Below are 57,671 nucleotides of genomic sequence, written 5' to 3' on the forward strand. Positions count from 1 at the left end.
GGATCTCTATGACGGTTTATGAGATTGCTTCGGAAAAGACCCTCGCAATGACAAAACGGATACCCTCGCAATGACAAGCTGATGCCCTTGTAATGACAAGCATGTGGTTTTGGTATGATGGATAGAGCATCGGATTTCTAATCCGCTTCCACTTGTAATGACAAAATAAGTCACCAGTCATCATGTTTCATTTGCAACACCCAGAAACGATGAAAATGGTTTTATAGCCATATCATGTTGCGGTACCTGTGCTTGAGCTATTTTTTGTAGTCTTATTTTCGAGCCAGTCATTTTGGGCTAATGTGTGTTTTTGGATCGCATGCGTGTCTTAATACTGCCTCTTTTTTGGTACAAATGGTCCTATATTTACCGGAGCATAATCAAGCCTGACCCCCTCTTCTGTAAAATAGGACAACGTATGTTTTAGCCAGTTTGTATCGTCTCTTCCGGGAAAATCCGTGCGAAAATGAGCTCCGCGGCTTTCTTCCCGTGCCAATGCGCCCATTAGGCATGCTTCCGCTACATCTAAATTCCCCTTTAGTTCCAATGCCCAAACCAACCCTAAATTTACCCGCGATCCCGTATAATCTAATTTAATTTGTCGATACCTTTCCTGTAATGCTTTTATTTCACATACTGCTGCCCGCAAGTCAGGGGCATTGCGAAAAATTCCCACCTTAGCATCCATTATTTTATTTAGTTCATTTTTAATTGTTACCGGTTTTTCGGCGCCTGTCGATTTACCAATCTTGTCGATGTTTCGTTTTGTTAGCTTTAAGACATCATTGAGGCGATTTTCACTTTTTTGCCTCTCTGAATTTTGCACGTATTTAGCGGCATTCCCTCCTGCGATTGCGCCAAACACAATAGTATCCAACAGAGAATTTCCACCCAATCTGTTAGCTCCATGGACACTTATGCAGGCGCTTTCTCCCGCAGCGTACAATCCCTTTATTTTCGTTTCACATTCGATATTGCAGTCAATCCCTCCCATAGTATAATGCTGACCCGGTTTAATTGGTATAAGGGAATCAACAGGATCTATACCGATAAATTCCATGCATATATCTCTTATGCCGGGTAACCTCTGTAAAATTTTCTCTCTTCCCAAATGTCTTAAATCCAAAAACACATAACTATCATCATAGCCATACCCCGCCATAATTTCTCTTACGATATTTCTTGCAATAATGTCCCTGGGCGCGATTTCCATATCTTTTCGGGAATCATCATATTTTTCGAGAAATCGCTCGCCTTTATTATTCAGCAAAAATCCGCCTTCTCCGCGACACCCTTCTGTGATTAAAATATTTTTCCCTAAAGTAGTTGTGGGATGAAATTGAATGAACTCCATGTCTTTCAATGGCACGCCAGCCCAATACGGGATTGCCATGCCCAGCCCTGTATTAATCAAAGCATTTGTTGTATTGCCGTATATCCTACCGGACCCTCCCGTAGCAAAAATTACCGCTCCGGCCTGTAACGCCTCAATCTTCCCGCTAATGATATCCATCGCAATCACACCGACACAAACGCCTTCTTCGATTACCAGGTCTGTAACCAGCCATTCATCATACATCACCATTTCTTCCCGTTCTGATGCATGTTTCAATTGAATGATTTGTTGATACAGGGTATGTAACAATGCATGTCCTGTCTTGTCTGAGGCATAGCAAGCCCTCGGGAATCCTGCTCCGCCAAAAGGCCTTTGTGCGATCCGCCCCTCCGCTGTCCTGCTGAAAGGACATCCCCAATGCTCCAACTCATAAATACGATCTGCCGCATCTTTTGTCATCCGTATTACTGCATCCTGGTCCGCCAGATAATCACTCCCCTTTACGGTGTCAAATGCATGTTTTTCCCATGTGTCATAAATCCCGCGGAAATGGTTTCCCAAAGGGGCGTTTATTCCACCTTGTGCTGCGATAGAATGAGATCGCAGTGGATGTACCTTGGAAATTATTGCGACCTTAACGTTGTGGCGATTTACTTCAATGGCCGCCCTTAAGCCTGCTAATCCCCCGCCGACAACAATAACTTCATATCGTTTCATGGCAACCCCCCGCCCCAAAAAGGTGCGGCAATACTGTATTTAATTTCCCGCAACAATGTAGTTTTTTGAAAAGAAACATCTAATGCATTCATTATGTATTTACAGGACTACTGAATAAAAACCAATAACTGCTATTATAAAGAGAATGAAGATGGCAAGTCTCAGCATTTGTTTCTGGCTGCGGGTAAACCCGCAAAAATCCATAATGGTAATCCTTATTCCATTAAGCAGGTGAAATGCTATTGTTAAAAGTAAAATATATTGAAAAATATAGCCAAAATCTGTGTCGAACTTACTAATTGTGTAATCATACGCATCTTTACCGCGAAAGACTGCGCTTAGTGTCCATATGTGGAGAAATAAAAACAGTGTCAGCAATATGCCTGAAATACGATGTGCCCAAAAGGCAGCCATGCCAATGTTTTTATTTCTCCAAAGATCATAAAGGGTTTCTTTTAATTTTTGTGTAATCATCAACAAAACTCAAAAAACAGTGCAAATGCTACATGTCACGGTAATTCCAAGTATTTGCATTATTGGTTAATTACCCTGAGCTGGCATAGCCAGAGACAAACAAGACAAGCACGAAAACAGTCCTCAATCTGCAATCTGCCGACTGCAGAAGTGACCCTTAATATTTTGTCAAAAAATGCAAAGAAATTACTGCTAAGGTACTAATCCCTCAGCTTTTATTTTAGCAAACCAAATAAGTATATACACTCCTGTGCCAAATAAAACCATTCCCATAAACCATAAGGCTTGTTTGAATAGACCACCAGACCTCCTTTTAAAGTTGTAATCTGCAAAAATCCCCCAGATTCCATTCAAACCATGGAAGATTACCAATGCAAGCAAACAAATGTTAAAGGCAATCCACCCAGGAGAACAAAAGCGATTGACAATCTCATCATAGTAGCGGGAAGTATAACGACTCGGACTAAAATGAAATAAAAAGAAATGCACCGATATGCCCAATACCAGCAACAAGGCAGTGACCCTTTGTAAAAACCATGATAAAAAGCCCTTATTTTCCGTATTCATTTAAACTAATATTCCTGATAAAGCAAAAGGTATGTAATTTTTCTTAAACGAAGAATAAGTCGTATTTATATACACAGTTTAAAAAGTAACGTTTTATAAACACGGATAAACGAGATGAGCTTATGACATAACCATTGTATTATTGGATGGTTAACTACATTCTCTTGCCAAAGAATCATATGTGTGCCTTATTTGGCATGTACGTTGCGCATTTAACAAATTAAACAATACTACAAAAACCATGCTTTAATTTTATAGAATATACCGGAGTCATCCATTATGAAAAACAGAATATTACGTTTTGCAAGTGAGGGGAGTTTTAGAGAAGTTTCAGTTAAGTTAAATCCATCAATTCAAAAAGATTTGGAATATGTAGTTAATTCTTTACATATTTTTGCCTTGCTAAAAAAAACGTCCACTCATCATAATCGAAACACACTTAATCTTTGAGGTACAAATTAATTTTGTATAGTAGATATTGGGCAGATAAACGTTAGCCTTGCACTAAAATATTTTCCTTCAAAAAGATACTTTTCAGCAATACGGCATACTTTTCTGAAGTGTATGCAAGATCTCGTGACAGAAGTTGGTCAAGGTGTTATCCCTTGCGCCCATTACCAATATACAGTCCCCCTTTTCTACTGTTCTTACTATCTCCGGTATAATATCCTCTCTTTTTTCTACAAAGAATGCATTTCTGCCGCTTTTCCCTATTTCACGGATAAGGTCTGCAGAGGAAATCTCTTTGCTGACAGAACCGCCAATATAATAGATTTCAGGCATAAAAAGTATATCTTCAGGGGAAAGTGATTGTATAAATGCATTTATCAGTTCCTCTCTCATAAAACGAGCGGGAAAGAATCCATGTGGCTGAAAAACTGCAATTACCCTGTTCCCTCCAATTTTTACTGCGCGTATTGCCGCTGCGATTTTTTCAGGATTATGGGCGAAATCGTCTATCACTTTTATGCCATTGTATTCCCCGATATTATCCATCCGCCGCTGTACGCCTTTATACTCATACAATGCGTCGGCAATTTCATTATCCTTTATGTTCATATGCCTTGCTACGGAAATTGCAGCCAATGCATTTGATACGTTATGAATTCCAGGCAGTTTTAATTCAAATGATTGTCCATTAATGTCAAATGTCGAGAGGCATGGTCTGTTTATTATGTTGGAAGCATAAATGTCTGCGGATTTTCTTAAGCCAAACGTTATGGTATTCTTGTGTCTGAAAGGTATTTTTTTTAGTTCCGGACAATCATCATTAATAATAAGCAAATCCCGGGTATTTTGAGAAAATGTTTCAAACAATTTTGAGATGCTTTCAATCGGTTTATGGTCTTTTGACATATTTGTAATGATGGAGATTTTTGGTGTGTAATTGACGATACTCCCGTCGCTTTCATCCGCCTCAATAGCAACAATATCAGAATCGCCTACCTTTGCATTGCCAGGAAAGTCAGGAGTAAGATAATTTTTAATACACCCGCCCACGATTATTGTGGGAGACATTCCCGCATGGTCGAGCACATAGCCCACCATACTGCTGACGGTGGTTTTACCGTTTGTTCCTCCAACGGCAATTCCAAATTTAGTATTAAACATTTCAGCAAGAATGTTCGAGCGTGTTGTAATTTTTTTATTGAGGGAAAGCGCCTTCTTAATATCCGGATTTTGCTCCTCTATTGCGGAAGAAACAATTACAACATCCGTTGTCTCTTTAATGCCTGAACCATCCTGGGGGGTCAGGTTGATGCCAAGGGAAGAGAGTTTTGAAAATATATTACCTGCAATTTGATTATCAAAATTCCTGTCAGAGCCGCTGACATGGTGTCCCATTTCTTTCAATACCTGTGCTATAGCACTCATTCCAATGCCGCCAATACCAACTAAGTGGTAGTAGCAAGGATTTTCGATAGGATTTTTCTTTAATGGATGTTTCATGGGCGCATTAGAATATATCTTGCAATGTTTTGATAGTCAAAATATTTATTTTGTAAAGAGGTCTTTTTGCTTTATATTCGTTTCTTGACAACGGAAATGTATCCATTTAAAATAGAACTTTTTACAGATTTTCCTGCATTTCACTTAACGCTTAAACATTGTCTAATCGGGGTGTATCCTGACATAGTTGATGATAAAATGGGGAAAACAGGATAGCAAAAGTACAAATAATTTATACCAAAACCAAAGAGCCTTTTCCTGAAAATACCGTTTTTGTAAACTATTTTTAAAAGCCGTTTATGCAAACAATAAACCACCATGCCTGCAAAAATCATACAGGGAAAGGAGATGTGACCGTTGGCTCTATTGGGGAAACATATTATTCTGGAAATGAAGGGTTGCTGCAGAGACATTATTAACAATGTCTCCTCAGTGAAAAACATCCTTGAAAAGGCAACCGAGATTTCGAATGCAACATTGGTCGACGTGATATGCCATCATTTTAGCCCTTATGGTATTACCGGAGTTGCTATTCTGGCTGAATCACACATATCAATTCACACATGGCCGGAGCACGAATATGCAGCGGTGGATATTTTTTTGTGCGGGAGCACTATGAATCCTCATAACGCGGCCTCGTACATTTCACAAGCATTTCATGCAAAAGAAACCTTTACTATGGAATTAAGAAGAGGCGATTTTCTTCTCCATGAAGCCGAAAACAGTTTGCCGTCAATATACCCTTGATCAATATCAATCTTTATTACAAAAATAACCATGGAAAAATTACCCTTAAACTGGATAGATGATTATTTCAGCGACTATGAACTTCACAAACTGGCATTCAAAAACATTGTGTACGAGGCAGAATCAAAACATCAAAAAATAATTGTTGTTGATACTTATAGCTTTGGCAAATGCCTTATACTTGACAATGAATTCCAGTCGGCTGAGTCAGATGAGTATGTGTATCATGAATCCCTGGTGCAACCTTCCCTTATAATGCATCCGGAGGCGCAAAGCGTCCTTATTATTGGCGGAGGCGAGGGCGCAACCCTGAGAGAAACGCTTCGCCATAAATCGGTAAAAAAGGCGGTAATGGTTGACATCAATGACGAGGTAATCTCGTGTGCGAAAAAAAGCCTCCCCTCATTTCATGAAGGGGCTTTTGATGATGAACGAACCTCGCTTGTTATTGAAGACGGGAGGAAATATCTGGAGAATACAGATCAACAGTTTGATGTTATTATTATTGATGTAAATGACCCTGTTGGCGGCAGCCCTTCTGCCATGCTTTTTACGAGGGAATTTTATCAGATCGCCGCAGGCAGGCTAAAGAAGGACGGCATTGTTGTTGTTCAGTCCGGCGCGGTTTCTGTTACGGATAATGACCTGTTTTCCGGTATATTCCATACGCTAAACGATGTATTCCCGCACGTATTTCCATACACCACCTACATACCGTCGTATGCATGTCTGTGGGGTTTTACCATAGCAACGCACAATCTGGGGGATTTAGACATCACCGGAGAAGAAATCGATTTCAGAATCGGGAATCGGGTTAATTCAGCATTGCGCTATTATGACAGCATTACCCATCATTCGCTTTTCAACTTGCCAAAATATTTGCGTGAAGAGTTAAAGAAAAGCAAACACATCATACGTGACAATGCACCTCTCATTAAACAATACCCCGGCGTTTCATCGGAAAAGATTTAGCGCCTTGTTCCATTTCCAGCAACCATTGCTTGACGTGAATCCCCGTTGCATATCCCGTTAATTTGCCATTTACCCCTATAACCCTGTGGCAGGGAATGACGGGCGGCAAAGGGTTTTTATTGTTTGCCATCCCTACTGCCCGCGCTGCCTTAGGATTACCAATCTGTTCTGCCACCCATTTATAGGAACGGCATTCACCGTAAGGGATTTCCCGCAGTTTGTCCCATACCTTCCTCTGGAAAAGAGTTCCGATGCTTAAATCAAGCGAAAAATCAAATACAACCTTTTTCCCTTCAAAATATTTTTTTAAAACAGCGATTTCGTGTTTCAGGAAAGCATCATTTTCGTGAAGTCTTGTATAGATTGCACATTGGTCATGGAGGGGCAAATCATCCCCTGAGGTGAGCGGAAATGCTATTCTGCAGATACCTTTTTTTGTTTTTGCTATGTACACATATCCAAGGGGGGTGGGGAATGTGCTAAAATGAATCTCTTTATAATTATTTGTTCGACCCTTTTTGTCCAAACGTCAACCGGTACCCTTTTATAAATCCCATAATGATTAAAGTAAAAAAAAGTAGTGTCGCAAGTACGGAAATGGAGAGCGTGGTTATTGTCCACAGCTCTTTTATAAAATAACTCCACCATGAATTTTTTAGCAAAGATACACCAAATTTTTCAAGAAAGAAGAGTATAGCAAAAAGGATGGCGAATCCGGGTATCAGATATTTAAAATCCTGTTTATGCGGGGACATTGATACGGTAAATACAATAATAGCAAAAAGGAACAGTACATGCCGCACTTCTTCTATATGAAACTGGCTGCGAAAAGAATGAAAAGTAATCCATACCGAATCAAGCAAATACCGGATTAAATTGAAAAGTCCATTAAATGAAAGAGGAATTTTTTCGGGAAATGCATTGTTTACGCGAATGGGATTGGACAGAATACCTGATATTAATAAGATGGAAAACGCACAGCCAAAAAGAGGCGCAGAGGTGATAATAAAGTCGAAAACAAAGGGGACCTTTGGTTTATCATACTTTATCCCAGTGTTATCCGTTCGAAACAAATTAAGTTCGCTGATGGTGGTTCCCGTAATAAGACATAAAAGAGCATGGCTAAGTTCGTGAACAATAGCTCCGGGCAGGAGAAATCCTTTAAGAAGCTTGTTGTTGATATATTTCACCCATAGTTCATTCGTGGCAAAACTGAGGAATAGTACCAAAATAATGCCTATTGCAAGTGAGAAATATATCATAGTACACTTTTAAGAAGCCGTTTTACACGATAAGGATAACAATGCCAGTCAAAAATCATGATCTTCAACAGCATTCTTCACACCTTGCTCTATATTGTCATCTCACGGCTTTTCACAAACTTACCGACGTTGATAGTGGGCACAGGTGAATTTCGATATTATTTGCGGCATAGAGTATCAGAGCTTTTGTTCTATGTCAATCCAAAAAAGAAATCAATATAAGTAACTGAGGTGAAAAAATGTATAATGTTTAAAATTATCAAAAAAATAGTGAAATTGAATCAAGAGATTGTTATATTGTGAAAAAATATACCTTCTTTTAAGCTGTATTGAAATAGGGGCGGGGGCATAGCTCAGTTGGGAGAGCGTCTCGTTCGCAATGAGAAGGTCAGGGGTTCGAATCCCCTTGTCTCCACCATTTTATATAATCATCACTACAAGGAGCGATTGCATGAAAATTTCTATTGAAAGCCCGTCAAGAATAAAGATGACTCCGGAAACGGAACATGAAAAAGAGAGCCTTGAGGCGTTGTGGAAGATTCTTATACGATGTGAAAAAGAGAGCAAGACTCTTTGCCCTATCGGTGAATACATCCCCTCAAAGAATGATGGCGCCAATTTTGTCATACAGGAACACTAATTGGTTCTAAAGCAGGTGAGGTTTTTAAAACATCGCTTGTTTTATAGCCGGTTTAAATTATTTCATCTCTCGTTTCCATTTTAGCCATCAAGGGCAGAGGTCACAACGAGGCATGAAAGTGTCCTGATTGTGATTAATACCGTATTCCCAGTGGTTTCAAGTTTTTTTTGTAACATAATAAATCCACGCGCTATGGTTATCGCTATCGCCAGGATGTAATGTATTGCCAAAGATATCGTACATTTCCACCGTTTCTAGTCCAATATCTTTGTTTTGTAATAGTTGATTATTTTTATTTATATAGTAAGTTAATAAAGCATAACTATGTGCCTTATCATTAATAATTGCGTATGTTTCGTTAAACTGTTCCCGCCTTTTATTTTTTAAAAAATTAATCACTGAGCTAAAATATTTTGCAAAGAGTTTTGCCTGAACGTATGGGCAGGGTGCAAAGGACATCCTGGGAAAGGAATTTTCAAGGCGGTAATTTCTATTATGGGAAGAAAACACAAATACCCCATCTTTTTTTAGTATTCTATGAATTTCCTTTAAGGTTTTTAGCCGGTTATTATTGCCCATAGAATCTAATCCATTATATGAAAATAATACAAAATCAAACGTGTCATCCTCAAAAGTTTCCATATTTCTGACGTCATGATGGAGAAAAGTTGTATTGGCGAATTTTTCCTTGCAGAGTGCTATCATATCAAGAGAAAAATCCATCCCAATGTAATGCTTGCTTAATTTCGCCAGCGGTAAAGTTGTCCTTCCGGCGCCACATCCGATATCAAGTACCTGTTTGTCAGCAATATATTCCTTGTATTTTATAAAAATCATTACTTCGGCTATTTGCAATGCTGTAAGGGCATACTCTAGCACCGTGCGTTTCTTTTCATAACATCTCTTGTTTATAGCTTCGTAAGGCATTTTTCCCCTTTCAAAGAATCCTTTTCGTATCCTCTCAAAATTTCATCGTATTAAGATAGATATAGATATAGATATAGATTATAGATAAAGAATCCCTGATTTTTATAAAAAGTGACAAAAAATTAAGTTGAGAAACGAAAGACAGCAAGTTGTTTTCTTATCATAAATCAGGATCACGATAAAGCAAAAATCTATTTCTGTTATCATTACTGCTTGCTGCTTTCGCAGCACTTATCATCAGGCTTTTTCGCGCATTTCTCCAACTCTTGGAAACATGTCAATGTGGATTTTACCCTCCATGTGGCGAAGTGCATCGGCTTAATTTCCTGATAAAGCAGATTTTGTTATTTACCCCTATGCGGCAGCATGGAGCTTGCACATGGAAGGATTTTTCAAAAAATTAAAATGGTACATGGTTTTTAAATTTTAACGAATGAAGAATATATCGATATGACCGACTTCCGCCGGACAATGACCATATATAGACATGGTTTAACATGTTGCTGTTGCATTGTTTATTATACTTGCATTGCTATAAGATAGATATCCGGTGACCGTTTTGCGTCTATCTCCATAAGTGATATTAATTTAAGAAAATCCGTATGCCGTTGTTCACCAATAGGTTATAAACTAATAAACATAAAAATAAAGACGGCATAGATGTTGCTTGCCTTTTGTTCAATCTTTTGCAATAGGTTGTTGCAAAAATTATGGGCAATTTTCAAATGGCCCTGGAATTCAGTCATCATTGAACTCAAAAAAAGAAAAATTTTGAGGCCTTGCCTCAGAAATAGTTGTTGTCAGCGCGTAATTGTGCAAATTGACAATCATAATTTTCACAAGGTAAAGCAGGGTGTTTAGGCTATATTCTGATGTGCAGGCACTATCAATTATTTTTGCAATCAAACATCCGTCGGCAAAATTCAAAGAGTAAAAATTATTCGCTTTTTGTATTGACTTGAAAAGCAGATTAAGTATAATAATCTGTCCGAAAAAAACGATGGTAAGGAAGTTCAGTCTACAGTTAATTTTAGAGATAGCGTTTAACAGTTTAGGTTTAGTGTTTCGGAAAGGGGGTGGTTTGAGGGGTTCTAAGGTGGTGAAGTATGTTTATTGTTCCGCAATCAAACGTGATTGTGGTATGAGAGAAATGCGAGAAAGGAGGAAGATAAAAAGTATCATGCGTAAATTTTTGAAAGTTACATTGGCATCAGCGTTGATTGGTTGTGGCGTTATAGGTACTGTTTCAAGCCTTATGGTGAAAGAAGCTAAGGCTGTAGAAATTATCACTCATTGGGTACCACACGAAGTTTATGGTATGCCTGGGGAGCCTGATAATAGTGGTAAGGTATTTTTCTCTGGTTTGAAAGCAAAATATATGGGTTACCCAAAAGATGCACAGAGGTCACCATACCCGGGAAAATACAGCAAGTTTTGGAAGACATTGCCTGCGTACCGTTATTACATCCCGGATTATATGTACAACAGGGATGAGGTAAGGCCTTCAAACCCGATTAAGGGCACATTTAAGCTGGAGCAGTGTGTTGCTTGTCACTCAGTTATGACTCCCGGCATTGTAAGGGATTATAACAAGAGTGCTCATTCAAAGGCAGAGCCGGCACCAACTGGTTGTGATACCTGCCACGGCAACAACCATCAGAAGTTAACTATGCCTTCATCAAAGGCTTGCGGAACAGCGGAATGTCACGAAACGCAGTACAATGAGCAAGGGCAGGGAGGAATTGGTTCCCATGCATCTTGTTCCAGTTTCGCTCAGGTTGAGTGTGCATGGTCAATTGAAAGGCCACCCGGAGATACGGCGGGTTGTACTTTCTGCCATACCAGCCCTGAAGAAAGGTGCAGCACTTGCCACCAGAGGCATCAGTTTGATCCGGCAGTTGCAAGACGCTCCGAGCAATGCAAGACCTGTCACTGGGGTAAAGATCACAGGGATTGGGAAGCTTATGATATAGGTCTTCATGGTACGGTATATCAGGTTAACAAGTGGGATACGGAACAGTTTGACTTCTCAAAGAAGCTTTCTGATGCTGATTACGTTGGTCCTACCTGCCAGTACTGTCACATGAGGGGCGGGCATCATAACGTGCAGAGAGCAAGTATCGTATATACCAGTATGGGTATGTCGATGGCTGATCGTGGTGCACCACTCTGGAAGGAAAAGAGAGACCGTTGGGTATCTATCTGTGACGACTGTCATTCACCAAGATTCGCCCGCGAGAATTTGCAGGCGATGGACGAGTCTGTTAAAGACGCTAGTTTGAAGTATCGTGAAACATTCAAGGTAGCGGAAGATCTTCTCATTGACGGTGTACTAGACCCCATGCCAAAGGATCTTTGTCCTGATTGGTCAGGTCAGCACATCTGGAGTTTGAAGATTGGGGCTTACCACGATGGAGAAGCTTACGGTGGAACTACCGGCGAATCCGGAGAGTTTAGAATGTCAAACTGTACTGATGTGGAGAGGCTTTGTTTTGAAAGTGTTGGTTACTTCCAGACATACATTTACAAGGGCATGGCGCACGGCTCCTGGAATGATGCTACCTACTCAGACGGTTCATTCGGTATGGATCGTTGGTTGGTCAACGTAAAGCAGAATGCTTCACGTGCAAGAAGGCTTGCTGCTTTGGAAAAGAAGGTTGGTATTTCATGGCAGCCTGAGCAGTTCTGGAAAACAGGCGAATGGCTGGATCAGTTGACCGGGCCATATATCGTAAAGAATCACCCTGGCAAGACGATCTTCGATCTTTGTCCAGATCCAGGCTGGTTAGACACACATCATGCACCTGCTGAAGAGGTTGAGTACATTGAGAGAAAACTCAAGGAACTCGGCATTACCGCTGGTTCACACAGTGCGCATCATCATGAATCTGGCCATGATCCAGCTGCAAGATCCATGAAAGAGCATTAATAACGTAACTTTTTTCATTAGTATAAAAGATGTTTATGAAAGGAAGCTGTGCAGTAATGCACAGCTTCCTTTTTTATTATAAATGAGTTGAAATACAAGAAATTTTACCTATACTTTCGTATACTTAAACATAAGCGACAAATATTCTACTTTTTATTTTCGTTGGAGATTCCGGCAATGAAGTTAAAGTTTTTTTACCTGTTACTATTACTCTCTATGGTTTGTATCTCATTTGCATGTGGCAAACGGGAGAAACATATTGAGCGAGCAAACACTTTGGCAAAGGAAAATAAATTAGAAGAAGCACTTAGTGAATATACGAAAGCTATTGAGTCGGATAAGTCTTCCGAAATAGCATACTATGGCAGAGGTGATGTTTACTTTAAGCTGGGGAAATTAGAAGATGCTGCTAAGGATTTTCGAAGTGCTATTGATATAAAACCGGGCTTTATTGAGGCGCACAAAAAACTAGCAGAAACTTTTGATAAAATAGGCGCACCGCCAGATGAATTCCAAAAAAGAATTATTGCAATTGAAAATGAACCTGATAATCCGTTAACGCATGTGGAACTGGGCCTTTTTTTACATAAATTAGAACAAGATATCGATGCCATAGAAAATTATAAACATGCGCTGTCACTTGATCCAAATAACCCGTATATAATGTTTAACCTCGGCGTTGGTTATTTGGATATGGGCTTATATGAAGATGCAGAAAAAATATTTAGCGATGCCACTAAAATCGACGAGAATTATGATAACGCCCATTATAATCTTGCGATTGCATTGCATAGGCAGGGTAAAATTGATGAGGCGATAAAAGAGCTAAATACCACTCTTGAAATCAATCCAAAATATTCCAACGTTTATGTTGTATTTGGTTTAATGAGTTTAAGAGAGAAAAAATTTGAAGAAGCCCTCGTCCATTATAATAAAGCGATGGAAATAAACCCGGAAAACATAGAAGCCCGGTATCAGAGGGCAATTGTCTATGCATTACAACAGCGGTACGACGAGGCCTTGGAAGAAAACAGGGAAGTATTGAGAAGAAATCCGAAACATGCTAATGCCGCATACAATATCGGTACGATTTATCATAGAATGGATCGGATGGACAAGGCAATGGAATGGTATGATAAGATTACAAAGAAAATCGACCCTCTTTATGAAGACGCCTATTACAACAGGGCGCAAATTTATAGTATGCAAGGGGATCACAGTAAGGCATATAGCGACTATATGTCTTATTCTATGATTACAAAATGGAGAACGGGGAAAGACCCTGCTGTCGTTTATAATCAGGATGAAATAAAAGAATTATTCACGACTGCCGTACCTGCTTTGCAAGAAGAAGTGCGTGATCAAAAATTAGAATTGAAAACGAATTAAATAGACATCATCTGTTATCGTTCAAATGCATAATTGAACGATTCTTCAGTTAAGTGTGGTTGGTGTTTCAGCATAAAACAGTCGAGTTCTTTTAATAATGTCATCTTCTCTTTTGCAGTCTGGAATGTTGCCTGAAAGGAATTCCTGGCGAGCCGGTAAATATCGTTATGATCTAAACGCAAAGCTTCCTGGACAGCAAGGAGGTTTTCATTTATGTATCCGCCAAAATAAGCGGGGTCGTCAGAATTGATGGTGACATGCAGCCCCATATCAAGCATCTTTTTTAAAGGATGCATCTTCAAAGAATCAAATATATGTAATTTTATATTAGATAAGGGGCACACCGTCAAAGGGATGCTCTCTGCCTTTAACAGAGCCACTAATTGCATATCTTGTATGCAGGCAGTTCCATGGTCAATACGCAATGCTTTCAAATAATGTAAAGCCTGCCAGATGTATTCAGAAGGGCCTTCTTCTCCTGCATGCGCAACCGTGAGAAATCCTTCCTGCCTGGCTCTTGCAAAAACAGAAGCAAATTTTTTGGGAGGATACCCAACCTCGTATGAATCCAGGCCAACGCCAATAATCCATTCTCTATAGGGCAAAGATAACAACAGTGCTTCCATTGCAGACGCTACACTCATACAGCGTTGAAAACACATTATTAACCTCGCAGAAATACCAAGTTTCTTTTCTCCATCCATCATGGCTCCTAAAATACCCATAAATACGGACTCAAACGATATACCTCTTGTTATGTGCGCTTGCGGGTCAAAAAACATTTCTGTATGCCGTATATGTTGTGAGGATGCTTTTTTCAGATAGTTCCATGTTATTTCATAGAAATCCTGTTCGGTTAATAGCACCTGGATACCGCTGTAATATATCTCCAAAAAAGACGAGAGGTCTTTAAATGTATATGCCCTTCGCACATCTTCTACCGATTTATACGGGAGTTTTATTTTGTTCCTCTCTGCAATGGCAACCATAAGTTGGGGTTCTAATGTGCCCTCTATATGAACATGAAGCTCCGCCTTTGGCATACCGCAAATAAATTCATTCATACGTTTTCGAATTAATTCTCCACTATGAGGGAAAGAATCTTTTTTCCCCAATATTTAGTAAATAAAAATGTATGCCTTTTTCGAGTCCTTACCGAAAAAGGTGATGCTTTAAATGCAGACGTAATTATTGCAAGAAACAGCGTATTACAAGACATTGACAAAAATTTACTACTGTTTTGGTGTCGTGTGTAGTCAACAAAAACAGGAGCTATTCCAATACCTATTCCTTTTTATATTTTTCTATCAAATAAGGTTTTTGTTTTTCAAACTCCATTGCCTGTAATTCTATGATGTCTTCTGCTTCTGTGGAATCCATTTCCTTCACTTCACGGCAATATGATGCTGTTCGTCCGAAATAGAGGGGCGTTAACATGTCAACAAGCCGCCTTCTGTTCCTTTGCCAGTGGTTATACGTAAAGGCAAAGTCGCACAATATCCTTGCCCAAAGGTCTGAAGGGAAATGTATCTCTCCGGTTTTGTTGAAATCTATTGAAATATCATATAAACGGTTAAAATTCTCAGCATCAAGTATCTGTTCATAAAAGGGTTCAAATTGTTCAAACCCATCGCTGAATTCTGCCAGTAATTTTGTAAAATTAACCGATACAGGCTCAACCTTTGCCGCCTCGCCGGTAATTCCAACGGTTTCTATATCCACAGTCTTTTCCGCTTGTTTCCACTTTGATTCATATTTACTCATCAGATAATATAAAGTACTGATAACCTGCTGAAACATGGGGCCAAGATCCGCCGCCGGGTCTTTTGCATTATGAACCTTTGTTCCCAAATGCGCCTGCACGATTTTAAACCCTTCATTAAGGGCAGTAGTAGTCATCCAGACGTCTATTCCGAAACGGGCAACATCTGACTCCCACACATCCTCGTTTACATAATATGCCGCCAGGTCGCCGCAAAATCCAAAATCTCCGCCAATGGGCTGCCGGATTTTTGCGCCATATAAAGCACGGGTAAGCGGATAAACAATGTTGTTTGTAATGGTGCCATCATATTTATGGCGAAGATATAAAGGGGCAACAAAACCTGCCTGTTTGTTTATAATGGGGTCAGCAAGCATCTTAATCCATTCCGGTGTAATGCTCCTCAAATCAGCATCAACAACAACGATGGCGTCTGCCTTCAATAATTGGGCAACCTCGAAAATTGCCCGGAATGCCGTTCCCTTTCCAGGAGTACCCCGGTAAATCGTTACGCGGCGCTCAATGCCGTCAGGAATGGTTGCGGAGTAAGCCTTTTCTCGTGTATCGTCAAGGGAACCACCATCGGAAACAAATACAGCGCATTTTTTATCGGGGTAATATTTTTTTAAACCTTCAGCGGATACTGCCACAACATGCGAAATGGTGTCTTCACAATTATAGCAAGGAATGCCGACAATTATATCCACCTCCTGCATTTTACTTATCCACATGTGTACATTTTGACGAACGGCTGATGAGTACTTCTTTTTTAAATTGATCATAAAAATCCCCCCCTTCTTTTTGTTTATCCCCGGTTAATTATAAAATTACTCTGTATCGATGCACAATCTTTACCCTACTCCATATGTCCGAAAATGTAAGGTATATTTTTCAGATTAACGCGTTTTTGTATTATCAGCTTCTACTGCAGCAATTAATTTATTAAAGAAATCGGGGATTGCAGAAATAATCCTGTTCCAATTTGGAATAAAAGGTATCCCCGATGGGTCATTTAGAAATTGTTCTCCTGCTATGCCAATACTTTTGACGAATGCGTCAACGGCATTCATTTCCTGATGACGGTCAAAAACAAGCCCGTTAATTGCAGAGTCGTGGTTGTATTTTTCAATGAATTCATGACCTGCCCTTTGGTATGTAGCCCTCAGCGTTCTGAAGCATTCACCTGAAAAAACAACACCCATACTCGCCAGATTTTTGTAAATGGACTTAGCGATGTCAATGCTCATTTTGGTAAGCCCGGTGGTTGGGTCTTCGTCAGATAACGGTTGATGTTTGTGTTCATACGTTTCACACAAATCAACCTGGCAAATCCTTCTCATCGAACAATTTCTGTAAACTTCAGCCAAAACACCCACCTCCAGTCCCCAATCTCCCGGTATTCTGTTAATACGTGCAAGGTCGGTTGCCATTGAAAATTCTCCTGCAAGCGGATAACGAAAGCTGTCGAGGTATTCGAGGAAATCGTTATTGCCTATTATTTTTTTCAATGACCTGATGAAAGGAGTCACAAATAACCTTGTGACACGGCCGTGCATCCGATCGGTAATACGGTGATAGTATCCTTTGCAGAATTCAAAATCCAAATTGGGATTTACCACAGGATAGCATAATCGTGCCAAAAGTTCACGGCTATAGTTTGTAATGTCGCAATCATGCAAGGCAATTACTTTTGATTTTTCTGTCGCCAGCACATATCCATAAGCGAGCCATGCTGACCGTCCCTTTCCGTCAATGCCCGCAGATATCTTCTCGTCCGTTAAAAGCTTATACAGATTTTGAATATTTTCTCCGTCATTCCAGATTAATTTTGTTTCCTGAGGGAGAACCGAAAAAAATCGTTTTGCTTCGGCAAATTCGCTTTCATTAAACCGACCAAGCGTCACAACAACCTGGCTTATATACTTTACCTCCTTAATCTGTTCAACGATTCCCCGTAAAGCAGTTCCTTTCAGTTCAACGGGCGTCGCCGGCAAAACAAGCGCAACAGGCCGTGAATAGGCATATTTTTCAATGCCATGCTCTATCTTTTCTATTGTGGTGGTGTCAAACCTGTGAATTGTGGTAATCTCACCATTTTGAAAAAAATCTCCCATGTTTTTCCTCTTTTTATAGGTCTTCGAATATCCTTAATATCTCCCTATTCCAACCTGCCGGGCCAATTCCATCGGCATAAACAAGATTTGGAAGCTGAATCCTTTTATCATAATCTCCCGTTTTTTTCCGGACAATAACGGGAACATCTACCGCGGCTAACATAGGCAGATCTATATGGCTGTCGCCAATGCCAATTGTGCGTATTTGATCATGATAATGATCGCAATACATATTGATTAGCATTCTTACTGCTTTCCCTTTGTCGGTATTTAAGCTAAAAATGTGATGAAAACGTCCTCCTTCCATAAAATTAAAACCCAAAGCATTAAATATTTTTTTGATTTTGTTAATATTTTCATGACCACTTTCTATAAAAATTGGTTCAGAATAAAGACGCTGTTTCGCTCGTATCGCGGAAGAAATATCGATTCCCGTAATAGCCGAAATTTTCCCGGGCGTTAAATCGGAAAAACCTGTTATGGCAATACCGCAAGATTCCCTTATCTTGTGTAATGCAGCTACAATTTCCTTATAGGGGGTTCCAAGCCTGACTATGCTATAGTTCCCGTTTTTTTTATCAATGACAGATTTGAAATATCCGTCCGGTATAATAATAGCACCGCCATTTTCAGGGATAAAAGGGTCTTTATTGTCCAGTTTTTCACGATATACCTCAATCTCGGCCTGTGTTTTACTCGTACAGATTACTACAGGAATGTTACGCGCACGAACCAACGCCAGGGCCTCTTTTGCCTTTTCGAAGGAATAGGTGGTATGGTCTAACAACGTTCCGTCCAGATCAGTTATTATGATATACTTCATGGTTGATTTGTCTCCGTCTTTCCAAAAGACTTTTTCATGTAAAAATAGCTGAACCCTGCGACCAGAAGCAAAATAAATACAGAAGCTGCAGCTCCCTGTCCGAAATCGCCTTTATAAAAGAAAAGTCTGTAAGAATATACCGATAACGTTTCAGTAGCTCCTCCTGGCCCGCCGCCTGTCAAAACATAAACAAGATCAAATATCCTTAAGGTGTCAATTGCACGGAACAAAACGGCCACCCCCAATATGGGTAGTATTAATGGAAGCGTTATGTATCTGAAAGACTGCCAACTGTTTGCCCCATCAATTATGGAAGCCTTGTATATTTCACGCGGTATGGCAGAAAGGCCCGCCCATACAATTATAGCTACAAACGGAGACGTCTTCCAGACATCTGCCATCACCAGGGATAAAAAAGCGACAAATGAATTTCCGAGCCAATTAATTCTGCCAATTTCAATAATTCCTAAAAGATAATTCAAAATGCCAAGGTTGTAATCCAGCATCCATTGCCACATTCTGGCCGTTACTACAGTCGGTATTATCCAGGGTATTAATATAAAAATTCTCAAAAACCCTTTTTTTTCAGAAATAAGATTGAGCATAAGCCCAAAACATAAACCTACTATTGCCTCAAGAGATATCGAAACAAAGGTGAAAAGAAGGGTAAAAAAAAGAGCATGCCAAAAGCGTGAATACGATACTAAAACTTTGTAATTATGAAAACCATTAAATGTTTCGTCAGGCAGTATTGTTTTTGAGTTTTTGAAAGAAAGCACAAGCGTATCAATGAACGGGAATAGACTAAACAGCGCCACTAATACTAATCCTGGGATTAAGCAGAAATAGGGGAATCTATTCCTTTGCAAAATCATCCTTAATCCTTTCTATTTTATCCTGCATGATCTGCAATGCCTCCTGAATTTCCATTTGACGGGATAATACCTTGCTGAGATATTTCTGCAAGACGTCGCTAATCCATTGATAATACGGGACATTTGGCCGCATTTGTATATTTTCAAGCGACTGTTCTACTATTGGGAGGAAGGGCAATTTTTCAATCAACTCCGCATCTTTATACAAGGAACTTCTCGTGGGCGCCCACGATACATTTTCTGCCAGTCTTTTCTGAACTTTGGCGGAGGTTAAAAATTCAATTAATTTCCATGCCTGTGCTTTTTTCCCGGAGTTTGCATTTATTGCCAGATGCCATCCTCCACATACGGAAGCAAACGATCCATCGGGAAACTTTGGTAACAGGGCAACACCTACTTTGTCTTTCAGTGTTATGTCTTCCTGGCATAAATCCCACACATATGTCCAATTCCGCAAAAAAAGTCCCTTACCCTGTTGGAACAAATGCCTTGAAGATTCCTCCATTAGCTCGCTATAAGTATTTTGTGGAGAGATTTTATATTTCCAGATTAAATCATGCATAAGCTGGAGGGCTGTTTTGTTTTGTGCAGAATCTATCACAGTATTTCCGGTATCATCAATTATTTGACCATTGTTACTGCCAATAAATTCTATAAAATTGCAAACCAAACCCTCATACTGCTTGCCCTGCCATAAATATCCGTAAACATCCTCCTTTCCTGAAATCTTTTCACATACTGCCACAAACTGATCCCAGTCAACAGGCAGAGGAAGATGATATTTTTCCAGTAAATCTTTCCTATAATAGAGAAGTCCTATATTAATATTCCAGGGAATTGCATAAAGGGTATTATTGTAAACATTCGTTTTTTCCGTTACAGGAATGAACGCACCTCGTTCTTTGCTGTTAATATAGGCATTCAGAGGCTCAATCCAATGTGCTGATGCGAACTCAGGGATCCAAATGGTATCGATTCGCATAACATCTACATACTTGGTTCCGGCGTCTAAAGTGGAGAGATAATAGTGGTGTTGTTGATCTGAGGGGGAGGGAAGGGCATTTAATTTTACTTTTATTCCATGATTTTCTTTTTCATACGCAGCAATTATTTCTCTGATAAAGGAAATTTCTTTTGTACCTGCGCCAACACTAAAAACAATTTCATCAGTTTTTTCCTGTTTTAAAAATGTATAAACAATCCAAGTCCCTAACAAAAAATATACTGATAATACGGCAATTAGTCTTATATTGAATTTCAACTGAAATCTCTGTGTTTACCTATAGACATAGTAGTTTTATCTTTGGTCTTCTCTCTTGGTGATACTTGTCCGTTCCAACATTTTGAAAATTTAAACATTTGTTTATTGGAGAAAAGAGGCGTTTTTATCCTTAAATTACCATTACAGCGACATTTTTATTTCAGAATTGCAGCAATTTTTTGGAAAGAAACAACCCTGTCAGAGTTAATATCCTGCCGGTTTTCGTGCAGAACGTAAGAATAAAATGTCACAGAGGTGCTACCTACTATGCCCGGCAGGACTAACAACCTCTCTCGCCTCCCGATTCCATGCTTTATGTTTTTTAACTAATTCATCCAATTCTTTTACGTTTAAAATATTTTGTTGCAGGAAATATTCGCCGAAAGGACACTGAAGCCTCCGCTGTCTTCCCAGAAGTGCCAAATACTGAAAATGTGTTATAAAACCGTTCCGGCATGCGTATTCAGCGAATTTTTCACGATGGTTTCTTGTTGTCAAGATGTTTCGTATATCTTCAGTCGTTAAAATATTCCAATCTCTTGCAAGCTGCCCGATAAGCGGTCTTTGCTTCCTCTGCCAAAAAATAGCGGATAGCAATGTCCTCCACGAAATAGCGCCTGAATAATACATATATTGACCAATCAGTAGTTTCCGCTTTGGAATGCTGCCTTTGTAAAAAAATTCTGTAACATTGTTTTGCTTTTTAGAATGTGCCGTATGCCTTACGGTCTTTTGTACATCCTCCCTTTGTTTTGTTGTTTTGTTTCCGGCGATAAGCACGTTCGCACTTTGGCTCTTTATGAAAAGATTTAGTCTTTCATACGCCAGAACTATCTCTTTAAAATGCTGTATCATATCGGATTCTAACCTTCCCAGCATTTTAGCCCTGTCCGGGTGGGTTTCCAGCACCTTCTTCCTGTAAACCATCCTGAGTTCGGAAGGCAACATGTTTTGCAAGAAACTGGTGATATTTACAATGTCAGGGCCAAATAACAAACGGCAATCATTGAGAAGTTTTGTTCCGGATATAATATCTGGCATTATTTCCCCTTTATCATATTATCACTGCTTGGTATACAGGAAATAAAAAACATACAGGATTTTGTCGTTACAATAAAAGAATTTTTTTGCCTTGTCAAGCCATAAAACATTTTACTTCATATAGCCAGGCACTATTAAATTGCAGGAACGCGTGCGTCTCTACTTTTTGGTTGCGGCCTTGCTGCGCTATGCATTATGCCTTTGACGTCCGACAATTATTCCAGAGCTTCGGAAGGGAAAGATATGCTTCGTATCCCTTTATCTTCCGGTCGTTTTTTCCATTCCTCTTTTGCGGCAGAAATTGTTGCCCCTCGGCTTCTAACCGGTTAATTATTCTGTACAGTGTCGGTAGCGAGATGATAATGTTCTCCTCCTTCAGCAAGTCCTGTATCTCTTTTTTACCGGCTCGAAAATAAGACTACAAAAAATAGCTCAAACACAGGTACCGCAATATGATATGGCTATAAAACCATTTTCATAGTTTCTGGGTGTTGCAAATGCAAAATGATGAAGGAAGACTTATTTTGTCATTACAATTGCATCAGCTTGTCATTGCAAGGGGTCTCAGCTTGTCATTGCGAGGGCTTTTTCCGAAGCAATCAGTATACTACGAGATATTTCGTAACGTAAGAAACGCCATATCGCGGGAGAAGCAAATTAAGGGTGGCTCAAGGGCTAAAAAAATAGAATTAATTAATGAATACAGGATGGAAGGGTCTCTATGACGGTTTATGAGATTGCTTCGGAAAAAGCCCTCGCAATGACAAGGCGGATACCCTCGCAATGACAAGCTGAGACCTTTTGGATGGCCATATATATTTGAACCGGTACAGAAACAGAAATGCCAGATGTTTCCAACTCGAAAGTAAGACTAGAAAAAATAGTTTAAGTACATATATTACAACATGATATGGTTATAAAATCATTTTCATCGTTTCTGGGTGTTGCAAATGCAACATGATGACTGTTTACAAAATATATTTCGAGTAATACTTTTATCCTGTCAGTTGTTTCTCTGGGTATCTATAAGCACCTTTTCTGCTTTGGCCTGCGGGATTTTTTCATCCTCAAGGGAAGAGGGGTCGCCCGGACGATAACGCTTCTTCCTCCGGTAAAACGTATCGGGAGAAATACCGAAATGCCTGCACGTTTTTCTCGCATTTGTCCCGCATTTTTCGTAATACTCAAACCATGCATGTCTTTTTTTGGGCTTCTTCTGACATTTCTATGCTTTTTCTAAAACCCCTGTTTTCCTCGGTCTGGCAAAACATCTGACCATACCGGAGTTTATAATGTATAGGCTTAATGCACACAAAGAGAAAATAATTTGACTTATTTCTTCAAATATACTAGATTAATCCCCTAATTTCCTGTCAAATAAATACTTATTTACTTCCTTTACCGTTAATATCGAATAGCATTTTGCCGGCATTGTCTATGAAATCCTGTACTGCCAGTAAATCCGAAATAACGAACCTGCTTGCCCCATTAAGAAAATGTTTAGGGGAAAAAAACGTCCTTATTGCCCTTGAAGACCGGATATGCTATGCATACGACGGCTCAAAACAAAAATACCTTCCCGATATTGTTGTGCGGCCGCAGACGACGCAACACGTTGTGGAAGCGGTGCGGCTCGCAAATGAACATGAAATTCCGGTTTATCCGCGTGGAGCCGGCTCAGGACTTACCGGCGGCGCGGTTCCTGTCTTTGGCGGCATGGTATTAGACTTTGCCCAAATGAACCGTATCCTGGAAATCGTTCCGGAAGACCTTGTTGCCACCGTAGAACCCGGCGTTGTTACACAAACATTACAAACAGAAGCTGCCAAATATAATCTTTTTTATCCCCCTGACCCTGCAAGTGCAGCATTCTCTACTATCGGGGGTAATGTGGCGGAATGCGCTGGTGGGATCACCGGTTTAAAATACGGCGTAACAAGGGATTACATCCTTGCACTGGAAGTGGTTCTTGCCGACGGAAGTGTTATTAATACCGGACGCAAAACGCTTAAGAGCGTTACCGGATATGATATCACCCGGCTCCTTGTTGGTTCTGAGGGTACGCTTGGTATTTTTACAAGAATCACAGTAAAACTGATTCCATTGCCGGAAAAAATTGAAACGCTTCTCGTTTTTTTCCCTACGCCAAAAGACGCCGTGGAATCAGCAAGTACCATCATCTCTCACAATATTCTGCCCCGTGCACTTGAATTTATTGACAAATCAAGCATCGATTGCATCAAAGGATACCGGCAGGAAATCGAATTGCCGGAAGATGCAAACGCAATCCTTATCATAGATATTGACGGGGAAGAAAAAAGCGTTCAAAAAGGAATTGCACGGGTAAAAACGTTTGTTTCAGAACACCGCGCAATTAAGATTATCGCCGCAAGTGATGCGAAAGAGCGCAATGACCTCTGGGAGGTTCGGCGCATTCTTTCGCCCGCTCTTTATAAAATCGCACCGTATAAAATCAATGAGGACATTTGTGTTCCCCGAAGCCGGATATTAGAAATACTTCACGCTATTAACGACACGAACTCCCGTTACCCTCGCCTGAAGGCTGCAAATTTCGGACATATCGGGGATGGCAATATCCATGTAAATGTTATGTATGAGGAAGAAGGGGACCGTCCGTTTGCGGAAAAAATGATTGATGAAATTATCCGCAGCACTATCAGGTTAGGTGGAACCATTTCCGGAGAACACGGCATTGGAAATGTAAAATCAAAATTCCTGCCGCTTGAAATAGCGCCGCAGGAATTGCAGATTATGAAAGATATCAAACGCTTGTTTGACCCAAAAGGAATATTAAATCCGGGCAAATTTTTTTAATAATTACACTGCCCATTCCCGGTCTCCGGTTTAGGACCTCTGATTTCTGTACATATTTAGATTAATTTGGCGTTTTACGTTAGCGCTTATGGGGCGAAGCTACCTGCTATACTAAACTGATTCACTACTTATAAACACTTCGGGTTGAGCAGTGTCTTCCATTTTATATATGTTTTCATTTTTTGTTTAGAGAAGGAGTCTTTTTTTTTATGGTATTATCAAGAGTTGCGCGAGAGATACAAGCATCAGCCACCCTTGCCATTACCGCCAAGGCAAAACAATTGGCCGCTGAAGGCAAAGATGTAATTGGTTTTGGCGCCGGAGAACCGGATTTTGACACGCCGGAAAATATTAAAAACGCTGCCATAAAAGCTATTAAAAACGGCTTTACCAAATATACCCCCACTTCCGGTGTGCCAAAATTAAAAGAGGCGATCTGTGAAAAACTTTTTAACGACAACCACCTGAAATACGCCTCATCACAAATTCTTGTTTCCGCAGGGGCAAAACAATCTATTTGCAATATAGCACTCGTTCTATGCGATACCGGAGACGAAGCAATCATACCCTCCCCTTATTGGGTTAGTTATCCGGAAATGGTGACATTGGCAGGGGCAAAGCCCGTTTTCCTGGAAACGACTGACAAAGATAGTTTTAAGATTACGAAGGAATCCCTGGCGAAGGTTATTACGCCCAAATCGAAACTACTTTTTTTGAACAGCCCTTCCAACCCTACCGGCATGGTTTATACAGAAGAGGAATTGCGGGAAATAGTTATGTTTGCCGTTGAAAAGGGACTATATGTAATTTCCGATGAAATCTATGAAAAAATTCTTTATGATGGTGCTGCGCATTTCAGCCCGGCGGCGATTAATGACGACTGCTATAATAAAGTTGTAACGGTAAATGGGTTTTCAAAAGTCTATTCAATGACCGGCTGGCGTCTGGGCTATGCCGCGGGACCTGAAAAAATAATTAAAGCGGCAACCAATATTCAGGATCATACCACTTCCGGTGCAAATTCTATTACCCAGCTTGCAGGACTTGAAGCCCTTCGTGGCAGTCAGGAGTCGGTAACCGTCATGGTGAAAGAATTTGACCGGCGCAGGAAATATATCGTAGAAAGACTTAATACCATAAAAGGCATTTCCTGCTTATTGCCGCAAGGGGCTTTTTATGCCTTCCCCAATGTATCCCGTCTTTGTGAAAACCTCTCCTTAAAAGGTTCTTTTGATCTCGTCTCTCTCCTGCTAGAAAAGGCACACATTGCATTTGTTCCCGGTGCTCCTTTCGGTGCTGACGCACACATAAGGATTTCATATGCAACGTCAATGGAGAATATTGAAAAAGGGATGGATAGGTTTGAGAAATTCCTAAATACCTAAACCGGGACAAACAGAACCAAACAAGCACGAAAACAGTCCTCGGTCCTCAATAGGCAATCGGCCGACCGCCGACTGTAGGAGTGTCAACAACAAATAGTAAAGGCCTTTGGTGTTTTAGCAATAAGTGTGAAGCTGAGGGTAAAGCGGCTAAGAGAACATGGTCCGAAGGGATTTTTTCGTCAGGCAGTGCGAACAATGTCCGCCCACCTGCTTACACCTGAGGTAAGAGAAAAGGTATAAAAGCGACTGGACAGAGGGCAGGGTGTTTCTGAAACAGGCAAGAAATTAAATATCAATTCAAGTACGATTCACAAAGCAATCCAAAGCAGACAGTTAGAGAAAAAAAACGGCAGAAGGCTTTCGGGGGCAAAGAAACAAAAGTGAACGTGCGGTGATCTATAGTCGTGCCGGTATGGGTATTGGATGTATGCTGGAATAAGCGTAAGCCGCAGGATAAATAGCATGCGAGCGGGTATGGAAAAGAATCTAAGGCTTAAAATGACTTTTGATATGCTGAAATCACGAACCAAGAGGTGATACAGACCTACTGCGCCTACTCATTCGCAGGTGTTCGTCAAATAAATATCCCTATCGATCCGTACTCCGGCAGTCGGACAAACATTAACACACTCCTCGCAACCATCGCAGTGAGTCTCGCCTAAAGGAATATTTATCATGGGAGTAATGCGTGTTGAAAATCCCCTTCCCGCATCGCCCAATATATAGCATTTTTTAACTTCATCGCAGGCCCTCACACAAGCATTGCAATTTATACACTTATGTATTTCCATCTTTATTTTTTCATGGGAATAATCGGTTTTGTAAGTTCTTCTCTCACCTACATATAAGTTCTGATCAGCCTGGTATTTCTGAGAATGCTTCTTTAACGAACAAATGTCCACTACATTACATCCACATTCCAGGCATCTATTCGCCTCATTTGTCATCTCATCTCTGGTAAAACTACATTCGACTTCTTCAAAATTGCCAAGGCGTTTTTCAACCGGCAGCAAATCGATTTCTTTTCTTGTAACAGGTTTAAAAGATTCAAACATTTCAGCGGGCAAAGTATCCAGGTCGCCCGGATAGGAACTGAAGCGGATTTTTTCTCCCACCACCTCTTCCCCGTTAAGAAATTGATTTATTGACTGTGCGGCCTTTCTTGCATCTGCAACTGCACGAACGGCAAGATCAGGCCCTTTGTAACAATCTCCGGCAACAAAAATTCTTGGGTCTGCAACTGTTTGGTAGCTGTTTCCTTTTGTATCGAACATGCCCCATTTATTCACCGCCTTGTTTTTAACAAAAGAAAAGTCCGTTTTCTGGCCAATGGCCATAATAATCGAATCTGCCTCAATTGCAAATTCACTGCCTTCTAAGGTGACGGGGCGCCTTCTTCCGCTCTCATCGGGTTCACTCAGTTCCATCTTTACGCAGATTATTTTAAGGCCTTTGCCAGATTTTTCTATTTTTATGGGATTGGTTAATACCTGAATATCCACCCCCTCGTCATAGGCATCCCGGACTTCGGCATGATGGGCGGGCATTTCTTTTTCTGTACGCCGATACACAATAGTTGCTTTTGCTCCCAACCTCACAGAAGCCCTTGCGGCGTCCATTGCTGTGCTTCCTCCCCCAGCAACAACCACACGCCTTCCAATATTTACAGGTTCATATTTAGCAAGTTTTTCCAGCAAATCTATGCCAGAAAAAACTCCTGGCAAATCCTCTCCTTCTATATTCATATACGATGCCCTGGAAGCCCCCACAGCCAGGAGGATTGCGTCAGAATCCTGCATGATTTTTTCAAAATCAATATCCTTCCCTACCTCCGTATTATAATGAATAGTGACGTCTAGCTGGTTTATTATGGCGTCTCCTTCCAAATCCATAACTTTTTCTGGAAGCCTGTAGTATGGGATTCCGTAACGTAACATTCCTCCATGTTTCGGATGGCGTTCGTAGATAGTTACTTCATGCCCTTGTAATCTGAGATAGTATGCTGCGGAAAGACCGGCAGGTCCCGCCCCTATAATCGTTACCTTTTTGCCTGAAGATTTTTGAGGTGTTTTCGGCAAAAAGGGGCCGCCTTCTTTTTCTTCCATTTCAGAAATATAGCGCTTTTGAATGCCAATTAATATCGGTTTATCCACTTTTTGACGGCGGCAAACTTCCTCGCATGGCCTTGGACAAACACGTCCCAAAACATTTGGGAAAGGTGCCTTTTCCCGAATAAGATTCGCCGCTTCTTTATACAGCCCCCTTGCTTCTAAAAAAAGGAAACCTTGTATATTGATATTAGCAGGACAGCCTTTTTGGTTGCATGGCGCATAACAATCGCCAAAATGATCTGAAAGGAGTAAATCCAGCGCAGCCTTCCGTGATGCCCGGACCTTTTCGTTTTCCAGTTCCACCACCATGCCATTTTCCAATTTAGTGGAACAAGATGGCACCATACCCCCACGACCGCTTTTCTGCTCTACCGTACAAACCCAACAACTTCCGTAATGCGATATTTTATCATTATGGCAAAGAGTCGGGATTTCCACCCCCAGCGATTTCGCCGCATCATATATGGTCATACCAGTATCAAACTGGTAATCCTTTCCATCGATAGTAACGTTGACTTTGTTTGACATAATTATCCTTTTAAAATAGCGTCAAATTTGCAGACTTCATAACACATCCCACACTTAATACAGATTTTCTGATCAATATGGTGAACCTTTTTCGTCTCTCCGGTTATAGCGTCTACCGGACAGTTTTTATAGCATAAGTGGCAACCAGTACATGCCTCCTCAATAACCGAAAATTTGATGAGTTCTTTACATACGCCAGCCCTGCATTTATTTTCTTTAATATGTTCTACATATTCATCTTTAAAATATTTGAGTGTGGTCATAATAGGATTAGGGGCTGTTTTTCCCAATCCGCACAGTGAAAGATCTTTGACTTTTTCTGAAAGGCTCTCTAGTTCATCCAAATCAGCCATACCCCCTCTGCCTTCTGTTATCTTTTCCAGTATCTCAAGCAACCTTTTAGTTCCAATACGGCAGAAGGTACATTTACCGCATGACTCGTTTTGCGTAAAAGTAAGGAAAAATTTAGCGACATCCACAATACAGGTATCATCATCCATAACTACCATACCGCCGGATCCCATAATTGCACCTGTTACAGAGATACTTTCATAATCTACCGGCGTATCAAGCAACCTTTCCGGAACACAACCACCTGAAGGCCCGCCTAATTGAACTGCTTTAAAAGGTTTACCTGAAGATGTCCCCCCACCAATGGTGTATATGATATCTCGTAAAGGAGTTCCCATATCAACCTCAATAAGTCCACCTCTGGCAATTTTTCCCGCCAGTGAAAAAACCTTCGTTCCCTTGCTTTTTTCCGTTCCGTATGAGGCATATATTTTCGCGCCATTATTGATAATCCATGGTACTGAAGCCAGTGTTTCAACATTATTTATATTCGTAGGATACCCCCACAATCCTGATCCTGCAGGAAAAGGTGGTTTTAATCTTGGATGTCCGCGTTCGCCCTCTATAGAGGCAATCAGCGCTGTTTCTTCTCCACAAACAAAGGCGCCTGCACCTTCTTTAATCTTTAAGTGAAAAGAAAATTCACTATTTAATATATTGTGACCTAAAAGGTTTTTTTCTGTTGCCTGACTAATGGCTAATTTTAACCGCTTTATCGCCAGAGGATACTCGGCGCGAACATACACATAACCATGTTCTGCACCAATTGCATATCCACCAATTATCAATCCCTCAATTACCTTGTGTGGGTCGCCTTCCAAAACTGCCCTGTCCATAAATGCGCCGGGATCACCCTCGTCTGCATTGCAGATCATGTATTTTTTTTCTCCGGTGCTATTTCTGGCAAATTGCCATTTAAGACCTGTTGGAAATCCAGCACCGCCCCTGCCCCTTAATCCGGAAGTCTTTATCTCCTCGATAACCTGTTGCGGAGACATAGTTCCCAAAACTTTTTTAACTGCCTCATAGCCGCCTTTTTTAATATAGGGCGCAATATCGTCAGGATCGATAATACCGCAGTTTTCTAAAACAATCTTATGCTGTTTCTGCCGAAAATCTTCTCTTCTGTCTGGCTTACTTGAATCTTCGATGATGAATTTTTCATCAATTGCGCCCTGATTAAGGAGGGGATCCAATATCTTGTCTAAATCTTTTTTATGAACGTTTCCCATCATCAGATGGTTGCCATCGGGATAAAAAACTTCCAGGATTGGTTCTTTAAAACACATTCCATTGCATGATGTGTGGCTTAAAGAAACATCGGGATTGTTTTCAATTTTTGAGGCTAATTCTCCATAGAGATCCTTAGCCCCTGCTGCTATGCCACAACTTCCTAAACCAATTACAAATCTTATGTGCTGATTATTCTTTTCCATATTTCTTTAGCGTCCCCCGCACTTTTGCTGATGAAAATCCACCAAATACATCTTCATTAATCATAATTACAGGGGCAAGAGAGCAACACCCTAGACAAGCCACCGTTTCCATGGAAAACGCTCCATCTTCCGTTGTTTGGTCAATATCAATGCCCAGTTGGTCTTTCATCGCTACAATGGTAATATCAGCGCCTTTCACATGGCAGGCGGTGCCTTTGCACACTTTAATGGCATTTCTCCCTTTGGGGGTTAATTTAAACTGTGCATAAAACGTGGCTACGCCATAGAGATGGGATTTTGTTATCTCCGACTCCTCACAAACCTGATCTAAAACATCAAGAGGAAGGTATCCATACTCTTCCTGAATCGACTGTAAAATGGGAATAGAAGCTTCTTTTGTATTGCCGCAGATTTCTAAATATTTTTTAACATTGGATTGGGACATTTTTGCACCATTATGCCTTTACAGGATGACAGGGAAGTTTGGTTTTGATCGATAAACTCTATTATTAAATCACAAAATTATAGAATTACAAGTGTTTTAAATTGTCTTGACAATTATGTCCCAATGTATTGACATTAATTGTTATCTTGATATAATTAAAAAGTTTTAGGATAGCGCAAACAAAATAATTCATCTTACCTATCTCCAATTCAATGGTACATTTTATTCCACAAGAAAAGATTGCGGAAATTCAGTTTGCCGCAGACATAGTTCAGATCATTTCAGAATACATTCAGTTAAAGCAAAGCGGAAAGGCGTTTATTGGCTTGTGTCCTTTCCATTCAGAAAAAACACCTTCTTTTTTTGTTAACCCGGATAAGAAACTTTTCAAGTGTTTTGGGTGTGGGGAAGGTGGTACCGTTTTTCAATTTGTCATGAAACAGGAAGGGATGGATTTTGTGGAGGCCGTGAAACTGGTAGCCTCAAAATCACGTGTCGACCTTACCCAAATATATGCGAAAGAAACGTCCCTTTCATCTTCAAAAAAGACGCATCTGTACGAAACAACCAGGTTTGCCGCAACCTTCTATCAGAAGATGTTGCTTGATGCAATGAAGGGGAAAAAGGCCAGAGACTATTTGTTGAAACGGAAGATAAATGACCACTCCATCAAAAACTTTTGCATTGGTTATGCTCCGGCAGAATGGGATTCGTTAGTAAAAATGTGCAAAGGGGGCAATGTTTCGATGTACCAGTTGCAACAGGCAGGATTAATTATACAAAAAAAGGAGCGCGATTCTTACTATGACCGTTTTCGGGACAGACTGATATTTCCAATACTGGATATAAGAAAGCAGGTGGTGGGTTTTGGAGGGCGGGCGCTGGATGATTCCCTCCCAAAATATTTAAACTCCCCGGAGACGGTTCTTTTTAACAAGAGTAATATATTGTACGGCATTGATATTGCGAAAAGTGCCATCTTAAAAAAACAAAAAGTAATTCTCATGGAAGGGTACACCGATGTAATAATGGCGCATCAGCATGGGATAGAATGGGCTGTGGCGGTTCTTGGGACTGCTATCTCAAAACAACATCTCAGGAGTTTGAGACAATATTGCAGTCGGGTAATACTCCTTTTAGACGCAGACAGTGCCGGCCAAAAATCTTCGGACAGAAACCTGGATATCTTTATCGAAGAAGAATTTGATGTAAAAATTGCCCAATTGCCGAAGGGATATGACCCATGTGATTTTTTGCTGGCGGAAGGTCCCGAAAAGTTCTTATCATATATTGATAGTGCAAAGGACTTTTTTCACTTTAAAATAGAATTTGCCGCAACTAAATGGGACATGTCCACCGTACATGGCAAGGCAAATGCTCTTAACAATGTGCTTGCTACAGCCATGAAGACGCCTGATGCTATAAAACGCAACCTGCTTATCAAATTAATTTCAGAAGAAATGTCTATCGATGAAGCAGCCTTGTGGTCACATATAAAAAATGTTAAAAGGCCTCTTTCTGTTCCTGCCAACAACAATAACCAGAAAACAAAGCAGAGGCTGGATGCTTCTTCTATGGCTGAACGGGAAATTTTATATTTGATGTTATCTTGCAACAGCCTTATACCACGGATAATAAACGAAAAGATTCCGGAAGAGTTTGATAACAAAGATTTCCTTGAGATAGCGGGAAGAATAGTAGAAATATATCAGAAAAACAAGGCCGTCAAAGAAGAAGATGTACTGCATTCAATTGGCGAAGCGCGGCTGAATAAGTTGCTGGTTGACATTGTTACCACCCGGGAATTTCAAGACATGACCGATTACAGAGATAGATTGGAGGCATGTATTCTTTTCTTCAAAAGACGAAACAGAAGAAAGGATATTCATATTACAAAGAAAAAGATGCTGGAAACTGCACGGTCTTCTCATAAAGAAGAAGATATTGTTATGCTGCTGGAAGAATATCATAAAAAGAGCAGAAATATTCACGCGTTAAAAAATAAACCCTAGTATCTCGTTTCTGTAAAATGCATACACCAAACAATGTCATTGCAAAGAGTGGTACGGCGAAGCAATCTCTTGTTTCTCAAAAGACTTAAGAGTGCTTTCATGGCGCTTGCAATGAGGGTATGGGTAAACATTTTGCCGAAGCGATATACGAGCGTCATTTTTAATTGCATTAAAATTATGAAATAAAGTTTAAGTGGGCAGGCTAAATGAATATTTCCCCGCTTTATTTTATAGGATGAGATGAATAGTATAGGGAGGTCTAATCTCTGAATGGAAAACTTGAATCAAAAAATCAAACTACTTACGCAAAAGGGTAAAGAAAAAGGGTATTTAACCTACGAAGAACTCAACGATATGTTGCCTGATGATGCAGAGATTCCACCAGGAAAAATAGACGATATATTGATGATGCTGGACGAACTGGGAATCGATCTGATTGACGAGGCGGATATTGAAGGTCGTGAAGTTGTTGATTCTGAAGAAGCAGAACATTATTCGGAAAGCGAATTCGGATTTGGCGAGGTTTCCACTGTTACGGAGAAGATAGATGATCCCGTTCGGATGTATTTAACCCAGATGGGAGAGATTCCACTTCTTACGCGGGATGAGGAAATCATGCTTGCAAAAAAAATAGAGATTACACGTCGTGGGTTTTTGAAAAAGGTTTTGCATTCTGACCTTTCTTTGCAGACCTGTTTGAAGATAGTTGAGGATGTAAACAATGGGGAGCTTTCCTTTGACCGTACGCTAAAAGTTGACGCAATGGTGGAAAATTACAAAGATGACATTCTGGAGGAGTTTCCCAGAAGCGCAAAATATTTACGGTCAATTATTCAAAAAAATAAGGAAGATTATCAACGGCTGAAACGAAAACAAACACCGGAGAAAGAAAAAATAAAGCTGTTAAGAACGATCCGGAATAGAAGACGGAAGGGCATCCGCCGTCTCGAAGAAATTAATATTCGAACAAAAAGAATACAACCGATGATGAAGCGACTCCAGGAGATCGCGCTCGAAATGGAGCAGCTTGAACAACAGATTGGAGAGAAAAATGGCCGCTCAAAAGCTAATAATCATTATAAGGAATTAGAGGAACAATATCTGGCTCTGGAGAATACCGTTTTAGAGACGGGCGAACGTTTGAAACGGCGCCTGCTTTCTATCGAAAGTATTTACAAGGAACATGAGTCAGCAAAAAGAAAGCTTTCAGGGGCAAATCTTAGATTGGTGGTGAGCATTGCGAAAAAATACAGGAATCGCGGCCTGAGTTTTCTCGATCTTATTCAGGAGGGAAACACAGGGCTTATGCGTGCAGTGGACAAGTATGAATACCGGCGCGGATATAAATTCAGCACCTATGCAACGTGGTGGATACGGCAGGCCATTACCCGCTCCATTGCGGATCAGGCGAGAACTATCCGCATTCCTGTACATATGATCGAGACCATGAGCAAGATACGTAATATTTCAAAAAAACTGTTACAGGATAAAGGACGGGAACCTACAATAGAAGAGATTGCACGAGAGGTAAAGATTTCCGTGCCAGAGGCGAGAAGGGTACTGAAAATATCCCGGCATCAGATTTCGCTGGACCGTCCCGTTGGCGAGAGCGAAGACAGTTCTTTCGGAGATTTTATTGAAGATGAAAAGGCAGAATCGCCGGTTGCCGCGGCAACACAGGAAATGCTAAAAGACAAGATTGAATCGGTGCTGGAAACGCTGACATACCGTGAGAGGGAGATTATAAAACTTCGTTATGGCATAGGGGATGGTTATACATATACACTGGAAGAAGTTGGAAAGATTTTTAAGGTAACAAGAGAAAGAGTGCGGCAAATAGAGGCAAAAGCGGTGAGGAAATTACAGCATCCGATCAGAAGCAGAAAGCTGGAAGGGTTTTTGGATGGCATTGGCAGTACTATTTAAAATGTGATTTAGTAAATCCAATATGGACTATTCATAAAAGTGATGGGAAATCAATGAGTGAAAAAATAGAGACGCTTCGCAGATTACAATCAATAGATAGCAAGCTGAAAAGGTTGGAAGGCGATAAGCTATACAGAGCCCATGATATAGAGAAAAAGAAGGGCGAAATTAAAAAAAAGAGGGACGAGCTGGCAGATATTGTGCGGGATATAAAGAATTATCAAAAGAACATTGGCATGAAAGAACTCGAACTGAAAACGAAAGAGGGAGAAATTGATAAATTAAACGTACAGATGAATCAGGCAAAAACGAATAAAGAATTCAGTGCGTTTAAGACGGAGATCGGGGGGAAGGAAGCGGATAAATCTCTCATAGAAGACGCCATACTTGGAATGATAACAAAGCTTGAGGAAATGCAGCAACGGCAAAGCACGTTTGAAAAAGAAATTGAGCATGAAGAAGTTCTTTTAATAGAACTTCAAAAGAAGGTAGAAACTGATATGAAAGCAATGGATGCAGAAATTGTAGCGCTCAAAGAAAAACGGAATAAATTCGCAGCGCTCCTCGATAATAATACATTGCAACAATATGACAGATTGACAAACAATAAGGACGGCATTGCTGTAGTGGGTGTCGTAAATAAGGTATGCCAGAGTTGTTTCATGTCCGTTACCTCTCAAACAATCAACCTGCTTATGTCGAATAAAGATATCACGTACTGCCACAGTTGCGGCCGCATTTTATATTTGGATGACGGCAGCAATGATCGGGAAGAATTATAAAAAAGTATAAAAGTAGACGAGGTGATCGCCGGTTATAATGAATCTTCGGATTTATTATTGGACGGGAGGAAAGTCCGAGCTCCATAGGGCGCAGTGCTCCGTAACGCGGAGTCCCGGCGACGGGAAGGAAAGTGCAACAGAAAATATACCGTCTCATCTTTTTTTCGATGGGATAAGGGTGAAATGGCGGGGCCGAAAGGCTTAATGTAAGAGCCCACCGCTCCGGCGGCGACGTTGGAGGCATGGCAAACCCCACTGGGAGAAAGGCCAAATAGGGAGGGATGAAGCTGCCCGCTTCGCTATACCTTCGGGTAGGCCGTTAGATCTCGCTGGCAACAACGAGGCTAGATGAATGATCACCCACGACAAGACTCGGCTTATTGTCTACTTTTACCAATAAATCCCCTGCGGCGTGAAACTGCCGCAGGGGATTTATATTGTTGTGATGTAAAAACCTCTTTTTTGCATATCCTTACCAACATTTTTCATATTCTGGCAAGGTATGTTGATGTATTCAAAATGTTCATGGGTTTATTTTTATAGATGCATGTATACCACCGATGTTTATGTTGTCATCCTCTCCTTATTGCGATATTCTTTCCGATTAAATACTCTTTTACTTCCCGCATAGAAATTTCTCTGTAATGAAATATCGATGCCGCCAGGGCAGCATCCGCCTTTCCCACGGTGAAGACATCATAAAAATGTTCTCGTTTTCCGGCGCCACCAGATGCAATAATCGGTATGTTTACTGATTCCGAGATCGTTTTGTTCAACTCAATGCCGTATCCGTCTTTCGTACCGTCATGATCCATACTGGTAAGAAGTATCTCTCCCGCACCCCTCTCCTCCATTTCAATTGCCCAGCGAACGGCATCTAATCCGGTTGGCGTTCTGCCGCCATTGATATATACCTCCCATTTTACGTTATTTGGTACCTGCTTAACGTCTATGGCAACCACGATGCACTGCCTTCCAAATCTTCTGGAAGCTTCCGTGACAAATTCAGGATTTTTTACCGCAGCGGTGTTAATTGAAACCTTGTCAGCGCCTGCATTTAATAACCGGCGAATATCCTCAATGTTTCTAATCCCTCCCCCTACAGTAAAGGGAATAAATACCTGTTCTGCCGTCTTTCGTACAACATCCAGAATAATATCCCTTTTCTCATGAGACGCAGTAATGTCAAGAAAGGTTAATTCGTCAGCGCCTTCTTTATCATATAAAGAGGCTATTTCTACCGGGTCGCCTGCATCTTTCAGGTTTACAAAATTTGTTCCTTTCACGACACGCCCGTCTTTGACGTCAAGGCAAGGTATGATTCTTTTCGCAAGCATATTTATTTAATTGTCCCTATTCATAATAGGAAGGGAAGTAGTAATTGTTTTTTGAGGGTTAACAATGTTGGAGCACATGAAAATGATCTGACGGGAAAAAGATTAAAAATCCTTTTCTGGACTGCTTGCATTTGCGTAAAGTTTTTTAGGGATACGGCCGGCAAGATAGGCAAAACGACCCGCTTCGCAGGCCAATTTCATGGCTATTGCCATCTTCACAGGATCTTTTGCATGGGCAATGCCTGTATTCAACAGCACGCCTTCACAGCCAAGCTCCATCGCCATTGCAACATCTGATGCAGTACCAACACCTGCGTCAACAATGATGGGGATTTTGGCGGATTCAAGAATAATCCTTATATTGTTTCTGTTAAGGATGCCCTGTCCTGACCCAATAGGAGAACCTGCAGGCATAACGCAGGTAGCTCCGGCATCTTCCAGTTTTTTCGCAACAATAGGATCGTCAGAAGTGTATACCAGTACGGTAAAACCTTCATTGACCAATACCTTTGTTGCTTTCAGTGTATCTATAGGATCAGGCAAAAGCGTTCTCTCGTCGCCGAGAACTTCCAGCTTAATCATGTCGGATAGCCCTGTTTCACGGGCAAGGTGTGCAACCCTGATTGCTTCATCGGCAGAATAACATCCTGCCGTGTTGGGCAAAATTGTGTATTTATTTGTATCAATGTAATCGAACAGGGATTCCGATTCGTTGATTTTTGCTCTTCTGACAGCAACTGTAATCACTTCAGCGCCGCTAGCCTCTAAAGCCTTTGCCATTATATCAAGAGTGGGGTATTTCCCAGTGCCAACGAAAAGCCTGGATGTAAATTTACGACTGCCGATCGTTAACCTTTTATCCATGTTCCCTCTAAGCCTGGATGTAAATTCACGAGTGCCGATCTTTAACTGTTTATCCATGTTCCCTCTTTTTTTTGTATTAACCGCCGCCTACAAAAGTAACCACTTCCAGCACGTCTGTATCTTTTACTATTCGGGAAGAAAGCTCCTTGCGCGGGATAATTTGTGCATTTAACTCTACCGCAGTGCGATGCTTATCTATAGTATACAACTCCAGCAGTTTGTCGATAGTAGTCCCCGCAGGACATTCTTTTATTTCACCGTTTAAGGTAATTCTCATTCTTTCTTCCTGGCCGCAGATGTCTTTTTTATCCATCACAAATTCTCCTCCCACCCCGCTATAAAATGGGGAGTTTCCTACAACACTACAATAAATTCTCAGGCAAAAATGTTAATGTATATAAAAATGAAATGCAAGTGAAAAGAACGGCCTGAAAAGAAGTTTTGCAAAGGGTTTGACAATAAGTTGCAACTGTTTTAAAATCCGGTTTGTTCATTATTTTAAAAATACCATATATGAAAAATGAAACCTTCCGACACGACCCTACGTAAAGACGAAATCGTCAAAATAATCAATCAGCATAAACGTTTCTATATTACCACGCATGTCCGTGCAGATGGAGATGCGCTGGGTTCAGAAATAGCCCTTTTTTATGTCCTTAGACAATTGAATAAATCTGTTTACATTGTGAACGAATCTATCGTTCCCAATATTTATAAATGGATCGCCCCTACCTCCGGAATGTATATTTATCCGGATATTCCTTCAGAAAAACCAGAAGTAGTTTTCTGTCTGGATTGTCCTACGCTTGCCAGAATTGGAAAGATTGCTGATTTCGTGCCAAAAGACGCCGCCATAATAAACATCGATCACCACATATCAAATGAGCTTTTTGGTGACATCAACTGGGTGCTTGAAGATATGAGTTCCACAGGAGAAATGATATTATCCCTTATTAAAGAAATGGATATTACCATTACCCCTGATATTGCCACGGCGATATATATTGCTATTGTGACCGATACCGGAAGATTCACCCATAGCAATACGACTCCGGCTGTCTTTCTGGCGGTGGCATTTCTTCTGGAGCATGGGGCAAGACATGCGGAAATATCTAAAAATGTTTACAACACAAATTCCTTTCGCTTATTGCAATTGTACGCGCAAGCGCTTAATACAATAGAACTGCATTTGGATAATAAGGTTGCTACCGTATTCCTTACAAAAGAAATGCTGGAAGAAGCAAAGGTTGATCCTATCGATACACACGAATTTGCGGATATCCCTGTTTCAATAGATGGGGTTTCTGTGGGGATATTATTCCGCGATGTGACGTCATCTCATTTTGTCAAAGTAAGTATGCGGAGCAGAAACGGTTTTAATGTAAACAAGATTGCAATGAAATTTGGCGGAGGGGGGCACAAATACGCTTCAGGCTGTGAAATAGAAGGAAGCATTAAAGATGCGCAGCGATTAATACTCGGGGAAATTAAAAAAGCTTTACAGGAAGGCTCTTATTAGAATCAATGCATTTGCCGGATTTAAAAACCGAATTAGCAGGTATCATAAAAGACCTCAAAGCGAGACTGGCATTTGAAGAAACATTCGGGGTAGAGGTAATTTCCCTTAACGCACAAAACAATCGGGTAAGATCCACCACAACAATTACACAGAAAAATGATATGCCAAAAACTTCTGCACCCCAAACAGAATCGAACGATAAAAAACCCTTAACGACACGCCCAAAAGAAGGCAAGGCAAAATTGCTGGAAGAACTCAAAAACGAAACGCTGGTTTGTCACAAATGTCCTCTCGGCGAAACGAGGACAAATCTGGTGTTTGGCGCAGGAAACCCCATGGCCAGTCTCATGTTTGTTGGCGAGGCGCCAGGGCGTGATGAAGATCTTCAGGGAGAACCATTTGTTGGCAGGGCAGGCCAGCTCCTTACAAAAATAATAGAAGCAATCGATATGAAACGCAGTGATGTTTATATTGCAAATATATTGAAATGCCGGCCTCCGGGTAATCGCAACCCGCTTACTGATGAAATTGCCCTGTGTATCCCCGTGCTTACGAAACAAATTGATATAATAAAACCTAAAGTATTGTGTGCCATGGGTACTTTTGCTGCCCAGACGTTACTTAACACAAAAGAACCTATCGGTTTCCTTCGCGGTAAATTCCATGATTATAAAGGCATTCCCACCATGGCTACTTTTCACCCGGCATATCTCCTGAGAAATCCTGGCGAAAAAGCAAAGGTTTGGGAAGATATGAAAAAGATTCGGGATCTTTTAAAAGAATTGAATAATAAGTAAGTCGATAATGAGATAAAACAAAATACCGTTTTATTGTCCCACAAAATCGTGAAAAACATCTTCCAACTCTGTAATAGTTCACCACAGAGGGCGCCGGGAACGCTGATAAAACAAATAAAATGGTGGAAATTAGCATAATTTTCTGTTTTTATCCTCTAATAAATAACCTCTGTGATCATTCGACTGAAGAAAAGAGGAAAAGAAAGAGTCGCACCTTGATTAGTGATTAGTATGTATGGTATTCATCATTACTGCCAGATAATCACAGATCAAGGTGTGACTTCATGCCTGCTTTATAAATGAAACAAGCCGCAGGGACATTGTTTGTCCCTGCGGCTTGTTTGCGGTATTTGATTCTTTGTCGAGGCTTTTGCGCGGTCGTCTGCTACCCTTGGTGTTTTTGGCTTACCAGTAATTGTATTATAGTGTCTATCCTTTGGTTAAGCTGCCCTATATCGTTTCTCAGACTTCCTATTTCGCCTCTCAGACTTCCGATCTCACCTCTCAGACTTTCTGTCTCGCCCTTGATTTCGCCTCTCAGACTTCCGATCTCGCCCTTGATTTCGTTTCGCAACTGCCCCATTTCACTTCTTATGCTGCTTATATCGGTATCTATCTTTTGGACAAGATACCTGAAATCATCTTCCTGTCTCTTTCGTACTTCCTCTATTTTTGCCAGTATCTCTACTGTCCGCTCGTCAACTACCTGGTATATTAACTCTAGTGTTACTTTTTTTATAGCTGATGCGAAGAATCCCTTCACCATAGGAATAACCCTCCTGTGAGAACAAAGTATTAGGTGCTTACAATCCTGCACATGTTAACAATCCCGAGGGAAATATACAATAATTATTCCCTATACGCCGTTCCGGTTCCGGCCAGACGCTCCATTAGCTCTCTGAATTGCCGCCCAAGCTCTATGTGCTCAGGGACAACCTCTTTTTCGAGGTTTCGGATTATTTCAGAGGCGGACTTAACCGCCTCTCTTATGTCCTCGGTGTTGAAGTCTTTATGGACCTCTTTGATTTCAACATCTTGTTCGTGGGTAACAGGCAATGCCTGGCACGAAAGAGATGTTGCCGCTTTATTACTCCTATAATAGCGAATAATAACCAGTATTTTATTTGACACTCCCCATGTCTGAAGACAGGGGAATTATAGGGACACTTCCCTTATTTCCCCACCAGATCAAGCAGAAAATATGGGATGTATCTCTGATTTTCCCGTTTTGTTAGGTCCGCCAATGATAATACTTTCTAACAATACTCTTTTAGTTTTTTCAATTTTTTGTATCTAACAAATTATTCCTTAAATTATACCGTTAAACGCAGTAATAAATTACAGATGTTGCAAGAAATATTGGAAGTGTCCCCTAATTCCAAAGAAGCTGTGTTTGTTTGCATTTCCATGAATTTGAGTACTCTCGTAAATATACCTTGCTGGTTTACAAAATGTGAAATGTAGAGCGAAGAGACTCTTCGCTCTACAACTACAGTCTTTGAGAAATCACAATTTGTGAACCCGTAAGGTATATCAAAAACGTTTTTGGGAGGAAGCTAAGAGGTCTTCCATTAGAATATTCTTACCCGCTTATTTGACTCCTTTTGCATTTGTAAGTGATTATAATGCAGCGAAACAACATTCTAATCAATTGTTTTCATGAAACCGATACAACTCATTGGTCAACAGATGCGGTTTTTTTAAATATTTATGTATGGCATTTTTATTATTGTACCGATAAATAATTTTTATGAGCGGTAAATAGTACTTACCAAAGGTGGTGAAATAAAGCCTGTTGAGCCAACGCAGGTATTTCTCCCAATTTATTCCGTTCCTCCGGAATGTAAGGCGGATAACGTCATTCATATCCATGTCAAAAAAGTTTTTTGGCGGTCTTGGCGGCACGCCTTCGATCGGATAATATTCCTGAAGAAAAGGAATCAGCCTGAGTTTTCTCATAAGGACAAACCGTTCATAGTCTTCACTCAGGCGTGTATCAAAACCATACATTGCAATTACCGTAACCCTGTCTTCTCCAAAACTTTTTAAAATATCTTTCCTGTCTAAAAAATGTTTGACAGCCTTAACACTATTGCAGCTAAAGTAAAACATGGGTTTTGTAAATTTAGAGTTTCGTGAATCGATCTTATACAGAAGTTGAGCAATATGTTCATCTACATATTGTATATCAAGAGATTGGCTGAAATTAACGGCATATTTTTTGTTGATTATTTCGTAGAGTATATCTTCAGAGCGTGGATATGTTAGCAGGTTATCGTCAAGCAGCATTATATTCCGTTGCCCGGAGGGAACGAAGTCTTCGAACGAAGACGTCTTTTTGATTTTCCCTTCTTTTTTTGGAACGAGACAAAACGCACACCTTTTACTGCAACCCCTTGTTAAAAAACCAATCGCATATGCCGTATGATTGTACAATTTGTAATCGGGAAAGCAGGATTCAATTTGCGGTGGCAAACGCGTATTGAGACATATTCCGGAACCGCCAATATCTATGTTATTGTGGTATATCTTTTTCAGAGTAGCAACTTTTTCATGTGAGGATTTGATGGAAAAGACCGTGCTGGCGTAATATCTGTCGGCCTTACTAAATCCAATATCTCCGGATAAAGCAACGCGATACCCTTGCTTTTTATAGAAGGCGCTGATCTTCATGAGCGCAAGGTTGGGTATGGTACTGTCTATATCGTAAAGGACAATGCTGTTTTTCAATCTACCTATGACCTGATTCGTTCAATTTAGCCAATACGTTATGGTTACATCAAGCATAACAGCATTCCCTTATGCATAATAACATTGTCTTAGTTGTACTTCTGCCTCATTGCTGCAGAAATTTCACCCGTTAATTTCATTACCTTTTCAGCCTCTTCTATCGTTAATGTTCCGGCGCCGCAGCTTGGCGTCACCATTGACCGCTCTTTAATCAACGTTTTCGATAATCCCTTATTGACGAGAAATTGAATCCCTTCCTCCAATCTTTTTACCAGATCATCCAATGATACGTCCGCTATCTTTGCTGACGTAGGAACAATTCCCCATGCCAGATAACCGCCTCTTTCCATAAATGCAATTATTTCACGCCAATACATCAGGTACTTATCCATAAACTCATACGCATCAAAACTTACAATATCAACATTCGATTCCATAAGCATTGCCCAGTCGGTATTGCCGCAGCAATGAGAGCCTGTTAAGCCGCCGCGAGATTGAATACCTTCATATACCTCATTTAGAGCGCCAATGACTCTCTCCCGGCTGATATTCATAAATGAAGATCCGAAGCTGGTTAAATACGGTTCATCAACAAACATTAACACCGGAAGTTTATATCGGGCTAATTTAGTAAATTGCCAGTATGCCTTCATTGACAACAATTTAACAATCACATCAAAGAATTCGTCGCTATAAAGCGCCAAAATGCCGGAAGCAAGTTTCAGAGAACCTGCCAAGGTAACAGGACCTACAACCTGCCCTTTTACAGCACGAAGAGACGCCGGAAGCGATTGGTCAAGACGCTCCAGCATAGCATAAAATCCCACAGAACACGCCCTGTTTATTTGAAACAAATCAGGATCGTTTTTTAAATACGCCTCATAGAATTTTTCCAACCCGGATGCCGTATCGTTCGTGTCATCAATACTTACCGTCTTTTTTTCTGCAGCTATTTTAATGCACGGAAGCCCTTCTGTATATTGAATACACATATCTTCCCTGCGGTCATATTTGGGCAACTGGACCCAGCATGGAATTTCACGGAGCGTTTCAAACATAAGGTTGGTGGCGCATTCAATATCAACATGGGGAAGACTTCCAATTGCGGTTGCCGCAAAGTTGGCGTTAAAGGTATTTGGCATCGTTTTTAATCCCTCTTTCTACAAAATAAGGTAAAAATAGTTAGTCTAACCTGACATGGCCAGAACAGATAGGTAGGGTGAGCGGCATGGACAAGCAGAGTTTATCCATGCCGCCCACCCTTGCAATGAATTTTATTTAAAATGTGCAAATCCTTAGCATTCATCCATCTTTCGAAAACCTCAATTGTTGTAACAATTTAGTTCTTTGAAAAAGTAGGGGCGAAGCATTTGCCCGTTTGGGTATGAATGCATTTATGACAATTTACAGCAAATGCTTCGCCCCTATGCTATGCGGCAAACATCGATATTATTAGAGTTTTTCAAAAAACTAAATTATTACTATCTATTTGACTATAAATATTTTGCCCAAAAATGCAAAGAAATTACTTTTAAGGTACTGACTCTTAAATTCCATTAAATTGCGGTGAGAAAACTACGCTATTGAAACCATGGGAAGAAGTATGCCAACTGTTTTTAGGGCAGGGTGTTTCTCTTTATGCCTTAATTTGTCCTTGACTTTTATTCCTAAAACGTTTAGTTTTTAAAAAAAAATTTAAAGAGGAAAAAAATATTGGCACAAAGTAATTGGCAGGAATTCTCAAAAGGTCTTTTTAAGTATAACGCATTGTTTGTGTTGGTGTTAGGTATTTGTCCCAGCCTGGCAGTAACAACTTCATTAAAGAATGGTGTATCAATGGGGGGCGCTGCGACCTTTGTTCTTGTGTCTTCCAATTTTATCATCTCTCTCATCCGCCCGTATGTCCCCCGCGAGATTAGAATCCCTTGCTTTATTGTTGTTATTGCTTCGTTTGTAACGATTGTTGAATTAATGATGAAGGCGTATTTGCCAACAGAGATAAACGCCTCGTTGGGAATATTTATTCCTCTTATCGTAGTCAATTGCATTATTTTGTATCGTGCGGAGGCCTTTGCTTATAAAAATAAACCCTTTGTTTCCATATTAGATGGTTTGGGTATCGGTTTGGGATGGACTTTATCCCTCTGCCTTGTTTCCGGTGTGCGTGAAATGCTTGGAGCGGGCACTCTTTTTGGATTAAAACTGTCCGAGCGCTATGAGCCTGCTTCTATAATGATTATGGCGCCGGGCGCGTTTATTATTACAGGTCTTCTCATGGGTTTATTCAACTGGAGAAAGCAACTAAAGATTGAAAAGTCGATGAAGGCTTATCAGAAAAATGATTAAAGAGTTAGCGATAATAATTGTTAGTGTTGTTTTTGTAAATAATTTTGTCCTGGCAAAATTCCTGGGGCTCTGCCCATTCCTTGGTGTTTCTCAAAAGACCTCCTCGGCGCTTGGCATGGGCGCCGCCGTAACGTTTGTAATGACGCTTGCTTCCGCCATTACGTGGATTTTATACAATTATATTCTGTTGCCGGGTGATGCGAACCTCGTGGGTATGGTTTTCCCTTCTATTGGGGAAACAGGGCTTATTGAGGTGTTAAAGACGATCAGCTACATACTTGTGATTGCAACGCTCGTACAGTTAGTTGAAATGATGCTTCGCAAGATGGTTCCTGCGTTGTACGACAGTCTGGGCGTCTTTTTGCCGCTTATTACCACAAACTGCGCCGTGTTGGGTGTGGCGCTTTTAAACACTACGGATTCTCCGCAGCATTTAGGGTTTATAGAAGCAATCGTTCAGGGCTTTGGTGCGGGTATCGGTTTTACGGTAGCCATATTACTAATGTCTGGTATCAGGGAGCGCCTGGCGTTGCTTAGCATACCAAAACCTTTACAGGGGCTTCCCATTGCGTTTATATGCACAGGCCTTATGGCATTGGCTTTTTTCGGATTTTCAGGGATGGTACCATAGATATGCGTCACGTTATTTCTGTGTTAGTAGAGAACAAAGTTGGGGTTCTTGCCCGGATTACCGGCTTAATCAGCGGCAGGGGATTTAACATCGATAGCCTTGCCGTGGGCGAGACCGAAAATCCCGATCTTTCCAGGATTACGATAGTTGTCAGGGGAGATGACGCTATTCTGGAGCAGGTAAGAAAACAGATCAACAAACTTATTGACGTTATTAAGATCACCGATTTTACCAATGAAGAGTTTGTCGAACGGGATTTAATGTTGCTGAAGATAAATTGTCCTATCGGGAAACGCGGCGAGATTATAGAGATTGTGAATATTTTCAGAGGAAAGATTGTAGATGTTGGCCTGAGAGATCTCGTTATCGAGATTGCCGGAATAGAGGATAAGATTGAAGCAATGCTGGCGTTATTGCGTCCTTATGGAATAAAAGAACTGGTGAGAACGGGGAGCATTGCTATCACAAGGGGAGCACGGTAAAAGATCAAGCGTGATTGGTATTGTTTGACTGAAAGACAAAAGGAAGGGTTATGATAAAAATATATTATGAAAAAGATGCTGATATCAGCGTTTTAAAAGGAAAGAAGATCGCCGTCATAGGCTATGGCAGTCAGGGACACGCTCAGGCGCAAAACCTCAGGGAATCCGGTATGGAGGTAATTGTTTCTACCAGAGAAGGTACGGCTAACTATCGGTTGGCCGTTAAGCATGGGTTTAAGCCGGTGAGTGCGGAGGCAGCGGCAAAAGAGGGCGATTTTATCCAGATACTTCTTCCTGATGAATCCCAAAGGGCTATTTACGAAACGCAAATCAAGCCTCACGTTACGAAAGGAAAGACATTATGTTTTTCCCACGGGTTTAACATTCATTTTGGACAGGTAGTTCCTTCCGGCGATGTAGACGTAATTATGGTAGCGCCGAAGGGGCCAGGCCATCTGGTTCGCTCTGAATTTGAAAAAGGCGGCGGAGTTCCCTGTCTTATGGCAATCCATCAGGATGTTACGGGAAAAGCAAAGGAAAAGGCATTGGCATATGCGCATGGGGTTGGTGGCACAAGAGGAGGGGTGATAGAAACTACCTTTGCCGAGGAGACGGAAACCGACCTGTTCGGCGAACAGGCGGTACTATGTGGTGGGGTATCTGCATTAGTAAAGGCAGGGTTTGAGACCCTCGTTGAGGCTGGTTACAAACCGGAGCTGGCTTATTTTGAATGCATGCACGAACTTAAACTGATAGTGGATCTTTTCTATCAGGGCGGTCTTAGTTATATGCGGTATTCTGTAAGCAATACTGCAGAATACGGCGATTTGACCCGTGGCCCCCGCATCATTACAGAAGAAACAAAAAAAGAAATGAAACGTATATTAGGCGAAATACAGTCGGGGCAATTTGCCAAAGAGTGGATATTGGAAAATCAGGCTGGTCGTCCAAGTTTTAACGCCTTGGAAAAGAAGGATAGAGAACACCAGCTTGAAAAAGTTGGCAGAGAATTGCGAAAAATGATGAAATGGATAAACGTTAAAGAGGTTACATAATGGTTTTTGAATAGGAGAAATAAATGTTAAAGTGCCGTAGCAAGGTTTTGGGATTTGTCTTATGTGGAATAGCAAGCATCTGTTTTAGCTATTCCGCCATGGCGTCAAAAGAGAAAGAAGCGACTGCCCCAAAGCAACAAGAAAAAACAACGGAAGCAAAACAGATAGGTGATTCAAAGAAGGTGGTTGCGACTATCAATGGTGAAAGCATTACGAAGGCAGAGGTGGAACGAGTGCTGGAGAGATTTAAGAATCAGCTACCTCCGGACAGAATTGCTTCTGTTGAAAAACAGATAATTGATGGCTTGGTGGCACAGAAGTTGTTTTTGCAATTTATTAAGAAGAATAAGATTGCAATAGGCGATGATGCGCTGAAGACGGAATTGGATAAAGTTCGTGAGGATATAAAACTGAATCCGGGGTTGCAAGGAAAGTCACTGGAAGAAGTGTTGGAATCACATGGTAGCAATATCGAAGACTTAAAGAGGGATATTACAATTTCTTTGTCTTTGGAAAAATACTTTGCTGATACCGTAAGCGATGCAAAAGTAAAAGACTATTTTGAAAAAAACAGACAGATATATGATGGCACTGAGGTTCAGGCCAGCCATATTTTAGTAGATACGCGTAACCTGCAGGGTGAAGAAGATCTGGCAAAGGCAAAGCAAAAGATAGAAAAGGTAAAAGCTGAGATCGCTGAAGGGAAAAAAGACTTTGCCAAGCTTGCCGAAGAATATTCTGATTGTCCGTCCTCGAAAAAAGGCGGAGATCTTGGCTATTTTGTAAGAAAGGGCCAGATGGTGGAACCATTTGCGGAGGCGGCTTTTGCTTTAAAAGTGGGAGAGGTGAGCGATGTTGTAACGACCCAGTTTGGATATCATATCATAAAGGTTACTGATATCAAAAAGGGCGGGGAAATTGATTTTAATGAATTAAAACCTGAAATTAAACTGGACATATTAAAACAAAATGCCGATTCCCTGCTGGACAGATTAAAGCAGCAGGCAAAGATTGAAATCAAGTAACATACGTAAACAGTAAAATATTTTCGATGCATTTTGGAGGTCTTTTAAACAAAAAGCTTCCCTTCCGGCAATTAAATGAATAGGAAGGGAAGCTTTTTTTATCTGTAAACAGTCTTAAAGTGTCTTTTAAAGCACAAGGGGAAAACAATAAATCAGGCTGCCCTTGGCACCTACTTTATGCTGCTGCTGCTGCTGCTGCTGTTGATGTTAATGTATAGACGCATGCAATGCGTCTCTACAAAAATATTGAAATTTCTAAACTGGCATAGCCAGAACCAAACAAACAGGAAATAAAAAATACGAAATTCGAAGTACGAAATCCAAAACAAATTCCAAAATCCTCCCCCATCACCCCTTCCAAGGGTGGAGAATGTCCTCCGCTGGCGGGGGGCAGGGAGTGGATTCGTATTTAGCATTTCGGATTCACCATGTAATATTTTGGCCAAAAATGCAAAGATATTACTGATAAGATACTAATAGAAGCAAGATATTTTAAGTTGATTTTTCATCGCGGCTATAGTATCTTGCCAGGTGAAATTTTTATTAAACACTCTTATAATAAGCAGATGGGACAAAGGCAATGCAAATAATACTTTTGACTATGTGAATCACATGTGATATATTCCCGTCTACGTAACCAAATAAAATTCGATAATGATGTGTAATTTTAATGCATTTGCATTGAAAAGGGGAACAAGTCAATGCCAATAAACAAAAAAAAACCAAAAACAGCAAGCATGAAAAAGACTGCAAAAAGTGCCATGAAAGCTACAAAAAAATCTACGGATAAGATTGTTTTGAGTTCTCTTTTTAAAACAATCATCATTGACGGCAAAACGGAGCAGGCGACCAGGCAGATTAGGCGGACGCTCTTTTTTGACCAGGTGGAAGTGTTTCCCTTTACGCAAATTAAAAAAATAGAATTAGTAAAAAATGAGAAAGAATCAATAACAGACAGCTATTTGACATACGCAGTTTTATTGCATCTTAACAACGGAAAAACCATGTTGGTTGATGAACTTGGCGAAACATCCGTCAGAGGAGGTTTCAAAGAAATGAAAAACCTCGGGAAAAAGATCAGCATGATTACAGGCAAAGAATTTATTTTGTGTGACGAGTAACCTATTTCCATCGACAACCTTTACCACAAAGCAGTTGTGGGGGAGTTTCATCATGTTCATTACGAGAAGTTTTTTTGCCGCCATTTTTATGGCGATACTTGTCTCTTCCCGCATCGTAAATGCCTTTGAATCTGAAATGAACGAAGAACAGATTGCTGCGGCGATTGGTTACGGGAAGAAGCATAAAGGTATGGATGTTTTTAAAGGCACTGTGATAAAAAATGCTTGTTTTGGAAAATATCCTGAATTAGATAGTGGATTGATTATGAGTAAATACATTGAACTTGCCATTGTTTCTGCCATGAATGCGGTGAAAGAAAAGGAAACGACCGCCGACGATATAAATGAAATACAATCTGCGGATTTTTTTAAAGTAATTGTACTTGTTTTAGAAGAAGGCATTCAAACTCCAGGAGGCGTGCAGATTACATTAAAACAAGGTTTAAACAACATCTTGCCGCAAAAAACCGAGTTTGGGAGAAAGCATAAGGACGGTAAACAAAGTGTGATAGGGGTCTTTCGGTATGACAAGATAGATACGTATGCAAAAACTGAGGTTATCATAAAAACGAGGGGACGGGAAAAAACCTATAAAATTGATTTTTCTGTTATAAAATGATCAGGGAAGCAGAAGAAATAAAGACATGCCCAAAGCATACCTTTAGAGATAAACTTTTCGATTTTTCCTGCCGTCGCATTGGTTCTCAGCAAACAAAAACTTTATTTAAATTATACGATCTAGCCACCTTCGACCTCTATGGCAAACCAAAAGGGGCAATAGGTGCGATTGATATTACCAACCGTTGTAACTTGCGTTGCAAACACTGTTATTTTTATGCGCATGATTACGCAGAAAAACCGGAGTTGAGTGACGATGAGTGGATTGAAAAACTGGAGGGACTGAAAGAAACAGGTTTCCCCTTTTATCAATGTTCATGGATTGGCGGTGAACCTTTGCTTCGGAAAGATTTGCTGGAGCGCTGCATGAAGTATTTCCGGTCAAATCTGATTGTCACAAACGGAACACTGGAACTTCCCAATTGGCCGGATGTGAATTTTTATATATCGGTTGACGGCAAAAAGGAGACACATGAAGCCATCCGTGGAAATGGTTGTTATGACATAATAAGAAAAAATGCGGGGAGAAACGATTTAAAGATTAGCGTTTCAATGGTAATTAATAAAATGAATTACCGTGAAATTGAATATTTTATTGAGGAATGGAAAGAGGTTGGCGTTCGGGGTTGTTTGTTTCAAATACATACGCCGGTAAAAGGGTTGGCGAACAATGATTTTTGGCCTGGCTGGAAACTGCGGGATGATATAGTAGATACATTGCTTCGATTAAAGGAGGAAAAGTATGGTGATTTTATAGGAATGCCGGTCCATGTGCTTAAGCTTATGAAATCCGACAAATGTAAGGAGGTGACACGGAATTGCATTTTCAAAAAAGTATCGTTTTGTTTTGACCCGCAGGGCCAGATTAAAAAACCTTGTATGTTTGGACAGCAAGCAGACTGTCTGCGGTGTGGCTGTATCCTTCCTTTTCACCTGTGGGCATTGGAAGGTAAGTGGCTTTTAATGAGAGAGCTTATGATATATTTTAAACGCCGAGTGGGTAAAAAAATGCTTCGTTAGCATATCGATACCAAAATAACATAGTAATGATGGTTGTTTTTAATACCTTTACTTTTTATTATTTTGGAATTGCACTATCAGCCGCTTATACAATTCTTACATCCTCATGCCTTATGCCCCTGGCAGTGTGTTGTCTCTATCATAAAACACATATACGAGCACTATTACCAAACCCGAAAATATGAAATTCCAAAAAACGCAATAGTTCCCCCACCCCTAATGGTAAAATCCGAAATGCTAAATACGAAATCCGAAACAAATTACAAATTCTAAATTCATCCCGTTAGATAACATTCAATAATACATCTATTATTTGATAATTCTGTATCTAACGGGGTAAAATTTTCAAATGTTCAAACCCCGGTTTTTTCATTGGGATTTTGTATTTTGCAATTTGTTTCGTATTTCGTACTTATTGTGTTCTTGCCTGTCCATATTAGGATATTAATTATTTATGTCTTATATTAAGAATATTGCAATTCGTTCATTCTTTATTAGCGGCATAATTTTTTTTCTTTTGTGCGGCGTCTATTTCTCGATTCCGGTAATTTTAGAAAAGAAAATTCTCCCTCTTCTTTTTAACAAAGCAGGATTCGTTCAATCAACCGGTAAAATCAGAAAATTTGGCTTTACCGGGTTAGATGTAACTTCGGTTCGATTGGGTAACCCGGAAAATCCCTCCATTTCCCTCGATTCTATCCGCATTGATTATTCTTTAATGGGGCTGGCAAGAAGGCATATTAAAAAAATAATAATCAGCGGGGTGGAGATACGGGCGGAGTTTAAAGACGGCAAAATGGGTATTCCCGGAATAGATTTCGGCAAACTCTTCAGAAATTCCTCAAATACCGGACGGGAACAACAAACGGTTTCACAAAGAATTCCCATTAACATTGGAGAACTAGAAATACGGCATGCCGCAGTTCTTTTGAAATCAGGCGTGGAAGATTTTTATATCCCTTTCAGTATGCGGATATATCCAGTCTTTGAGAATAAGGAAGAACAACCTTCCGGCTACGCAATACAGTACAGATTAGACCCGCAACATGCGAATATCTTCTATGGAGTAAGGATAAAATCCAGGATAAATGGCAGTGCAATGTATAATTTTACGACCTCTGATTTGGCATTGCGGCTTGATCTTACTGATATGGATGTAGTGTATAATGACCTGCAATTTAAAAATACATCGAAAGATGTTCCGTTAATAATAACCATCACAAGAACAAAAAATATCGTTCAAATGCATTTTAACCGGTTTAGTGTTATGTCGCTCCTCCCATTTGAAGTATCAATGAATCCTGATAGTCACCTTACGGTGAATATGGATGAAGACACACTGAATGCCGAAGGGAGCGTGAAGGTGTTTTTAAAGAAAGAATTGATGAACAACGATCCCCATATTGGCCTAAAATTAGGCCAGTCAGCAGAGCTGCCAATTTTTCTTAAAGGAGAAACCCAGGGAAAGCAGTGGCGTTTTTCACTAAACTCTGCCGGGACATCTCACCCTTTGACTTTTTCCCGGGGAACCGAAACAATGACTCTTTTCCCCAAAGAGCTTTCCATACAGGGAGAAGGTCTGAATACCAGCGGTTCTCTGCAATTTGATGCAAACCTCATTCATGTGCGGTATAAGGGGGATAATATGCATATACTGATTCCTCTTGTCTCATTGCAGGGCAGCGGATTGCTAAACTCTACGGAGAGTTCTTCTCTCCGGGCATTTGTGCAAATAACTGATGCGGAATGTGCTTCTCACGATTTTAATGCAAGGAAGATACAGGCGAAGATTCCCATTCAATGGCCATTCCCAGCTTCCGAAGATAACGACAGTATTGCGGAAGATACGAATTACCCCTATGTTGCCATCGATGATATAAACTATGGCGGCATAAACATCGGGTCAATTGTCGCAACGCCCTATCAAAACGGCGCAAACCTTCATTTTACAGGATTGTTTAAGGGCTTACTGTTCCCTGGTTTTAATGTAAATTTTAAGGGTATGGCGGGTCTGAATGATGAGAATACCTTTATTTCCAAGGTAGACTTCAACTCTGCGGAACCGGAAAAGACACTGCAATTTGAATTATCTTCTGTTGCATCGCAATTTAGCGGGATATTTTTTAATGGCATTGCCGACATCCGCGGTAATTGGAGCTTTGATGGAACCAGGGGAACAAGCACGGGCATGGTGTTACTTCGCAATACGAAAATAGATAGTCCTCAAAAAAAGATGACGATAGAAGGAGTGGAACTTCAACTTGCCATGAGCGACCTGTTAAACCTCCGCAGCGATCCTGGACAAGTGCTGAAATTCCAGCGTTTCACATGGGGAGATATAGAAATAAGCGAAGGCGAGGCGTCGTTTCAAATAGAATCCCCTTCTTCCCTTTTCCTTAAAAAAAGTAGTTTTCTCTGGTGCGGGGGGAATGTCTATACGCATGGCCTGCGCTTAAAACCAGGCAATGATGGATTAGATATTATCTGTTACTGCGACCGGTTGAGACTGGCGACTGTTTTAAAACAGTTTCATCTCGCATCCGCTGAAGGTGAAGGCTCTGTAAATGGTCGTTTGCCTATCAGTTATAAAAATGGAGAGATAAAAATTGCCGATGGTTTTCTTTATTCCACGCCCGGGGAGGGCGGCATTATTCGTTTTAATACAGAAACGCTTATTCCTGGCGCGGCCGGCACACAAAAGGGTATACAAACGGATGTTGCGATGGAAGCCCTTAAGGATTTCCACTATGATTGGGCAAAGCTTTCGTTGTTGAGCAAGGGAGAAGACCTCCACGTTTATTTACAGATGGAGGGAGCGCCTGTTAATTTACTCCCGTTTGCCTACACAAAAAAATCAGGACTGGTGAAAGCAAAAGGAGAACCAAAGGCTCGTTTCCAGAAAATACTCTTTCATTTTAACTTTACATTACCCATTGATGAATTATTACACTATAGCGCAGGCTTGGGGGAATTATTACAATATCAGTAACATATAAAGATTTAGTAACACTTTAGTTTTTTGAAAAACGTAAGAGCGAGAGATGAAGCACGAGAGACGAGAGACGAGAGACGAGAGACGAGAGACGAGAGACGAAAGATGTCTGTCATCCATCATCCGTCGTCCCTACATCGTGCGGAAAACAGCGCTATTATTGGAATTTTTCGAAAAACTAAAGTGCTACGGAATATTGAGTTTTTTGTCATTAGAATTTGTTTCGTATTTCGAATTTGGTTACGCCCAAATGTTGCGCTAAGATAATTATTGTGATAGGGTATTCTTGCTTTTATACCAATGTATTCGTAAGGAATTACAGTTAAGGAGGGATTGATGAAACAAAATAGTGTCATTTTATGTATAGTGTTTTTTCTTGTCTTGCATGGTTGTAAAACGGAACATAAGGTAGAACTTGAAGTCAAACCAATGCAAATTACCATTGATGTGAATATACGAATAGATAGGGAGCTGGATAATTTTTTTGGCAACCTTGATGAAGCCGCAAAAACACTCGGCGGGGAAGTCGGTGATTCTAAAGCAGCGGAGACGCCAAACCCTGGCCAGTAGTTTTTTATTGATTAAGAGATTTTTGTCAGAAGGAGAAAAATAAATGAAGTCAAATTTTTTTGCAATGTTTTTTCTTATTTTATTGAGTGGAATTTGTCCTGTCGCTACAGTAATCTTTGCCGATAATATACAGACAATAAAAGTGCAAATGGAAAAACGCCTTCCTCTCATAGTAGAGTTAAAATCGAAGGGAATTATTGGTGAAAACAACACAGGATATTTACAGTATGTGCAGGCAAACCGTGAAAACGAAGAGGTTGTTAATGCGGAAAATGAGGACAGAAAAAAGGTGTATGCTATTATAGCAAAAAAGGAAGGCGCAAGCATCGGGCAGGTAGGCAGTCGCAGGGCATTGCAGATTGCAAAAAAAGCGCTAAAGGGCGACTGGCTACAGGACAGAAACGGAAAATGGTATCAAAAGTAGCACATGTAAGCGTACTATGCCAGGGTTGATGTGCGGGCAGAATGCTTCATTTATTTTTGTTGTGCGATGTCCGTTTAGCACAACTCTGTTACTCGTGGCTTTCGCAATGATGGGTTTGTTTGATTATTAAACGGCAATATATGAGGTAAGAAATATGTCTTTTAAAGCAATTATTTTTGATCTGGACGGCACGCTTATAGACTCTCTGGAAGATTTATGCAATGCCGCGAACCGTGTATTAAAGAAAAATAATTTTCCAACGCACGAAATGGAAGAGTATCGGTATTTTGTTGGGGAGGGAGTTGCTGCGCTTATCACACGCGCATTGCCGGACGAAATAAAAAATGAGGACATAATAAACTCTTGCGTAGGGGAATTTCGTGAAGAATATCGAAAAAACTGGAATATAAAAACAAAACCATACGAAGGGATTGCCGAGATGCTGGACTTGATCACATTGCGCGGCTTAAAAATGGCAGTCCTTTCAAATAAACCCGATTACTTTACAAAAAAATGCGTAGCAGCATTTTTGCCGAACTGGAAATTTGACCGGATAATAGGCCAGCGCGATGATGTTCCTAAAAAGCCCGATCCCGCAGGCGCAAAAGAAATTGCAGAATACCTGGCCGTTTCTCCGTCGGAAATTATTTATGTTGGCGATACGCCCATTGATATGGAAACGGCCATTGCTGCAGGCATGCTTCCTGTAGGTGTTCTGTGGGGGTTCCGTCCTGAAGACGAACTTAAAAGGAGCGGTGCGCATAGAATAATTCAGAAACCAGAAGAAATTATTGACGTTATCGATCATTCAACGGAATAAGTAAGACGGACTTTTGAGAACCCATATTTTCTGGCAAAATATTTAATGGTGAAATCCGAAATGCCAAGTCCTAAAAAGAAACCAGGTTCATCTGCAGAATGTTTCTTATTCATCCACTTGGGCTTATCGCTTCCGGAGTATTGTTGGTAGCATTGTCACCCCCGGAGATACAAAAGAAGTTGTTGATAACATGAGGGAAAGTGGATAGTATGTACTGTGGTTGGAAAATTTACCACAAAAGCGTGGGATTAAAGCTGCTGAGAAGGGGAAGGGTTACAAAATACCTGTTTTTGAAAAAGATACGATTATAAAGATTTTGTAAAAATAATCAATGTCAACAACGCATTGATACGGCAATGCACAACACCGTGCTGCCAATTGAGTGATTAGAGAAAAGGAGGTCGTAAATGCCTGATTATGGATCGCGCAGAAAACAGCCGGATATAAATTTCGAACAAATATCCTTGCAGCCATTAAAAAAGTTTCTCCCACCCATCATTATGCTGATCTTCATTATCATTAGCGGGTATTCGGCATTTTACACGGTAAAGGCAAATGAAGAAGCGGTAGTTTTACGGTTCGGAAAATATAAAGAAACGGTTGGACCAGGATTGCATACTAAAATTCCTTACGGCATTGATAAAATACTAAAAGGAGAGGTAAAAACAATCTATAACGAGGAATTTGGCTTCAGAACAAGACAACGCGGCACCACGAGTATTGTGGACTATGAATTCCCTGCGGCGCAGGAGGAAAAACTTATGCTTACCGCGGATCTTAATTGTGCGGAAGTGAATTGGGTTATTCGCTACAAAATTAAAGCCTTAGAAGAGTATTTTTTCAATGTAAGGGACGTTCGTGAAACAATCCGTGGCATTTCGCAATCGGTAATGAGGACACTGGTGGGAGACCTCTCCATCGATGAAGTTTTAACCATTGGCAGGATCGAAATAGAGCAAATGGCCAAAGAAAATATACAAAAAGGCCTGGATGAATATAAATGCGGTATCAGCATTCAATCGGTTTTGCTCAAAGGAGTTGATCCTCCTCTTGCTGTCAAGGACGCCTTTAATGCGGTAAACCAGGCAATACAAAACAAAGACAAAATCATTAATGAGGCGGAAGGTCAGAAAAATAAACTACTGCCTGCGGCTGAAGGGAAAAAAGAGCAGGCAATCAGGGAGGCTGAAGGATATTATGTAAGAAGGATAAACAGAGCAACAGGGGACGTAAAGGCATTTCTTGCAGTATATGAAGAATACAAAAAGGCGGAAGATGTAACAAGGCGGAGGCTCTTCCTTGAGACGATGGCGGATGTGTTGCCAAAATGCGAAAAATTGTATATTATCGATAAAGATTTAAAAGGATTATTACCTATCCTTGGCCTCAATGAGGAGGGAATGAAGAAATGAAAAGGAACGTTATAATTATATTAATCGCAATAGGTATCATTGCAATATTCCTGAAAAGTTCCCTGTATGTTGTTGATGAACGATTGCAGGCCGTTATCACGCAGTTTGGAAAACCCGTGCGAACGACGGTGGTTCATGGACTTCATGTAAAAACCCCATTTATTCAGGACGTCAGATATTTTAATAAACGCATACTAAACTGGACGGGTGATATTAGTGATATTCTCACAAGGGATAAGGAAAACATAGGCGTAGCCTCCTGGGCACGATGGAAAATTGTCGATCCGCTCAAATTTTATACTTCGCTGGGC

53 protein-coding genes, 1 tRNA gene and 1 other RNA gene (1 of these 55 running past the window's edge) are annotated in these 57,671 nt (G+C 40.6%); 30 read left to right on the forward strand and 25 right to left on the reverse strand.

Annotated features, from left to right (window positions below):
* Window positions 1-328: 328 nt before the first annotated feature.
* The 3 genes from QZT26_RS02245 to QZT26_RS02255 all read right to left on the reverse strand — a co-directional run bounded on the left by QZT26_RS02245 (window position 329) and on the right by QZT26_RS02255 (window position 3,094).
* Window positions 329-2,053 (reverse strand): FAD-binding protein, encoded by a 1,725-nt coding sequence (locus tag QZT26_RS02245; protein ID WP_295100300.1) that lies wholly within the window; start codon window positions 2,051-2,053, stop codon window positions 329-331.
* A gap of 99 nt (window positions 2,054-2,152) precedes the next feature.
* Window positions 2,153-2,527, reverse strand: a complete 375-nt coding sequence (gene sdhC / locus QZT26_RS02250) for a succinate dehydrogenase, cytochrome b556 subunit (RefSeq protein WP_099325513.1) — start codon at window positions 2,525-2,527, stop codon at window positions 2,153-2,155.
* A 192-nt stretch (window positions 2,528-2,719) separates the two neighbouring features.
* The gene (locus QZT26_RS02255) at window positions 2,720-3,094 is read right to left on the reverse strand and encodes a hypothetical protein (protein ID WP_099325514.1); all 375 of its coding nucleotides are present in this window, start codon (window positions 3,092-3,094) and stop codon (window positions 2,720-2,722) included.
* A 279-nt stretch (window positions 3,095-3,373) separates the two neighbouring features.
* Between QZT26_RS02255 and QZT26_RS02260 the strand changes: the two genes are divergently transcribed.
* Window positions 3,374-3,544: a hypothetical protein gene (locus QZT26_RS02260; RefSeq protein ID WP_295100303.1), complete on the forward strand. Its 171-nt coding sequence runs from the start codon at window positions 3,374-3,376 to the stop codon at window positions 3,542-3,544.
* An 84-nt stretch (window positions 3,545-3,628) separates the two neighbouring features.
* On the opposite strand, the gene murC is transcribed toward QZT26_RS02260, so the two are convergent.
* Window positions 3,629-5,044 carry a UDP-N-acetylmuramate--L-alanine ligase gene (gene murC, locus QZT26_RS02265; protein WP_295100304.1) on the reverse strand — a complete coding sequence of 472 codons (1,416 nt, stop codon included), beginning with the start codon at window positions 5,042-5,044 and terminating at the stop codon, window positions 3,629-3,631.
* 357 nt (window positions 5,045-5,401) lie between these two features.
* Here murC and speD point away from each other — a divergent pair, with 357 nt between their 5' ends.
* Together speD and speE are read left to right on the forward strand one after the other, a co-directional pair.
* Window positions 5,402-5,791 (forward strand): adenosylmethionine decarboxylase, encoded by a 390-nt coding sequence (gene speD, locus QZT26_RS02270; protein ID WP_099325516.1) that lies wholly within the window; start codon window positions 5,402-5,404, stop codon window positions 5,789-5,791.
* A 30-nt stretch (window positions 5,792-5,821) separates the two neighbouring features.
* Window positions 5,822-6,763: a polyamine aminopropyltransferase gene (gene speE / locus QZT26_RS02275; RefSeq protein ID WP_099325517.1), complete on the forward strand. Its 942-nt coding sequence runs from the start codon at window positions 5,822-5,824 to the stop codon at window positions 6,761-6,763.
* Here the strand turns inward: speE and QZT26_RS02280 are convergent.
* Both QZT26_RS02280 and QZT26_RS02285 read right to left on the reverse strand, forming a co-directional pair.
* Entirely contained in the window at window positions 6,726-7,289 is a 564-nt protein-coding gene (locus QZT26_RS02280) for a methylated-DNA--[protein]-cysteine S-methyltransferase (RefSeq protein ID WP_197705186.1), read from the reverse strand. The genes speE and QZT26_RS02280 overlap by 38 nt on opposite strands.
* A complete protein-coding gene (locus tag QZT26_RS02285) occupies window positions 7,264-8,025 on the reverse strand; it encodes a hypothetical protein (RefSeq protein ID WP_164995587.1) in 762 nt (253 codons plus the stop codon). Before QZT26_RS02285 ends, QZT26_RS02280 begins: the two co-directional genes overlap by 26 nt.
* Before the next feature lie 342 nt (window positions 8,026-8,367).
* Between QZT26_RS02285 and QZT26_RS02290 the strand changes: the two genes are divergently transcribed.
* Together QZT26_RS02290 and QZT26_RS02295 are read left to right on the forward strand one after the other, a co-directional pair.
* Window positions 8,368-8,443, forward strand: a tRNA-Ala gene (locus tag QZT26_RS02290).
* Window positions 8,444-8,476: 33 nt separating this feature from the next.
* Window positions 8,477-8,665, forward strand: a complete 189-nt coding sequence (locus QZT26_RS02295) for a hypothetical protein (protein WP_099325519.1) — start codon at window positions 8,477-8,479, stop codon at window positions 8,663-8,665.
* Between the two features lie 156 nt (window positions 8,666-8,821).
* On the opposite strand, the gene QZT26_RS02300 is transcribed toward QZT26_RS02295, so the two are convergent.
* Window positions 8,822-9,592 (reverse strand): class I SAM-dependent methyltransferase, encoded by a 771-nt coding sequence (locus QZT26_RS02300; protein WP_295100309.1) that lies wholly within the window; start codon window positions 9,590-9,592, stop codon window positions 8,822-8,824.
* 1,180 nt (window positions 9,593-10,772) lie between these two features.
* Between QZT26_RS02300 and QZT26_RS02305 the strand changes: the two genes are divergently transcribed.
* Together QZT26_RS02305 and QZT26_RS02310 are read left to right on the forward strand one after the other, a co-directional pair.
* Window positions 10,773-12,521, forward strand: coding sequence for a hydrazine dehydrogenase (locus tag QZT26_RS02305; protein ID WP_099327045.1), 1,749 nt, complete (start codon window positions 10,773-10,775; stop codon window positions 12,519-12,521).
* A 177-nt stretch (window positions 12,522-12,698) separates the two neighbouring features.
* Window positions 12,699-13,910 carry a tetratricopeptide repeat protein gene (locus QZT26_RS02310; protein WP_099325522.1) on the forward strand — a complete coding sequence of 404 codons (1,212 nt, stop codon included), beginning with the start codon at window positions 12,699-12,701 and terminating at the stop codon, window positions 13,908-13,910.
* Window positions 13,911-13,924: 14 nt separating this feature from the next.
* Here the strand turns inward: QZT26_RS02310 and QZT26_RS02315 are convergent, their stop codons facing one another.
* From QZT26_RS02315 to QZT26_RS02350, 8 genes are all read right to left on the reverse strand, one after another.
* Window positions 13,925-14,974, reverse strand: coding sequence for an adenosine deaminase (locus QZT26_RS02315; RefSeq protein ID WP_295100312.1), 1,050 nt, complete (start codon window positions 14,972-14,974; stop codon window positions 13,925-13,927).
* A gap of 220 nt (window positions 14,975-15,194) precedes the next feature.
* Window positions 15,195-16,454: a glycosyltransferase gene (locus QZT26_RS02320; RefSeq protein WP_099325524.1), complete on the reverse strand. Its 1,260-nt coding sequence runs from the start codon at window positions 16,452-16,454 to the stop codon at window positions 15,195-15,197.
* Window positions 16,455-16,568: 114 nt separating this feature from the next.
* A complete protein-coding gene (locus QZT26_RS02325) occupies window positions 16,569-17,786 on the reverse strand; it encodes a glycosyl transferase (protein ID WP_099325525.1) in 1,218 nt (405 codons plus the stop codon).
* 13 nt (window positions 17,787-17,799) lie between these two features.
* Entirely contained in the window at window positions 17,800-18,609 is an 810-nt protein-coding gene (locus QZT26_RS02330; RefSeq protein ID WP_099325526.1) for an HAD-IIB family hydrolase, read from the reverse strand.
* A complete protein-coding gene (locus QZT26_RS02335) occupies window positions 18,606-19,427 on the reverse strand; it encodes a sugar ABC transporter permease (protein WP_230405708.1) in 822 nt (273 codons plus the stop codon). The genes QZT26_RS02330 and QZT26_RS02335 overlap by 4 nt, the downstream gene beginning before the upstream one ends.
* Window positions 19,428-19,464: 37 nt before the next feature.
* On the reverse strand, window positions 19,465-20,700 hold the full coding sequence (locus QZT26_RS02340) for an ABC transporter substrate-binding protein (protein WP_230405707.1): 1,236 nt from the start codon (window positions 20,698-20,700) through the stop codon (window positions 19,465-19,467).
* Window positions 20,701-21,003: 303 nt separating this feature from the next.
* On the reverse strand, window positions 21,004-21,786 hold the full coding sequence (locus QZT26_RS02345) for a J domain-containing protein (protein ID WP_295100320.1): 783 nt from the start codon (window positions 21,784-21,786) through the stop codon (window positions 21,004-21,006).
* A gap of 193 nt (window positions 21,787-21,979) precedes the next feature.
* Window positions 21,980-22,168, reverse strand: coding sequence for a hypothetical protein (locus tag QZT26_RS02350; RefSeq protein ID WP_099325530.1), 189 nt, complete (start codon window positions 22,166-22,168; stop codon window positions 21,980-21,982).
* A 115-nt stretch (window positions 22,169-22,283) separates the two neighbouring features.
* Between QZT26_RS02350 and QZT26_RS02355 the strand changes: the two genes are divergently transcribed.
* From QZT26_RS02355 to QZT26_RS02365, 3 genes are all read left to right on the forward strand, one after another.
* Window positions 22,284-22,511 carry a hypothetical protein gene (locus tag QZT26_RS02355; protein WP_157820559.1) on the forward strand — a complete coding sequence of 76 codons (228 nt, stop codon included), beginning with the start codon at window positions 22,284-22,286 and terminating at the stop codon, window positions 22,509-22,511.
* A 712-nt stretch (window positions 22,512-23,223) separates the two neighbouring features.
* Window positions 23,224-24,621: an FAD-linked oxidase C-terminal domain-containing protein gene (locus QZT26_RS02360; protein ID WP_099325531.1), complete on the forward strand. Its 1,398-nt coding sequence runs from the start codon at window positions 23,224-23,226 to the stop codon at window positions 24,619-24,621.
* A gap of 209 nt (window positions 24,622-24,830) precedes the next feature.
* Window positions 24,831-26,006, forward strand: a complete 1,176-nt coding sequence (locus tag QZT26_RS02365; RefSeq protein WP_099325532.1) for a pyridoxal phosphate-dependent aminotransferase — start codon at window positions 24,831-24,833, stop codon at window positions 26,004-26,006.
* A gap of 557 nt (window positions 26,007-26,563) precedes the next feature.
* On the opposite strand, the gene QZT26_RS02370 is transcribed toward QZT26_RS02365, so the two are convergent.
* Genes QZT26_RS02370 through nuoE form a run of 3 tightly spaced genes read right to left on the reverse strand, consistent with a single transcriptional unit; the run spans window position 26,564 to window position 30,877 of the window.
* Window positions 26,564-28,645 (reverse strand): FAD-dependent oxidoreductase, encoded by a 2,082-nt coding sequence (locus tag QZT26_RS02370; protein WP_099325533.1) that lies wholly within the window; start codon window positions 28,643-28,645, stop codon window positions 26,564-26,566.
* 2 nt (window positions 28,646-28,647) lie between these two features.
* Window positions 28,648-30,432, reverse strand: a complete 1,785-nt coding sequence (gene nuoF, locus QZT26_RS02375) for an NADH-quinone oxidoreductase subunit NuoF (RefSeq protein ID WP_099325534.1) — start codon at window positions 30,430-30,432, stop codon at window positions 28,648-28,650.
* Window positions 30,419-30,877, reverse strand: a complete 459-nt coding sequence (nuoE, locus tag QZT26_RS02380) for an NADH-quinone oxidoreductase subunit NuoE (RefSeq protein ID WP_099325535.1) — start codon at window positions 30,875-30,877, stop codon at window positions 30,419-30,421. The genes nuoF and nuoE overlap by 14 nt, the downstream gene beginning before the upstream one ends.
* Before the next feature lie 212 nt (window positions 30,878-31,089).
* Here nuoE and dnaG point away from each other — a divergent pair, with 212 nt between their 5' ends.
* The 4 genes from dnaG to rnpB all read left to right on the forward strand — a co-directional run bounded on the left by dnaG (window position 31,090) and on the right by rnpB (window position 35,992).
* Window positions 31,090-32,889, forward strand: coding sequence for a DNA primase (gene dnaG, locus QZT26_RS02385; RefSeq protein WP_099325536.1), 1,800 nt, complete (start codon window positions 31,090-31,092; stop codon window positions 32,887-32,889).
* A 270-nt stretch (window positions 32,890-33,159) separates the two neighbouring features.
* Entirely contained in the window at window positions 33,160-34,815 is a 1,656-nt protein-coding gene (gene rpoD, locus QZT26_RS02390) for an RNA polymerase sigma factor RpoD (protein WP_099325537.1), read from the forward strand.
* A 53-nt stretch (window positions 34,816-34,868) separates the two neighbouring features.
* Window positions 34,869-35,597: a C4-type zinc ribbon domain-containing protein gene (locus QZT26_RS02395; protein ID WP_099325538.1), complete on the forward strand. Its 729-nt coding sequence runs from the start codon at window positions 34,869-34,871 to the stop codon at window positions 35,595-35,597.
* A gap of 9 nt (window positions 35,598-35,606) precedes the next feature.
* An RNA gene (rnpB, locus tag QZT26_RS02400) (RNase P RNA component class A) lies at window positions 35,607-35,992 on the forward strand.
* A gap of 177 nt (window positions 35,993-36,169) precedes the next feature.
* On the opposite strand, the gene hisF is transcribed toward rnpB, so the two are convergent.
* From hisF to thiS, 3 genes are all read right to left on the reverse strand, one after another.
* On the reverse strand, window positions 36,170-36,934 hold the full coding sequence (gene hisF / locus QZT26_RS02405; RefSeq protein WP_099325539.1) for an imidazole glycerol phosphate synthase subunit HisF: 765 nt from the start codon (window positions 36,932-36,934) through the stop codon (window positions 36,170-36,172).
* Between the two features lie 102 nt (window positions 36,935-37,036).
* Complete coding sequence (locus QZT26_RS02410; protein WP_295100331.1) at window positions 37,037-37,855, reverse strand: thiazole synthase; 819 nt, start codon at window positions 37,853-37,855, stop codon at window positions 37,037-37,039.
* Window positions 37,856-37,874: 19 nt separating this feature from the next.
* A complete protein-coding gene (gene thiS / locus QZT26_RS02415; protein ID WP_205713338.1) occupies window positions 37,875-38,111 on the reverse strand; it encodes a sulfur carrier protein ThiS in 237 nt (78 codons plus the stop codon).
* A gap of 207 nt (window positions 38,112-38,318) precedes the next feature.
* On the opposite strand from thiS, the gene QZT26_RS02420 reads away from it, so the two are divergent.
* Both QZT26_RS02420 and QZT26_RS02425 read left to right on the forward strand, forming a co-directional pair.
* Window positions 38,319-39,317 (forward strand): bifunctional oligoribonuclease/PAP phosphatase NrnA, encoded by a 999-nt coding sequence (locus QZT26_RS02420; protein WP_099325542.1) that lies wholly within the window; start codon window positions 38,319-38,321, stop codon window positions 39,315-39,317.
* Between the two features lie 11 nt (window positions 39,318-39,328).
* Window positions 39,329-40,114, forward strand: a complete 786-nt coding sequence (locus tag QZT26_RS02425; RefSeq protein WP_197705187.1) for a uracil-DNA glycosylase — start codon at window positions 39,329-39,331, stop codon at window positions 40,112-40,114.
* 385 nt (window positions 40,115-40,499) lie between these two features.
* On the opposite strand, the gene QZT26_RS02430 is transcribed toward QZT26_RS02425, so the two are convergent.
* The 4 genes from QZT26_RS02430 to QZT26_RS02445 all read right to left on the reverse strand — a co-directional run bounded on the left by QZT26_RS02430 (window position 40,500) and on the right by QZT26_RS02445 (window position 43,986).
* Window positions 40,500-40,880, reverse strand: a complete 381-nt coding sequence (locus QZT26_RS02430) for a hypothetical protein (protein WP_295100336.1) — start codon at window positions 40,878-40,880, stop codon at window positions 40,500-40,502.
* Between the two features lie 83 nt (window positions 40,881-40,963).
* Window positions 40,964-41,245, reverse strand: coding sequence for a hypothetical protein (locus tag QZT26_RS02435; RefSeq protein WP_295100338.1), 282 nt, complete (start codon window positions 41,243-41,245; stop codon window positions 40,964-40,966).
* Between the two features lie 516 nt (window positions 41,246-41,761).
* On the reverse strand, window positions 41,762-42,844 hold the full coding sequence (locus tag QZT26_RS02440; RefSeq protein WP_099325547.1) for a hypothetical protein: 1,083 nt from the start codon (window positions 42,842-42,844) through the stop codon (window positions 41,762-41,764).
* Window positions 42,845-42,933: 89 nt separating this feature from the next.
* Entirely contained in the window at window positions 42,934-43,986 is a 1,053-nt protein-coding gene (locus QZT26_RS02445; protein WP_295100340.1) for a hypothetical protein, read from the reverse strand.
* Between the two features lie 571 nt (window positions 43,987-44,557).
* Here QZT26_RS02445 and QZT26_RS02450 point away from each other — a divergent pair.
* The 14 genes from QZT26_RS02450 to hflC form a co-directional block, all read left to right on the forward strand.
* Window positions 44,558-45,190 carry an electron transport complex subunit E gene (locus QZT26_RS02450; protein ID WP_230407997.1) on the forward strand — a complete coding sequence of 211 codons (633 nt, stop codon included), beginning with the start codon at window positions 44,558-44,560 and terminating at the stop codon, window positions 45,188-45,190.
* Window positions 45,183-45,821, forward strand: a complete 639-nt coding sequence (locus tag QZT26_RS02455) for an RnfABCDGE type electron transport complex subunit A (RefSeq protein ID WP_099325550.1) — start codon at window positions 45,183-45,185, stop codon at window positions 45,819-45,821. Before QZT26_RS02450 ends, QZT26_RS02455 begins: the two co-directional genes overlap by 8 nt.
* A gap of 2 nt (window positions 45,822-45,823) precedes the next feature.
* Window positions 45,824-46,303 carry an acetolactate synthase small subunit gene (gene ilvN / locus QZT26_RS02460; RefSeq protein WP_099325551.1) on the forward strand — a complete coding sequence of 160 codons (480 nt, stop codon included), beginning with the start codon at window positions 45,824-45,826 and terminating at the stop codon, window positions 46,301-46,303.
* 50 nt (window positions 46,304-46,353) lie between these two features.
* A complete protein-coding gene (gene ilvC / locus QZT26_RS02465) occupies window positions 46,354-47,358 on the forward strand; it encodes a ketol-acid reductoisomerase (RefSeq protein WP_099325552.1) in 1,005 nt (334 codons plus the stop codon).
* A 23-nt stretch (window positions 47,359-47,381) separates the two neighbouring features.
* Window positions 47,382-48,383, forward strand: coding sequence for a peptidylprolyl isomerase (locus QZT26_RS02470; RefSeq protein WP_099325553.1), 1,002 nt, complete (start codon window positions 47,382-47,384; stop codon window positions 48,381-48,383).
* Between the two features lie 701 nt (window positions 48,384-49,084).
* Window positions 49,085-49,504 (forward strand): hypothetical protein, encoded by a 420-nt coding sequence (locus QZT26_RS02475; RefSeq protein ID WP_099325555.1) that lies wholly within the window; start codon window positions 49,085-49,087, stop codon window positions 49,502-49,504.
* A gap of 52 nt (window positions 49,505-49,556) precedes the next feature.
* Window positions 49,557-50,123 (forward strand): hypothetical protein, encoded by a 567-nt coding sequence (locus QZT26_RS02480; RefSeq protein ID WP_099325556.1) that lies wholly within the window; start codon window positions 49,557-49,559, stop codon window positions 50,121-50,123.
* Window positions 50,120-51,142: a radical SAM protein gene (locus QZT26_RS02485; RefSeq protein ID WP_099325557.1), complete on the forward strand. Its 1,023-nt coding sequence runs from the start codon at window positions 50,120-50,122 to the stop codon at window positions 51,140-51,142. Before QZT26_RS02480 ends, QZT26_RS02485 begins: the two co-directional genes overlap by 4 nt.
* Before the next feature lie 454 nt (window positions 51,143-51,596).
* The gene (locus tag QZT26_RS02490) at window positions 51,597-54,131 is read left to right on the forward strand and encodes a YdbH domain-containing protein (RefSeq protein ID WP_295100351.1); all 2,535 of its coding nucleotides are present in this window, start codon (window positions 51,597-51,599) and stop codon (window positions 54,129-54,131) included.
* A gap of 339 nt (window positions 54,132-54,470) precedes the next feature.
* Window positions 54,471-54,704 carry a YnbE family lipoprotein gene (locus tag QZT26_RS02495; RefSeq protein ID WP_099325559.1) on the forward strand — a complete coding sequence of 78 codons (234 nt, stop codon included), beginning with the start codon at window positions 54,471-54,473 and terminating at the stop codon, window positions 54,702-54,704.
* 43 nt (window positions 54,705-54,747) lie between these two features.
* Window positions 54,748-55,128: a YdbL family protein gene (locus tag QZT26_RS02500; RefSeq protein WP_099325560.1), complete on the forward strand. Its 381-nt coding sequence runs from the start codon at window positions 54,748-54,750 to the stop codon at window positions 55,126-55,128.
* A gap of 154 nt (window positions 55,129-55,282) precedes the next feature.
* The gene (locus QZT26_RS02505) at window positions 55,283-55,948 is read left to right on the forward strand and encodes an HAD family hydrolase (RefSeq protein WP_169704515.1); all 666 of its coding nucleotides are present in this window, start codon (window positions 55,283-55,285) and stop codon (window positions 55,946-55,948) included.
* A gap of 407 nt (window positions 55,949-56,355) precedes the next feature.
* Window positions 56,356-57,360, forward strand: coding sequence for an FtsH protease activity modulator HflK (gene hflK / locus QZT26_RS02510; RefSeq protein ID WP_295100358.1), 1,005 nt, complete (start codon window positions 56,356-56,358; stop codon window positions 57,358-57,360).
* A protein-coding gene (gene hflC, locus QZT26_RS02515) for a protease modulator HflC (RefSeq protein ID WP_295100361.1) crosses the window boundary here: on the forward strand, window positions 57,357-57,671 show its beginning. The gene runs 657 nt beyond the window's last position; the window shows 315 of its 972 coding nt (coding positions 1-315); its start codon is at window positions 57,357-57,359; its stop codon lies off the right edge, out of view. The genes hflK and hflC overlap by 4 nt, the downstream gene beginning before the upstream one ends.

It is taken from the genome of uncultured Candidatus Kuenenia sp. (assembly GCF_900696675.1).
GTDB lineage: Bacteria > Planctomycetota > Brocadiia > Brocadiales > Brocadiaceae > Kuenenia > Kuenenia stuttgartiensis_A.

Bases quoted from the DNA above. Each gene is read 5' to 3' on its own strand.
- hflK (WP_295100358.1), top strand. From the start codon at position 56,356: ATGCCTGATTATGGATCGCGCAGAAAACAGCCGGATATAAATTTCGAA.
- QZT26_RS02505 (WP_169704515.1), top strand. From the start codon at position 55,283: ATGTCTTTTAAAGCAATTATTTTTGATCTGGACGGCACGCTTATAGAC.
- QZT26_RS02310 (WP_099325522.1), top strand. From the start codon at position 12,699: ATGAAGTTAAAGTTTTTTTACCTGTTACTATTACTCTCTATGGTTTGT.
- QZT26_RS02315 (WP_295100312.1), bottom strand. From the start codon at position 14,974: ATGAATGAATTTATTTGCGGTATGCCAAAGGCGGAGCTTCATGTTCAT.
- nuoF (WP_099325534.1), bottom strand. From the start codon at position 30,432: ATGGAAAAGAATAATCAGCACATAAGATTTGTAATTGGTTTAGGAAGT.
- QZT26_RS02330 (WP_099325526.1), bottom strand. From the start codon at position 18,609: ATGAAGTATATCATAATAACTGATCTGGACGGAACGTTGTTAGACCAT.
- murC (WP_295100304.1), bottom strand. From the start codon at position 5,044: ATGAAACATCCATTAAAGAAAAATCCTATCGAAAATCCTTGCTACTAC.
- QZT26_RS02255 (WP_099325514.1), bottom strand. From the start codon at position 3,094: ATGAATACGGAAAATAAGGGCTTTTTATCATGGTTTTTACAAAGGGTC.
- QZT26_RS02490 (WP_295100351.1), top strand. From the start codon at position 51,597: ATGTCTTATATTAAGAATATTGCAATTCGTTCATTCTTTATTAGCGGC.
- QZT26_RS02300 (WP_295100309.1), bottom strand. From the start codon at position 9,592: ATGCCTTACGAAGCTATAAACAAGAGATGTTATGAAAAGAAACGCACG.
- QZT26_RS02320 (WP_099325524.1), bottom strand. From the start codon at position 16,454: ATGATCAATTTAAAAAAGAAGTACTCATCAGCCGTTCGTCAAAATGTA.
- QZT26_RS02345 (WP_295100320.1), bottom strand. From the start codon at position 21,786: ATGCCAGATATTATATCCGGAACAAAACTTCTCAATGATTGCCGTTTG.
- rpoD (WP_099325537.1), top strand. From the start codon at position 33,160: ATGGAAAACTTGAATCAAAAAATCAAACTACTTACGCAAAAGGGTAAA.
- QZT26_RS02365 (WP_099325532.1), top strand. From the start codon at position 24,831: ATGGTATTATCAAGAGTTGCGCGAGAGATACAAGCATCAGCCACCCTT.
- QZT26_RS02480 (WP_099325556.1), top strand. From the start codon at position 49,557: ATGTTCATTACGAGAAGTTTTTTTGCCGCCATTTTTATGGCGATACTT.
- QZT26_RS02325 (WP_099325525.1), bottom strand. From the start codon at position 17,786: ATGGGAGATTTTTTTCAAAATGGTGAGATTACCACAATTCACAGGTTT.
- QZT26_RS02295 (WP_099325519.1), top strand. From the start codon at position 8,477: ATGAAAATTTCTATTGAAAGCCCGTCAAGAATAAAGATGACTCCGGAA.
- ilvC (WP_099325552.1), top strand. From the start codon at position 46,354: ATGATAAAAATATATTATGAAAAAGATGCTGATATCAGCGTTTTAAAA.
- dnaG (WP_099325536.1), top strand. From the start codon at position 31,090: ATGGTACATTTTATTCCACAAGAAAAGATTGCGGAAATTCAGTTTGCC.
- hisF (WP_099325539.1), bottom strand. From the start codon at position 36,934: ATGCTTGCGAAAAGAATCATACCTTGCCTTGACGTCAAAGACGGGCGT.
- QZT26_RS02430 (WP_295100336.1), bottom strand. From the start codon at position 40,880: ATGGTGAAGGGATTCTTCGCATCAGCTATAAAAAAAGTAACACTAGAG.
- QZT26_RS02245 (WP_295100300.1), bottom strand. From the start codon at position 2,053: ATGAAACGATATGAAGTTATTGTTGTCGGCGGGGGATTAGCAGGCTTA.
- QZT26_RS02485 (WP_099325557.1), top strand. From the start codon at position 50,120: ATGATCAGGGAAGCAGAAGAAATAAAGACATGCCCAAAGCATACCTTT.
- QZT26_RS02455 (WP_099325550.1), top strand. From the start codon at position 45,183: ATGATTAAAGAGTTAGCGATAATAATTGTTAGTGTTGTTTTTGTAAAT.
- QZT26_RS02260 (WP_295100303.1), top strand. From the start codon at position 3,374: ATGAAAAACAGAATATTACGTTTTGCAAGTGAGGGGAGTTTTAGAGAA.
- sdhC (WP_099325513.1), bottom strand. From the start codon at position 2,527: ATGATTACACAAAAATTAAAAGAAACCCTTTATGATCTTTGGAGAAAT.
- QZT26_RS02475 (WP_099325555.1), top strand. From the start codon at position 49,085: ATGCCAATAAACAAAAAAAAACCAAAAACAGCAAGCATGAAAAAGACT.
- QZT26_RS02500 (WP_099325560.1), top strand. From the start codon at position 54,748: ATGAAGTCAAATTTTTTTGCAATGTTTTTTCTTATTTTATTGAGTGGA.
- QZT26_RS02370 (WP_099325533.1), bottom strand. From the start codon at position 28,645: ATGTCAAACAAAGTCAACGTTACTATCGATGGAAAGGATTACCAGTTT.
- QZT26_RS02445 (WP_295100340.1), bottom strand. From the start codon at position 43,986: ATGCCAAATACCTTTAACGCCAACTTTGCGGCAACCGCAATTGGAAGT.
- QZT26_RS02360 (WP_099325531.1), top strand. From the start codon at position 23,224: ATGAAATCCTGTACTGCCAGTAAATCCGAAATAACGAACCTGCTTGCC.
- QZT26_RS02410 (WP_295100331.1), bottom strand. From the start codon at position 37,855: ATGGATAAACAGTTAAAGATCGGCACTCGTGAATTTACATCCAGGCTT.
- QZT26_RS02420 (WP_099325542.1), top strand. From the start codon at position 38,319: ATGAAACCTTCCGACACGACCCTACGTAAAGACGAAATCGTCAAAATA.
- QZT26_RS02305 (WP_099327045.1), top strand. From the start codon at position 10,773: ATGCGTAAATTTTTGAAAGTTACATTGGCATCAGCGTTGATTGGTTGT.
- QZT26_RS02470 (WP_099325553.1), top strand. From the start codon at position 47,382: ATGTTAAAGTGCCGTAGCAAGGTTTTGGGATTTGTCTTATGTGGAATA.
- nuoE (WP_099325535.1), bottom strand. From the start codon at position 30,877: ATGTCCCAATCCAATGTTAAAAAATATTTAGAAATCTGCGGCAATACA.
- QZT26_RS02355 (WP_157820559.1), top strand. From the start codon at position 22,284: ATGCAAAATGATGAAGGAAGACTTATTTTGTCATTACAATTGCATCAG.
- speE (WP_099325517.1), top strand. From the start codon at position 5,822: ATGGAAAAATTACCCTTAAACTGGATAGATGATTATTTCAGCGACTAT.
- ilvN (WP_099325551.1), top strand. From the start codon at position 45,824: ATGCGTCACGTTATTTCTGTGTTAGTAGAGAACAAAGTTGGGGTTCTT.
- thiS (WP_205713338.1), bottom strand. From the start codon at position 38,111: ATGGATAAAAAAGACATCTGCGGCCAGGAAGAAAGAATGAGAATTACC.
- QZT26_RS02495 (WP_099325559.1), top strand. From the start codon at position 54,471: ATGAAACAAAATAGTGTCATTTTATGTATAGTGTTTTTTCTTGTCTTG.
- QZT26_RS02395 (WP_099325538.1), top strand. From the start codon at position 34,869: ATGAGTGAAAAAATAGAGACGCTTCGCAGATTACAATCAATAGATAGC.
- QZT26_RS02285 (WP_164995587.1), bottom strand. From the start codon at position 8,025: ATGATATATTTCTCACTTGCAATAGGCATTATTTTGGTACTATTCCTC.